At 66.5% G+C, this 54765-nt stretch carries 57 protein-coding genes and 1 tRNA gene (1 of these 58 only partly in view); 27 read left to right on the forward strand and 31 right to left on the reverse strand.

Annotated elements, in window-relative coordinates:
- Positions 1-58 precede the first annotated feature (58 nt).
- From HF680_RS14015 to HF680_RS14025, 3 genes are read right to left on the reverse strand one after another with little or no spacing between them, the layout of a single operon-like run.
- Positions 59-868, reverse strand: coding sequence for a hypothetical protein (locus tag HF680_RS14015; RefSeq protein ID WP_185225483.1), 810 nt, complete (start codon positions 866-868; stop codon positions 59-61).
- Entirely contained in the window at positions 865-1617 is a 753-nt protein-coding gene (locus HF680_RS14020; RefSeq protein WP_185225484.1) for a PP2C family serine/threonine-protein phosphatase, read from the reverse strand. The genes HF680_RS14015 and HF680_RS14020 overlap by 4 nt, the downstream gene beginning before the upstream one ends.
- Before the next feature lie 2 nt (positions 1618-1619).
- On the reverse strand, positions 1620-2297 hold the full coding sequence (locus tag HF680_RS14025; protein WP_185225485.1) for a vWA domain-containing protein: 678 nt from the start codon (positions 2295-2297) through the stop codon (positions 1620-1622).
- 179 nt (positions 2298-2476) lie between these two features.
- Here HF680_RS14025 and HF680_RS14030 point away from each other — a divergent pair, with 179 nt between their 5' ends.
- Together HF680_RS14030 and HF680_RS14035 are read left to right on the forward strand one after the other, a co-directional pair.
- Positions 2477-3241, forward strand: coding sequence for a thermonuclease family protein (locus tag HF680_RS14030; protein ID WP_205196298.1), 765 nt, complete (start codon positions 2477-2479; stop codon positions 3239-3241).
- Positions 3242-3345: 104 nt separating this feature from the next.
- Positions 3346-4617, forward strand: a complete 1272-nt coding sequence (locus HF680_RS14035; protein ID WP_185225487.1) for a DUF2130 domain-containing protein — start codon at positions 3346-3348, stop codon at positions 4615-4617.
- Between the two features lie 297 nt (positions 4618-4914).
- On the opposite strand, the gene HF680_RS14040 is transcribed toward HF680_RS14035, so the two are convergent.
- The 3 genes from HF680_RS14040 to HF680_RS14050 form a co-directional block, all read right to left on the reverse strand.
- Positions 4915-4991 (reverse strand) — tRNA-Arg (locus HF680_RS14040).
- 168 nt (positions 4992-5159) lie between these two features.
- Positions 5160-5957, reverse strand: coding sequence for an SDR family oxidoreductase (locus HF680_RS14045; protein WP_185225488.1), 798 nt, complete (start codon positions 5955-5957; stop codon positions 5160-5162).
- On the reverse strand, positions 5954-6259 hold the full coding sequence (locus HF680_RS14050) for a 4a-hydroxytetrahydrobiopterin dehydratase (protein ID WP_185225489.1): 306 nt from the start codon (positions 6257-6259) through the stop codon (positions 5954-5956). The genes HF680_RS14045 and HF680_RS14050 overlap by 4 nt, the downstream gene beginning before the upstream one ends.
- Before the next feature lie 158 nt (positions 6260-6417).
- Here HF680_RS14050 and HF680_RS14055 point away from each other — a divergent pair, with 158 nt between their 5' ends.
- The 4 genes from HF680_RS14055 to HF680_RS14070 are packed head-to-tail and all read left to right on the forward strand — an operon-like array spanning position 6418 to position 10012.
- Positions 6418-7119: a Crp/Fnr family transcriptional regulator gene (locus HF680_RS14055; protein ID WP_045811808.1), complete on the forward strand. Its 702-nt coding sequence runs from the start codon at positions 6418-6420 to the stop codon at positions 7117-7119.
- A gap of 51 nt (positions 7120-7170) precedes the next feature.
- The gene (locus HF680_RS14060) at positions 7171-7956 is read left to right on the forward strand and encodes a class I SAM-dependent methyltransferase (RefSeq protein WP_185225490.1); all 786 of its coding nucleotides are present in this window, start codon (positions 7171-7173) and stop codon (positions 7954-7956) included.
- Entirely contained in the window at positions 7944-9524 is a 1581-nt protein-coding gene (ubiB, locus tag HF680_RS14065) for a 2-polyprenylphenol 6-hydroxylase (protein WP_185225491.1), read from the forward strand. The genes HF680_RS14060 and ubiB overlap by 13 nt, the downstream gene beginning before the upstream one ends.
- Positions 9525-9538: 14 nt before the next feature.
- Positions 9539-10012 carry a hypothetical protein gene (locus HF680_RS14070; RefSeq protein WP_185225492.1) on the forward strand — a complete coding sequence of 158 codons (474 nt, stop codon included), beginning with the start codon at positions 9539-9541 and terminating at the stop codon, positions 10010-10012.
- Positions 10013-10015: 3 nt separating this feature from the next.
- On the opposite strand, the gene arfB is transcribed toward HF680_RS14070, so the two are convergent.
- From arfB to HF680_RS14090, 4 genes are all read right to left on the reverse strand, one after another.
- The gene (arfB, locus tag HF680_RS14075) at positions 10016-10420 is read right to left on the reverse strand and encodes an alternative ribosome rescue aminoacyl-tRNA hydrolase ArfB (RefSeq protein ID WP_017505001.1); all 405 of its coding nucleotides are present in this window, start codon (positions 10418-10420) and stop codon (positions 10016-10018) included.
- Complete coding sequence (locus HF680_RS14080) at positions 10417-10875, reverse strand: YaiI/YqxD family protein (RefSeq protein ID WP_185225493.1); 459 nt, start codon at positions 10873-10875, stop codon at positions 10417-10419. The genes arfB and HF680_RS14080 overlap by 4 nt, the downstream gene beginning before the upstream one ends.
- A gap of 123 nt (positions 10876-10998) precedes the next feature.
- A complete protein-coding gene (locus HF680_RS14085; protein WP_185225494.1) occupies positions 10999-12339 on the reverse strand; it encodes an amidohydrolase family protein in 1341 nt (446 codons plus the stop codon).
- Positions 12339-13817 (reverse strand): amidohydrolase, encoded by a 1479-nt coding sequence (locus HF680_RS14090; RefSeq protein ID WP_185225495.1) that lies wholly within the window; start codon positions 13815-13817, stop codon positions 12339-12341. The genes HF680_RS14085 and HF680_RS14090 overlap by 1 nt, the downstream gene beginning before the upstream one ends.
- A 136-nt stretch (positions 13818-13953) precedes the next feature.
- Here HF680_RS14090 and trmB point away from each other — a divergent pair, with 136 nt between their 5' ends.
- The 11 genes from trmB to HF680_RS14145 all read left to right on the forward strand — a co-directional run bounded on the left by trmB (position 13954) and on the right by HF680_RS14145 (position 26336).
- A complete protein-coding gene (trmB, locus tag HF680_RS14095) occupies positions 13954-14670 on the forward strand; it encodes a tRNA (guanosine(46)-N7)-methyltransferase TrmB (RefSeq protein ID WP_185225496.1) in 717 nt (238 codons plus the stop codon).
- 148 nt (positions 14671-14818) lie between these two features.
- Positions 14819-15418, forward strand: coding sequence for a ribosome maturation factor RimP (gene rimP / locus HF680_RS14100; RefSeq protein WP_185225497.1), 600 nt, complete (start codon positions 14819-14821; stop codon positions 15416-15418).
- On the forward strand, positions 15418-17151 hold the full coding sequence (gene nusA / locus HF680_RS14105) for a transcription termination factor NusA (protein WP_185225498.1): 1734 nt from the start codon (positions 15418-15420) through the stop codon (positions 17149-17151). The genes rimP and nusA overlap by 1 nt, the downstream gene beginning before the upstream one ends.
- Before the next feature lie 18 nt (positions 17152-17169).
- Positions 17170-17844 carry an RNA-binding protein gene (locus HF680_RS14110; protein WP_185225499.1) on the forward strand — a complete coding sequence of 225 codons (675 nt, stop codon included), beginning with the start codon at positions 17170-17172 and terminating at the stop codon, positions 17842-17844.
- A gap of 108 nt (positions 17845-17952) precedes the next feature.
- Entirely contained in the window at positions 17953-20973 is a 3021-nt protein-coding gene (gene infB, locus HF680_RS14115; protein ID WP_185225500.1) for a translation initiation factor IF-2, read from the forward strand.
- A gap of 242 nt (positions 20974-21215) precedes the next feature.
- Entirely contained in the window at positions 21216-21653 is a 438-nt protein-coding gene (locus HF680_RS14120; RefSeq protein ID WP_185225501.1) for a DUF2141 domain-containing protein, read from the forward strand.
- Positions 21654-21676: 23 nt separating this feature from the next.
- Positions 21677-23155 carry a carotenoid oxygenase family protein gene (locus tag HF680_RS14125; protein ID WP_185225502.1) on the forward strand — a complete coding sequence of 493 codons (1479 nt, stop codon included), beginning with the start codon at positions 21677-21679 and terminating at the stop codon, positions 23153-23155.
- 66 nt (positions 23156-23221) lie between these two features.
- The gene (locus tag HF680_RS14130) at positions 23222-24376 is read left to right on the forward strand and encodes an acyltransferase family protein (RefSeq protein WP_185225503.1); all 1155 of its coding nucleotides are present in this window, start codon (positions 23222-23224) and stop codon (positions 24374-24376) included.
- Between the two features lie 36 nt (positions 24377-24412).
- Positions 24413-24943 carry a CHAP domain-containing protein gene (locus HF680_RS14135; protein WP_017505014.1) on the forward strand — a complete coding sequence of 177 codons (531 nt, stop codon included), beginning with the start codon at positions 24413-24415 and terminating at the stop codon, positions 24941-24943.
- Positions 24944-24979: 36 nt separating this feature from the next.
- A complete protein-coding gene (locus HF680_RS14140; protein WP_185225504.1) occupies positions 24980-25777 on the forward strand; it encodes a tryptophan 2,3-dioxygenase in 798 nt (265 codons plus the stop codon).
- Between the two features lie 73 nt (positions 25778-25850).
- The gene (locus HF680_RS14145; RefSeq protein WP_039247171.1) at positions 25851-26336 is read left to right on the forward strand and encodes a PA2169 family four-helix-bundle protein; all 486 of its coding nucleotides are present in this window, start codon (positions 25851-25853) and stop codon (positions 26334-26336) included.
- Positions 26337-26450: 114 nt separating this feature from the next.
- Here HF680_RS14145 and rplS read toward each other — a convergent pair whose 3' ends face one another.
- The 4 genes from rplS to HF680_RS14165 are packed head-to-tail and all read right to left on the reverse strand — an operon-like array spanning position 26451 to position 29881.
- Complete coding sequence (rplS, locus tag HF680_RS14150) at positions 26451-26873, reverse strand: 50S ribosomal protein L19 (protein ID WP_017505017.1); 423 nt, start codon at positions 26871-26873, stop codon at positions 26451-26453.
- Between the two features lies 1 nt (position 26874).
- Positions 26875-27600, reverse strand: coding sequence for a tRNA (guanosine(37)-N1)-methyltransferase TrmD (trmD, locus tag HF680_RS14155; protein ID WP_045811825.1), 726 nt, complete (start codon positions 27598-27600; stop codon positions 26875-26877).
- A 38-nt stretch (positions 27601-27638) separates the two neighbouring features.
- Positions 27639-28049, reverse strand: coding sequence for a GNAT family N-acetyltransferase (locus tag HF680_RS14160; protein ID WP_045811826.1), 411 nt, complete (start codon positions 28047-28049; stop codon positions 27639-27641).
- Positions 28046-29881 carry a DUF885 domain-containing protein gene (locus HF680_RS14165; RefSeq protein WP_185225505.1) on the reverse strand — a complete coding sequence of 612 codons (1836 nt, stop codon included), beginning with the start codon at positions 29879-29881 and terminating at the stop codon, positions 28046-28048. The genes HF680_RS14160 and HF680_RS14165 overlap by 4 nt, the downstream gene beginning before the upstream one ends.
- A gap of 189 nt (positions 29882-30070) precedes the next feature.
- Here HF680_RS14165 and HF680_RS14170 point away from each other — a divergent pair, with 189 nt between their 5' ends.
- Positions 30071-30208 (forward strand): entericidin A/B family lipoprotein, encoded by a 138-nt coding sequence (locus tag HF680_RS14170; protein ID WP_039247129.1) that lies wholly within the window; start codon positions 30071-30073, stop codon positions 30206-30208.
- Positions 30209-30314: 106 nt separating this feature from the next.
- A complete protein-coding gene (locus tag HF680_RS14175; RefSeq protein ID WP_185225506.1) occupies positions 30315-30707 on the forward strand; it encodes a YidB family protein in 393 nt (130 codons plus the stop codon).
- A 4-nt stretch (positions 30708-30711) separates the two neighbouring features.
- Here the strand turns inward: HF680_RS14175 and HF680_RS14180 are convergent, their stop codons facing one another.
- The 8 genes from HF680_RS14180 to HF680_RS14215 all read right to left on the reverse strand — a co-directional run bounded on the left by HF680_RS14180 (position 30712) and on the right by HF680_RS14215 (position 39920).
- Positions 30712-32478 carry an AmpG family muropeptide MFS transporter gene (locus tag HF680_RS14180; RefSeq protein WP_185225507.1) on the reverse strand — a complete coding sequence of 589 codons (1767 nt, stop codon included), beginning with the start codon at positions 32476-32478 and terminating at the stop codon, positions 30712-30714.
- A 43-nt stretch (positions 32479-32521) separates the two neighbouring features.
- Complete coding sequence (locus tag HF680_RS14185) at positions 32522-34060, reverse strand: response regulator (protein WP_185225508.1); 1539 nt, start codon at positions 34058-34060, stop codon at positions 32522-32524.
- 71 nt (positions 34061-34131) lie between these two features.
- Positions 34132-35748 carry a YifB family Mg chelatase-like AAA ATPase gene (locus HF680_RS14190; protein WP_185225509.1) on the reverse strand — a complete coding sequence of 539 codons (1617 nt, stop codon included), beginning with the start codon at positions 35746-35748 and terminating at the stop codon, positions 34132-34134.
- A 60-nt stretch (positions 35749-35808) separates the two neighbouring features.
- Positions 35809-36765, reverse strand: a complete 957-nt coding sequence (gene gshB, locus HF680_RS14195) for a glutathione synthase (RefSeq protein WP_185225510.1) — start codon at positions 36763-36765, stop codon at positions 35809-35811.
- Positions 36766-36854: 89 nt separating this feature from the next.
- Positions 36855-37049, reverse strand: coding sequence for a Trm112 family protein (locus HF680_RS14200; protein WP_039246583.1), 195 nt, complete (start codon positions 37047-37049; stop codon positions 36855-36857).
- Between the two features lie 75 nt (positions 37050-37124).
- Positions 37125-37781 (reverse strand): LON peptidase substrate-binding domain-containing protein, encoded by a 657-nt coding sequence (locus HF680_RS14205; RefSeq protein ID WP_026108391.1) that lies wholly within the window; start codon positions 37779-37781, stop codon positions 37125-37127.
- A gap of 55 nt (positions 37782-37836) precedes the next feature.
- Positions 37837-38742, reverse strand: a complete 906-nt coding sequence (gene trxA / locus HF680_RS14210; protein WP_161640742.1) for a thioredoxin — start codon at positions 38740-38742, stop codon at positions 37837-37839.
- A 665-nt stretch (positions 38743-39407) separates the two neighbouring features.
- Positions 39408-39920 (reverse strand): prolyl-tRNA synthetase associated domain-containing protein, encoded by a 513-nt coding sequence (locus HF680_RS14215; RefSeq protein ID WP_185225511.1) that lies wholly within the window; start codon positions 39918-39920, stop codon positions 39408-39410.
- 37 nt (positions 39921-39957) lie between these two features.
- Between HF680_RS14215 and HF680_RS14220 the strand changes: the two genes are divergently transcribed.
- A complete protein-coding gene (locus HF680_RS14220; protein WP_156146787.1) occupies positions 39958-40725 on the forward strand; it encodes a DUF6065 family protein in 768 nt (255 codons plus the stop codon).
- A gap of 43 nt (positions 40726-40768) precedes the next feature.
- On the opposite strand, the gene HF680_RS14225 is transcribed toward HF680_RS14220, so the two are convergent.
- The 6 genes from HF680_RS14225 to HF680_RS14250 all read right to left on the reverse strand — a co-directional run bounded on the left by HF680_RS14225 (position 40769) and on the right by HF680_RS14250 (position 45078).
- Complete coding sequence (locus tag HF680_RS14225; RefSeq protein WP_185225512.1) at positions 40769-41341, reverse strand: CC0125/CC1285 family lipoprotein; 573 nt, start codon at positions 41339-41341, stop codon at positions 40769-40771.
- Between the two features lie 99 nt (positions 41342-41440).
- On the reverse strand, positions 41441-42073 hold the full coding sequence (locus HF680_RS14230) for a LysE family translocator (protein WP_045810913.1): 633 nt from the start codon (positions 42071-42073) through the stop codon (positions 41441-41443).
- A 193-nt stretch (positions 42074-42266) separates the two neighbouring features.
- Positions 42267-42893 (reverse strand): hypothetical protein, encoded by a 627-nt coding sequence (locus HF680_RS14235; RefSeq protein ID WP_185225513.1) that lies wholly within the window; start codon positions 42891-42893, stop codon positions 42267-42269.
- Between the two features lie 80 nt (positions 42894-42973).
- The gene (locus HF680_RS14240; RefSeq protein WP_185225514.1) at positions 42974-43423 is read right to left on the reverse strand and encodes a hypothetical protein; all 450 of its coding nucleotides are present in this window, start codon (positions 43421-43423) and stop codon (positions 42974-42976) included.
- A gap of 79 nt (positions 43424-43502) precedes the next feature.
- Positions 43503-44276 carry a metallophosphoesterase family protein gene (locus HF680_RS14245; protein ID WP_185225515.1) on the reverse strand — a complete coding sequence of 258 codons (774 nt, stop codon included), beginning with the start codon at positions 44274-44276 and terminating at the stop codon, positions 43503-43505.
- Between the two features lie 13 nt (positions 44277-44289).
- Positions 44290-45078, reverse strand: a complete 789-nt coding sequence (locus HF680_RS14250) for a nucleotidyltransferase family protein (protein ID WP_039246573.1) — start codon at positions 45076-45078, stop codon at positions 44290-44292.
- Positions 45079-45195: 117 nt separating this feature from the next.
- Here HF680_RS14250 and HF680_RS14255 point away from each other — a divergent pair, with 117 nt between their 5' ends.
- Together HF680_RS14255 and HF680_RS14260 are read left to right on the forward strand one after the other, a co-directional pair.
- The gene (locus tag HF680_RS14255; RefSeq protein ID WP_185225516.1) at positions 45196-47334 is read left to right on the forward strand and encodes a response regulator; all 2139 of its coding nucleotides are present in this window, start codon (positions 45196-45198) and stop codon (positions 47332-47334) included.
- A 173-nt stretch (positions 47335-47507) separates the two neighbouring features.
- The gene (locus HF680_RS14260) at positions 47508-48557 is read left to right on the forward strand and encodes a ribonucleotide-diphosphate reductase subunit beta (protein ID WP_045810910.1); all 1050 of its coding nucleotides are present in this window, start codon (positions 47508-47510) and stop codon (positions 48555-48557) included.
- A gap of 48 nt (positions 48558-48605) precedes the next feature.
- On the opposite strand, the gene HF680_RS14265 is transcribed toward HF680_RS14260, so the two are convergent.
- Positions 48606-49112 (reverse strand): hypothetical protein, encoded by a 507-nt coding sequence (locus HF680_RS14265; protein WP_185225517.1) that lies wholly within the window; start codon positions 49110-49112, stop codon positions 48606-48608.
- A 134-nt stretch (positions 49113-49246) separates the two neighbouring features.
- Here HF680_RS14265 and HF680_RS14270 point away from each other — a divergent pair, with 134 nt between their 5' ends.
- Positions 49247-49510, forward strand: a complete 264-nt coding sequence (locus HF680_RS14270) for a hypothetical protein (protein WP_039246564.1) — start codon at positions 49247-49249, stop codon at positions 49508-49510.
- 6 nt (positions 49511-49516) lie between these two features.
- On the opposite strand, the gene HF680_RS14275 is transcribed toward HF680_RS14270, so the two are convergent.
- A complete protein-coding gene (locus HF680_RS14275; protein ID WP_185225518.1) occupies positions 49517-50989 on the reverse strand; it encodes a sensor histidine kinase in 1473 nt (490 codons plus the stop codon).
- On the reverse strand, positions 50986-51735 hold the full coding sequence (locus tag HF680_RS14280; protein WP_185225519.1) for a TVP38/TMEM64 family protein: 750 nt from the start codon (positions 51733-51735) through the stop codon (positions 50986-50988). Before HF680_RS14280 ends, HF680_RS14275 begins: the two co-directional genes overlap by 4 nt.
- A gap of 126 nt (positions 51736-51861) precedes the next feature.
- Between HF680_RS14280 and rpmH the strand changes: the two genes are divergently transcribed.
- The 4 genes in view from rpmH to yihA are tightly spaced (at most 30 nt apart) and all read left to right on the forward strand, a layout consistent with a single transcriptional unit that may run on beyond the window.
- The gene (rpmH, locus tag HF680_RS14285; protein WP_003164000.1) at positions 51862-51996 is read left to right on the forward strand and encodes a 50S ribosomal protein L34; all 135 of its coding nucleotides are present in this window, start codon (positions 51862-51864) and stop codon (positions 51994-51996) included.
- Between the two features lie 30 nt (positions 51997-52026).
- Positions 52027-52431 carry a ribonuclease P protein component gene (gene rnpA / locus HF680_RS14290; protein ID WP_185225520.1) on the forward strand — a complete coding sequence of 135 codons (405 nt, stop codon included), beginning with the start codon at positions 52027-52029 and terminating at the stop codon, positions 52429-52431.
- Complete coding sequence (gene yidC, locus HF680_RS14295; protein WP_039246554.1) at positions 52428-54224, forward strand: membrane protein insertase YidC; 1797 nt, start codon at positions 52428-52430, stop codon at positions 54222-54224. The genes rnpA and yidC overlap by 4 nt, the downstream gene beginning before the upstream one ends.
- On the forward strand, positions 54221-54765 hold the 5' portion of the coding sequence (gene yihA / locus HF680_RS14300) for a ribosome biogenesis GTP-binding protein YihA/YsxC (protein WP_185225521.1). The gene runs 109 nt beyond the window's last position; the window shows 545 of its 654 coding nt (coding positions 1-545); it begins with the start codon at positions 54221-54223; its stop codon lies off the right edge, out of view. Before yidC ends, yihA begins: the two co-directional genes overlap by 4 nt.

Genomic DNA, 54765 nt, shown 5'->3' on the forward strand with positions numbered 1-54765 from the left:
TCTGCTCTTCCGTGAATCTCGCTCGTTTCATTCCGTCCGTCCTTTCAAGGGCCGGACTCTAGCTCCGCGTGGAGGAAATTCTCAGGGGCACGTCAGTTATAGTGCCAGGTGGCGGAACCATCTGCGTCTGCGCTGAGCGGACTCTTGAGAAGGCGAACTTGTTCTGCGCGATCGCTTCGCCGATGCCCAAGTCAGAACCGGTCGACCTACCAGCATACGGATGGCGACCCATCGCGAGCAAATGGAAGATGGCGACGGCTAGTCCAAAACGATCGTGCGCGTGGATCCGAGCGACTGTTGCTAAGCTTCGACCGTGCAGCTCTGGTGGGGTGAAATCGGGAACGCCGACGACACAGGGATAGGATGTTCCTGCCGCCGTGAACTGAAAGCTATCAGCGTCGATCAGCGCCACCGTCGCGTCCGTCGACACGAGCACACCGGAGTGATTGAAGTCTCCGATGACGCAGTCGGTCGTGTGAATCTTCCCGACAGCGCTCGCCAGGTTCACCGCTGCCCGAACGACGAAACGATAGTCGGCACTGGGAAAATGTGAGCGGCGAGACTTCGGACTGTAGAGTTCGTGAAGCGGGCGGTACCCGCTCACGAGGCGCATCATGAACCCTAGGAAGCGACCTTTTGGATCTGTCACTACGTCAGAGGGAAACGCGACCAGCTCCGTCGATCTTGCGAGCGCGTGCGTGACCATCGCACGCACCTTCTCCTCCCGCGTTCCGGCAAGCGCCGCATTGTAGAGCTTGGCGGCCTGATCAGGTTTTCCAGCGACCGCGTAGACTTCGCCCTCGCCGCCCTTGCCGATCCTCTTACCTAACTGGTACGTCGTATTCCCGACGCGAATGGTCTTGGTCATGGCCGACGAGACAGCAGAATAAGCGTCTTGTCGTCGTCCGTGCGATCATTCACGCGATCGCTGTCTAGATAGCTGGCCAAATGCCCTGACAAGGGAGCGAGGCGTCCGCTGCCTGGTGCGTTGTCGATCGCCTTGATCATGGGGTCGAGAAAAGGCCGGTGCGCCTGTTGCTCACTATGATCGAGCGCAATCGTCTCAATGCCATCTGAGAATAACGCGAACCCATCGAAGCTGACGGCTTCTCGAGCGAGATTGAGGCGAGGAGACGGGCTGTCGGTCACGAAATAGGTTGTGGAGGCGTACTCGCCAGACTCCGGCCAAAGAGGGACTGTCCAACTTCCATCAGCTCTGCCAGCGACAACGCTATCCCCCACTTGAATGACCAGCGCTTCGCTATCGGTCGCAAAGACCGCCGCTAGTGTCGCCGCGAATTGGCGTGGCGCGGACGCGCGACGTTCTGCGGCCCGTGAGATCCGATCGCGGATGGCGTCGATCCAGTCGGAGATAATCTGATCTTCTGGAAGGCCTGGTGAATTAGTTGACCAGCTTTGAGCTTGCGCAAGGAACTCTCGGCAAACAATCCAAGCACCGGGGCCGCCATACGTGGCGCTGCCTGCGCCATCGGAGACGACGGCGCAAATGCGACCGTTACCCGTGCGGCGGACGCCGTACGCGTCCTGTCGGGGCGCTCCCGTTCTTAGATGCGACGTGCCGATGGTAGAGGCTGCCGCCCAACGCCATGCCGACACGGTTAGCCGGCCACTGCCCAGCCGTCAGGCCCTGTCGGATTCTCAAGGGGAACCTGATCGCCAGGGTTCGAGCGAGACATTGCGCTCAATGAGCTTGAGAGCCATGCGAACAACTCGCGGAACGCTAGACCTTTGAGCTTGAGGGGTTGGCGCGTAGCGATCTCGGAGAGGATGGACATATCAGCGCCTTCGACAGCCGCCGCGTAGAACATGAATTCCTTTTTCTCCTCGCCGTCGTGCACCAACCGTTTGGCCTCATGCCAATTATCTGTCGGTGCGCCGTCAGTGATAAGGAACACCCAAGGACGGTAGTATTTGACCCCGTTTTGTTTGTACCTGTCCTTGCGGTCGCGAAGCATCTGGAGACCGTGTGCAATCGCTTGCCCCATGGGAGTCGCTCCGGAAGCCACAAGGTTCTCTGGATAGAACGCGTCGACTGTCGAGAAGTCGGACACGGTGTTCACCGGGCCAAACGTCACAATTGCCAACTCGACGCGCTTGGCGGCTAGGCTATCTTCGAGCAGCTCTTGTTTGAACGAAAGGAGGCCCTCGTTGAGCTGCCGAATCGGCTCACCCGTCATCGAGTAAGAGGTATCCAGCAGGAGTAGGCAGGGGCACCGTTGTTCGGGGTTCTCAGCAAACTCTGCGTCGGCGAACGGTTGCTGTTCGAAATCGGTCATTATGAAACCCCCACAATCGGACGAGATTTGTAGCGGTCAACGTTTGGGGTAGCTAGGGCGGAATCGTCGCCTGGTTGCGTTTCATTGCTCGCTAGGATGAACGGCTGGAATTCTTTCGCAGTTGCGAGCCTTCAGTGCAGATCACGACAAACCCCCTGAGACCCTTTTCACGAATGCCGATGCTCCTGCTCGCGCTGGCGTCATTGGCGTTTTCCGCGTGCGACCAGATCGGGGTAGTGGCGCAGAAAACCAATGACCTCATTGGCATCAGTCCGCGTTCAGAGCCCGCCGTGACCTTTCGCGCGCGTGTTGTCGGCGTGACCGACGGCGACACGCTGACTGTGCTCGATGAGAGCAATCAGCAGCACACGATCAGGCTTGCCGAAATCGACGCGCCCGAACGTGGGCAGCCGTGGGGAGCGCGCGCGAAGCAGACGCTATCATCGCTAGTGTTCGGCAAAACAGTTTCGCTGCAGCAGACCGACACTGATCGCTACGACCGTGTCGTGGCGCGCATGTTTGCCGACGGGGAAGATGTCAATCGCGCGATGGTCGGGCAGGGCGCCGCGTGGGCTTACAGACGATACCTGAGTGACCAGACACTGATCGATGTCGAAGCGAGAGCTCGCCGGGACCGGCTGGGGCTGTGGTCGCTCAGCGATTCCGAGACAGTTGAGCCATGGGAATGGCGAAAGGGAAAGCGCGAGGGTGACGGAAACATCCCAACCGACGGCCCCCGCGAAGTTCGTTCACTCGTCGCCCCACGTCAGAGCGTGGTGACCGAACCGAAAGACGGTAGGTTTAGCTGCTCTGGCAAGCGCTATTGTCGCCAGATGAGTTCGTGCGCGGAAGCTCACTTCTATCTGCGGCAATGCGGGGTGGCTTCGCTGGACGGCAACAGCGACGGCGAACCGTGTGAAATGCTCTGTGGGACCGCCCACTAGAGCGAGCGAACAAGACAACCTCTCCGACCGCTTCTGACGTATCTTCGCGCTAGCCCTCGATTCGAAAACGTTAACGGTCGAAGGCCGATGGGAGGAATACGACGATGAACGAACCCACGATCACGTGCCCGAACTGCAAGTCAGACATCAAGCTTACCGAGTCTCTGGCAGGTCCGCTGGTCGAGCAAACCCGTCGCGCTTTCGCTGAGCAGCTTTCTGCGAAAGACAAGTTGGTTGCGCAGGCTCAAGCCGAGGTCGCCGCTGAAAAGAAGCGCATCGAACTTGAACGCCAAGCGATCGACGCGACGCTCAGCGACAAGTTGGATGAAGCTCGAAAGCAGATCGCCGCCGATGAGGCCGAGCGCGCAAAGCGCGTCGTGGCCGCCGACATGGAAGAGCGAGATCGCAAGTTCGTCGAGCTCCAGGAAACCCTGGCCAGCCGAGAAGAGAAGCTGAGGCTGTCACAGGCCGCAGAGGCTGAGATGCTGAAGAAGCAGCGTGAGCTCGATGACAAGCTCCGAGAGGTGGATCTCGCTGTGCAGCGGCAGGTCAATGAGGGGCTGGAGGTTGTTCGAGCGACAGCCAAACAGGAAGCCGAAGACGCGCTTTCGTTGAAGGTCAAAGAACGCGACACGCAGATCGCGTCGATGCAGCAGAAGATTGAAGAGCTGAAAAAGAAGGCCGAGCAAGGGTCTCAGCAGCTTCAGGGGGAAGCGCAAGAACTGATGCTCGAAGACATGCTGCGCGCACGTTTTCCGTTCGATCAGATCGAACCGATCGGGAAGGGCGAGTTCGGGGGCGATGTCCTTCAGCGGGTGGTTAATCCAGCCGGTCAGGTTTGCGGATCCATCCTGTGGGAAACCAAGCGCACGCGAACGTGGAGCGACGGCTGGCTCAGCAAGTTGAAGGGGGATCTGCGAGCGGCGAAGGCTGACCTCGCGCTGATCGTTTCACACGCGCTGCCAAAGGACATCGAGACGTTTGGGCAGATGGAGGGGGTTTGGATCACCGGGCCGAAGTGCGCCATGCCCGTCGCGATGAGCTTGCGCGAAAGTCTGGTGCTCATGAACGGGGTGCGGGCGGCAGGGGAGGGGCAACAGACCAAGTCTGCGTTGATGTATGACTATCTGACCGGCCCTCGTTTTCGTCACCGTATCGAAGCGGTCGTCGAGAAGTTTTCAGAGATGCAGGATGACCTCGCTAGCGAGCGCAAAGCAACGATGAAACGATGGGCTAAGCGCGAGCAACAGCTGCACACGGTGCTGGACTCGACGGCGGGGCTATATGGCGATTTGCAAGGGATCGCTGGCCGATCAATGCTGGAGATCGGCGCCCTAGAAGCGCCTCTGCTGGAAGGCCTGGACGACGAGGCCTGATCGGTTGATCGTCCCCATCGCGGGCGAAATCCTCGCGCCAGATCCCTCTCAGAGCAAATTCAGAAAATTGCCCAAGGCTATTTCAGGACGGATTCAAAAACGGGATGCCGTGAACGAGTCGTGCGTAGGAACATCACGTCCTCTCCGGACAGTCGAACTGCGCCTCTTATCGAATCACCGAGCCGCCCTACTGCCTGAAACGCGAGCTTCGGCAGGATACTTACTTATGAAGCGATCTATGAAGGCATAACGGCCGACGGACAATTCGCTTGTTACTCAACGGCTTGGCAAGAAAAATGGCGCACCCGACAGGATTCGAACCTGTGACCTCTGCCTTCGGAGGGCAGCACTCTATCCAGCTGAGCTACGGGTGCGTCGACCGGCGCGACGCCGGAACAGGCCGCTTACAGCATGGCGCAAGCGGCCTCAATCCCGAATGCGCGATGCTGCCGCATGATCGGTCAACATCTCTGCGAACGAGACGGCCTCAAGCAGCGCGAAGCGCGATAGGCCCAAAAAGAAAGCAATAGGGCGCTCGCGCCCTATTGCGCCGTCATGCCGCCGTCGATCTTAAACTCGGACCCCGTGACGAACTTGGATTCGTCGGACGCCAGGTAGAGAACGCAATAGGCGACGTCGTCGGGTTCGCCGATCCGCTTCAGGGGGATGCCCCGCGCGAGGCGCTCGTGCGCCTTGTTCTCGTCCCCGCCGGCCATGGCGATGAAGGGATCCAGGATCGGTGTCTTGATGAAGACAGGGTGGACCGAGTTGCAGCGCACGTTCCAATCGGCCTTGGCGGCCTCGAGCGCCAGCGTCTTGGTGTACATCCAGACCGCCGCCTTGGTGGCGTTATAGGCGCCCATGCCGGGGGCGGCCGCGAGCCCTGCGATCGAGGAGATGTTGATGATCGAGGCCGGCGCCGAGGCCCGCAGATGCGGCATGGCGTGTTTGGCGCCCAGCATGATGGAGCGCAGATTGATCTCGTACTGACGCTGCCAGTTCTCGATCGTGTCCTGTTCGACGAAGGCCAGCGGCCCGCCGACGCCGGCGTTGTTGACCAGCACCGACAGGCCGCCGAGATCGGCGACGGCGGCGGCGATCACGCCTTCCCACTCGGCCTCGCTGGCCACGTCGTGAGCATAGGCGAAGGCGGCGTCCGGAACTTCCGCATTGATCCGGCTCGCCAGGGCCTGAGCGCGAGCGGCGTCGATGTCGGTGACGGCGACGCGGGCGCCTTCGCGGGCCAGCATAAAGGCCATGGCTTCACCCAGACCGCCGGCTGCGCCGGTGATCAGGGCCGTCTTGCCGGCGACACGGCCGGGACGCGCGGCGCCGCTCACGACTTCACCCCCATGCCGGCCGCGGCGTCGTCAATGAAGCGGGCCAGGGTTACGTCCTTGTCCGTCACGCCACCGGCGTCGTGTGTGGTGAGCAGGATTTCGACACGGTCATAGACATTCGACCATTCGGGATGGTGGTCCATCTTGTCGGCCATCAGGGCGACGCGGGTCATAAAGCCGAAGGCGGCGTTGAAATCCGCGAATTTCAGCGTCCGCGTGATGGCCGGGCGATCGCCGTCATGCGCGCGCCAGGTGGGCAAATCCTTCAGCGTTTCCGCTACGTCAAGCCATGTGTCGGTCATCGCGTTTCCTCTTTTTCCATTTTGCGTAGGGCGCCTGATGGATGGCGGCAAGCGGCGAAGCCGTACGGATTTCGTCCAGGGAACCTATGGTCAAGCTTGTGCATTGATCGAGCAATGATCGTCGCTCTTCGGCGTCATTGGTCGCCAGCGGGGTTAGGATGGAAAATCTCTGGATCGCCGCCCTGGATGCGGCCGACCGCAAGCGGATCGAACCCCATTTGAAAGAGCGCGAGATCACACGCGGCCAGATGCTCTATGACGCCGGCGAGGCGGTCGATCAGGTCTGGTTTCCGATCAAGGGCGTGGTGTCGCTGATGACCATCCTGCCGGATGACAAGATGGTGGAGACGGCCGCCATCGGGCGCGAAGGCCTGATCGGCGTGACCTGCGGACCCTTCAATGCGCGCGCGGCCAGCCGCGCCATTTCCCAACGCGACGGGATCGCGGCCCATTGCTCGGCCGAGGTGTTCGGCGAGGCGCTGGAAGACAGCGAGACGCTACGCACGGCCCTGTCGCGCTTCACCGAAGGCTTGATGGCGCAGGTGCAGCAGGCGGCCGCCTGCAACGCCCAGCACCGGCTGGACGAACGCTTGGCCCGTTGGCTGTTGATGCTTCACGACCGGGCCGAGGATGACCGGATCGATCTGACCCAGGCCGATATCGCCGGCATGCTGGGCGTGCGTCGCGCCACGGTGTCGGAGGTCGGAACGGTGCTGGAGCGCAAGTCGCTGATCCAGCGGGGGCGGGGTTGGGTCAAGGTGCTGGATCGCGACGGCCTGGAGGCGGCGTCGTGCGGCTGTTACGGCCTGATGCGCGACGTGATGAAGGATTTGAAACTGCCGCAGCCCGAAGCGGCCTGATCGGGTGTCTCATCGGATGACGGGGACGCTGCGACGCGCTAGACGACGACTATGACCGACGCCTCCTCCCATGGCCCGCATTCGTCGGGCGATCGTTCCTCCTTCGGCTTTCGCGACGTGGATGCGCGCGAGAAGGTGAAGATGGTGCGCGGGGTCTTCGATTCCGTCGCCTCCAACTACGATGTGATGAACGACCTGATGAGCGTCGGCGTCCACCGCATCTGGAAGGACATCGCCGCCGCCAAGCTGAACCCGCGTCCGGGCGAGACCATTCTGGACGTCGCGGGCGGCACCGGCGACATGGCGCGGCGCTATTCCAAGATGGCGCGCGCAGCCCAGGAGCGGCGCGGGGGCGAGGACGCCAAGGTTATCGTGCTGGACTACAACGCCGAGATGATCCTGGCGGGCGTCCAAAAGGGCGGCGAGCCGGAGATGCAGTGGAGCGTCGGCGACGCCATGAATCTGCCGCTGCCTGACGCCTCGGTCGACGCCTATTCGATCAGTTTCGGCATCCGCAACGTGGCCCATATCGACAAGGCCCTGGCCGAGGCGCGCCGGGTGCTGAAGCCGGGCGGCCGATTCTTGTGCCTGGAGTTTTCGCGCCCCACCACGCCGATCCGCAAGGTCTATGACGCCTGGTCCTTCCACGCCATTCCGCGCATCGGCGGCTGGGTCGCCAAGGATCGCGACAGCTATCAGTATCTGGTCGAGAGCATCCGTCGCTTCCCCGATCAGAATATGTTCAAGGGGATGATCGAGGACGCCGGCTTCCGCCGCGTGTCCGTCACCAATCTGTTGGGCGGGATCGCCGCCATCCATCATGGGTGGGCGATCTGACCAGCCGGATCTATCGCACGGCTCCGCCGCCGCCCGCGACGGTCGCGGTCCAGAACCCGGTTGCGTCCTTCCTGCGCCTGCTGGGCTGGCTGTGGGTTCTGGCGCGTCATGACGCCCTGATCCCGCGGGAGGTCACGCCTCTTCTGCCGGCCTGGACGCGGCCGTTCGCTCGGTTCGTGCAACTGTTCGCCGGCCGCGCCGGGCGTCAGGGTCGGCCGGGCCAGAGGCTGGGCAAGGCGTTCGAACATCTGGGCCCCGTGGCGATCAAACTGGGTCAGGTTCTGGCCACGCGCGCCGACATCTTCGGGCTGGAGTTCGCGCGCGACCTTGGCCGGTTGAAGGACGCCTTGCCGCCGTTCTCTCTGGAAGAGGCGCGCCGCGAGATCGAGAAATCGCTGGGTCGGCCGGCCGAAAGCCTGTTCATCGACCTCAGCCCGCCGGTCGCCGCCGCCTCCCTGGCCCAGGCGCACCGCGCGACCCTGGCCGATGGGCGGGCCGTCGCGGTCAAGGTGCTGCGGCCTGGGGTTGAGCGCCGGGTCGCCAATGGCCTGGATTCGATGCGTCTGGCCGCGCGGCTGGTCTGGCGGCTCGTGCCGATGGCGCGGCGGCTGGAGCCGTCCGCCTTTGTCGAGACCATCGCCAACTCGCTGGATCTGGAGCTGGACATGCGGCTGGAGGCCGCAGCCGCCAGCGAGATGGCAGAGGTGCTGGCCAAGGACGGATATATGTCCGCCCCGGCCGTGATCTGGGACGGGGTGGGCAAGCGCGTGCTGACGCTGGAGTGGGCGCAAGGCGTGCCCATGACGGATCCGGCGCTTACGGACCTGCCGGGCATCGACACGGATCAGCTGGCCGACAATGTCGTGCGCGCCTTCCTGGTCCAGGCGTTGGACCACGGGGTGTTTCACGCCGATCTGCACGAGGGCAATCTGTTCGCCAGCGCGCCGGCCCATCTGACCGCAATCGACTTCGGCATCGTCGGGCGGCTGGGACCGGCCGAGCGGCGCTATCTGGCCGAGATCCTGTGGGGCTTCATCAGCCGCGACTACGACCGGATTTCGCGCGTGCATTTCGAAGCCGGCTACGTCCCGCCGCACCATTCGGTCGAAACCTTCGCCCAGGCGCTGCGCGCGGTCGGCGAACCGGTGATCGGCCGCGCCGCCAGCCAGGTGTCGATGGGCCGTCTGCTGGGCCAGCTGTTCGAGATCACCGCCCTGTTCGACATGCGGCTTCGGCCAGAACTTATCCTGCTGCAAAAGACCATGGTCTCGGTCGAGGGCGTGGCGCGCCGGCTGCAACCCGATCACGATCTGTGGAAGGCCGCTCAGCCGGTGGTCGAACGCTGGATCCGCCGCGAGCTGGGACCGCAGGCCCAGGCGCGTGATGCGATCAACGAAATGATCGCCGCCGCCCGCGCCATCTCGCGCCTGGTTCAGGAGCCGCCGCGCCCGGCGGCCGTGGTCATCGAAAAGTCGGGAACTCCGGCTTGGGTGGCGGCTTCAGTCACGGTCGCGGTAATCGCGGCCCTGGCGGCCCTGGGCCTTTCGCTCTGGCCCTATCTGACCTGACCGGAGCCTTCGCTATGAAGCCGACCCTGATGAAGACCGCTATCGCCGCCGCCGTGCTGCTGGCGCCCTTGCCCGCCCTGGCTCAGGCCGCCGCCGGCGCCGTGCCGAACGCCTTCGACCGCCCGGCTCAAACCGCAGCGCCTCAAGCCCGCCCCGCCGCTGCGCCCGCAACGGCGTCCCCCGCCCAAGCTCCCGATATCGCCCGTTCGGAAGAGGCCTTGCGCGCCGTGATCGCCGACGCCCAGGGGACCGGCTTCGACTATTCGGATTTCACGACAGGTCTCGGAACCCAAATCCGGCAGCAGGAGGCCCAGGTGGTCCCGCTGATCAAAGGCTTCGGCGCCGTCAAGACGGTCGAATACGTCAAGCAGGAAGGCGAGGCCCAGATGTTCAAGGTCACCTTCGACAATCAGGTCACCGAATGGCTGATCGGCTTCGACGCTGAGGACAAGATCGCCGCCCTGCTGTTCCGCCCGGCCCAGAGCTGATCGTCAGTCCAGCGAAGGCTTGCCGCGCCCGGACTTGATCGAGGCGCGGGTCGTCTTGGCCTTAAGGCGGCGTTCCTTCGACGCCTTGGTCGGCCGGGTGGGCACGCGGTAGACGGGGCGGATTGAGGCCTCGTCCACCATGGCCTGAAGCCGTTCGATGGCGTCGGCGCGATTGCGCTCCTGGGTGCGGTGACGCACGGCGGTGATCAGGATCACCCCTTCCAGCGTCAGCCGGCTGCCGGCCAGCTTCATCAGCCGCGCCTTGACCGGATCGGTCAGCGACGGCGAGTTCTTCACATCGAACCGCATCTGAACGGCGGTCGAGACCTTGTTGACGTTCTGCCCGCCCGGCCCGCCCGCGCGGTAGAAGTGAAACTCCAGCTCGTCCTCGGGGATAACGGTGGTCATGTCGCCGCCTTGCGCGCCTTGACCACGGCCCGATCCAACGCCTGCAGGAAGCGCGAACGGTCGGCGGCCGAGAACGGCGGCGGACCGGATGTGGCCACACCCATCGACCGCAGATGTTCGCCCACCATCCGTCCCGCCAGGGCCGATCCGATGGAGTCCGGGGTGAAGGGCTGGCCGTTCGACTTCAGCGCCTGGGCGCCCGACTTCAGGCAGCGGTCGGCCAACGGGATATCGGCGGTGATGACCACGTCGCCTACGCCCGCCCGCTCTGCGATCCAGTCGTCGGCGATGTCGGGGCCGGCGTCCACCACCACCTGTTCGATCAGCGCCTCGCGCGGAACCTGCATCCAGGTGTTGGAGACGACATAGGTCTTCAGCCCATAGCGGCGGGCGACGCGATACACCTCTTCCTTCACGGGGCAGGCGTCGGCGTCGATGTAGAGCACGGTGGGCATTCTTGGTTGGGCCTATCGCGCTTCGCGCTACTTGAGGCCCAGCATACTGAGTTCGCACAGCGCCCCAACCAAAAAGGGCGGGACCGTGCGGCCCCGCCCTTTCCGTTCAGACCAAAGCGGTCCTCAGTTGCGATAGGCCGGCGGCATCGGCGTCTGCTGGCGATAGCGGTCGCGCAGCATCAGCGGGCGGCTGGTCAGGGGCTGTTCGACGCCATTGACGAAGACGGCCGACGGCTGGCTAAGCGGCTCCAGCGGATCGCCGGACCAGACCACGACGTCACCCGCTGCGCCCGGCGCGATCTGGCCGAACTGCCCGGCCATGCCGAAGATCTTCGCCGGATTGACCGTCAGGGCGGCGATGGCGGCGCCATAGGGCAGGCCGTGCGAGACGGCGTTGCCGGCGTTGTAGCGGGCCTCGCGGGCGCGGTGGGTCGAGCCCTCATTGCCCTTGATGGCGATCAAGACGCCCGCCGCATTCAGGGCCGCCGCATTTTCCGCCCGCGCCGCCCGCATTTCGAAATCGCTGGGCAGGTTGGAGATGGGGTTCAGCAGCACCGGCACGCCGGCGGCGGCGATGTCGCCGGCGACCAACCAGCCCTCCTCGGCGCCGTCCAGGATCAGCTTGATCCCTTCCTCGCGCGCCAGGCGCAACACCTGCTGGATGTCCGAGGCGCGGTGGACGGTGACGATCAGCGGCAAGGTCCCGTTGGCGACGGGGATCAGAGCCTCGAGATCGGCGCGCGACAGGCTGAGGTCGCGCAGGCCCGCCCGCTCATAGGCCGACTTGTTGCGGGCATAGAGGCGGACCTCCGACAGCGTCTCCTTGAACAGGACGAACTGCGCCCCGCGCGCGCCGCCGGCGATGTCGGCGCCCGCTTCGCCGAAGGGGGCGACCATGGCCACGCGCGGCTTGACCAGGATGTTCGAGCCTTGACCCAGGTTTATGATCGCCGCCTGACCCGCGAACAGGCCCGGCGTCTGATAGCCGCCGTCGCCGGCGCCGGCCGTCTCGTCCTCATGGACATGGCCGCCGGACGAGCCGGGATGCTGGGGCACGACGATGGCGCGGGTGATGCCGCCCAGCCGCGCGACCGGCAGGGTGAAGGACCACGGGTCCAGACCATACGAGATGTCGAAGGCGGCGCTGAGGGTATTGGCGCTGTTACGCAGTTCGTTGGTGCCGCTGACCGAGCCGACCTCGGTCCCGGCCAGGCCGGAGTCCACGGCGACGAAACCGGGCGCAACCGTCCTGCCCGCCGCGTCGATGACGCGGGCGCCGGACGGCGCTGCACCTGAGCCCACCGAGATGATCTTGCCGTCGCGCATGACGACCGTGCCGTTTTCGATCACGGAGTTTCCGGTCAGGATGCGCCCGCCGACGATGGCGACGGTTTCCTGCGCCATCGCAGGAACGGCAAGAGACAGGGCCGCGACGGCGCCCGCGAGGATGTGAGACAGGCGCATCAGCGGGCTCCTTCCGTGACGTTGGCGGCGGTCAGGCCATAGCCCGGCTGACCCAGTTCGAAGTCGCTGGTCGGCTGATAGGCGGGATTGCTGCGATCAAAGGTCAGGGCGCCGTCGATGAAGACCTGATCGGCGCGGGCGTAGATCGAGAAGGGATCGGCGCTCCAGATCACCACGTCGGCGCGCTTGCCGGGCTCCAGCGACCCGGTCTGGTCGGCGATGCCGATGGCCTTTGCAGCGTTGGAGGTGATCCAGCCGATGGCGTGTTCCTCGGAAATGTTCAGCCCGGCGCGGCGACCGGCCGACAGGGCGGCGGCCGCTTCCTGGTTCAACCGCTGGGTCAGTTCGGCGTCGTCGGAGTGGATGACGGCGCACGATCCCTGTTGGGCGTCGACCAGGGCGGCGTTCTCCTCGATGGCGTCCAGGGCCTCCATCTTGAAGCCCCACCAGCCGGTCCACATGGCCGCGCAGATGCCGTTGGCGGCCAATTGCGGCGCCAGCTTGTAGGCCTCGGTCGCGTGGTGGAAGGTCGTGATGCGGTAGCCGAACTCCTTGGCCATATCCATCATCAAGGCCATCTCGTCGGCACGGTAGCAGTGGTTCTGGATCAAGATCGACCCGTCCAGAACGCCCATCAGGGTCTCGTTCTGCAGGTTGCGGGTCGGGGCGGCGCCTTCGCCGTCCTCACGCCACTTGTCCCATTTGGCCTTGTAGTCGCGCGCGGCGATGAAGGCGGCGCGATAGCCGGCCATATTGCCCATGCCCGTCGCCGGGCTCTGGTTGCGGCCGCCATAGACGCGCGACGGGTTCTCGCCGCAGGCCATCTTGACCGTATAGGGCGCAGCCGGGAACTTCAGCCCCTGCATGGTGATCGAGGGCACGTTGCGGATCGTGACGCCGCGTCCGCCGAACAGATTGGCCGAGCCGGGCAGGATGTGAAGCGTGGTCACGCCGCCGGCGCGGGCGGTGTTGAAACCAGGGTCCTGGGGCCACAGCGAATGTTCGGCCCAGACCTGGGCGGTGTTCGGGCTGGTCGCCTCGTTGCCGTCGCTCATGCCGCTGACGCCGGGCGACGGATAGACGCCCAGGTGGCTGTGCACGTCGATGACGCCGGGGGTGACATAGCGGCCGCGCGCCTCGACGACGCGATAGCCGGCCGGAACGGGGGTCGAGGCGTCGCCGACGGCGGCGATCTTGCCGTCCGTGACCACGACCACGCCGTTCTCGATCTTGCGATCCGTGCCGGTCAGGACGGTGGCGCCGACCACGGCGAAGTTCTCACGCGGCAGAGGCTGATAGGTGGAGGGATAGGGATCCAGCGTCGTCGCCGGATCCAGGCCGGCGGCCAAGGTCCGGTCCTTCGACGGCTTCGCGGCCGTATCGTCAGGGGTCGAGCCGGTGGTGGCGCAGGCCGACAGGCCCAGCACGGCGCATGTGATGGCCGCGAGGCTGGCGCCCCGCAGATGATGTCCGATCATCGAAATCCCTCTCCCGCGATGCGTCAGCCCCGACGCCGCTTGTGACGGGCATAGAAGGGCGTTCGGCCGCGACCGTCAAAAGGTTTCGGCGTTCGTCTTCTGGACGCCTGCATCCGCGACGGCTAACGGCAGGCGCATGAACGCCGATGACCGTCCCGAGGACGAAAACCCGCATCTCGACCGCCCGCTGCGATCGTTCGGCCGCATCAAGGCCCGCCCCATCAAGCCCCGCCAGGCGGCATTGATGGAGACCCTGCTGCCCGAAATCGCCGTGCCCGATCCCAAGGCCGGGCCGCTAGACCCCAAGACGATGATGCCCGAGGCGACCGAGGTCTGGCTGGAGATCGGCTTCGGCGGCGGCGAGCATATGGCCGCCCAGGCGGCGACGCGGCCCGACGCCCTGGTGATCGGCTGCGAGCCCTTCCTGAACGGCGTCGCCTCGGCCCTGCGCCATGTCGAAGAGGGCCGACTGAAGAACGTCCGCATCCATGCCGACGACGCGCGCGACCTGGTCGACGCCCTGCCGGACGCCTCGGTCGACCGGGTGCTGATCCTGTTCCCCGACCCCTGGCACAAGGCGCGCCACAACAAGCGCCGCCTGCTGCAGGACGAGACGGCCCAGGCCTTCGCGCGCATTTTGAAGCCCGGCGGGACCCTGCGCTTCGTCACCGACTGGCTGGACTACGCCGAATGGGCGCTGGAACGCCTGAACCGCACAGAGGGCCTCGAGCGAATGGGTCCAGCCGACCAGGACTGGTTCGTCCCGCCCGCCGATCACGTCGTGACGCGCTACGAAGAAAAGAAGCTGGGCGACACGACGCCCGTATTTCTGGAGTTCTGCCGCCTTCCATAAGGCGTCACGCTCGGCGTGGACCGAAAAAGGCTGACAAGCGGATGTGAAAGGCCTATATGGCCCTCCACATCGTTAGACCGGCGTCCAACGGCGTCGTTCCAAGCGGCGGCCCGGACGGACCGCCGCTTTTGTTTTGGATATTCGTCGCTTGCGCGCAAGAACCGCCCAGGATCGCCAGCTGCTGGACCTGATTGACCCCATCGCGGAGTCGTTGGGTCTGGATGTCGTGCGCGTGCGCCTGATGACCGGCTCCAAGCGCCAGCGCCTTCAGATCATGGCCGAGCGCCCGTCCGACCACGACATCTCGGTCGAACAATGCGCCAAGCTGAGCCGCGCGGTGTCGGAAGTGTTTGACGCCGCCGACCCCATCCCCGGCGAATATATGCTGGAGGTGTCGTCGCCCGGCATCGACCGGCCCCTGACCCGTCCCATCGACTTCGACCTGTTCGAGGGCGAAGAGGCGCGTCTGGAAACGGACCGGATGATCGAGGGCCGCAAGCGGTTCAAGGGCGTGCTGGCCGGCTATGAAGACGGCAACGTCCTGATCGACCTGGACGGCGAGGACGACACCGCCCTGATTCCCTTCGACTGGCTGAGCGACGCGAAGCTGGTCCTGACCGACGCCCTGGTGAAACGGGGCGCCGCCATTCGCGCCGCACGCGGCGAACCCGAAGACGACGGCCTTCCCGAAGGGGAAGCGTCCGACCTAACAACCGACACCACGACCCCTTCTGAGGACAACGCCTGATGGCCGTCACCGGTATTTCCGCCAACCGCCTCGAACTGCTGCAGATCGCCGACGCCGTCGCTCGCGAGAAGAACATCGAGCGCGAGATCGTTATCGAGGCGATCGAAGAAGCGATCCAGAAGGGCGCCAAGTCGCGCTACGGCGCACACCACGACATCCGCGCCAAAATCGACCACAAGACCGGCGAACTGTCGCTGACCCGTCACGTCACCATCGTCGAGGACGACTGGATGCCGGAAGACGAGCTGGAAGAGTTCAACGACAGCGCCATGGTGCGCCTGAAGGACGCCTCCAAGCGCGATCCGGAGGCGGTGGTCGGCAAGGAATACGTCGAGAACCTGCCGCCGTTCGAGTTCGGTCGCGTTCAGACCCAGATGGCCCGCCAGGTCGTGACCGGTAAGGTCCGCGAGGCCGAGCGCGCCAACCAGTACGAAGAGTTCAAGGATCGCGTCGGCGAGATCGTCAACGGCACGGTCAAGCGCGTCGAATACGGCAACACCATCGTCGACCTGGGTCGGGGCGAAGGCGTCATGCGCCGCGATCAGTCCATCCCGCGCGAAGTGTTCAACATCGGCGACCGCATCCGCACCTACATCTACGACGTCCGCCCCGAGGCCAAGGGCCCGCAGGTCATGCTGTCGCGCGCCCACCCCGGCTTCATGGCCAAGCTGTTCGCCCAGGAAGTGCCGGAAGTCTATGACGGCGTGATCGAGATCCGCGCCGCCGCCCGTGACTCGGGCTCGCGCGCCAAGATGGCCGTCCTGTCGAACGACAGCTCCATCGACCCCGTCGGCGCCTGCGTCGGCATGCGCGGCTCGCGCGTTCAGGCGGTCGTCGCCGAACTTCAGGGCGAGAAGATCGACATCATCCAGTGGAATCCGGACGAGCCGACCTTCATCGTCAACGCTCTGGCGCCCGCCGAAGTCTCCAAGGTTGTGCTGGACGAAGAAGCCGGCCGGGTCGAAGTGGTTGTGCCGGACGAGCAGCTGTCGCTGGCTATCGGCCGTCGCGGCCAGAACGTGCGTCTGGCCAGCCAACTGACCGGCTGGCAGATCGACATCATCACCGAAAGCCAGGACTCCGAGCGTCGTCAACGCGAGTTCGCCGAGCGCACCGGCCTGTTCCAGGAAGCCCTGGACGTCGACGAAGTCATCGCCCAGCTGCTGGTCACCGAAGGCTTCGCCACGGTCGAGGACTTGGCCTATGTCGACGCTTACGAAGTCTCGGAAATCGAAGGCTTCGACGAAGAGACCGCTGAAGAGCTTCAGGCCCGCGCCCGCGAATATCTGGATAAGAAGGCCGCCGAGCTGGACGCCAAGCGCGTCGAACTGGGCGTCGAGGACGGCGTGCTTCAGGTGCCGGGCGTGACCCTGCCCATGGCCGTCGCCCTGGGCGAAGGCGGCGTGAAGACGGTCGAGGATCTGGCCGACCTGGCCACCGACGAAATCCGCGGCGGCTATGAGGTGAAGAACGGCGAGCGGGTGAAGGTCCCCGGCGTGCTGGAAAGCTTCAACCTGGCGCAGGAAGACGCCGAGCTGCTGATCCTGCAGGCCCGCGTCGCCGCCGGCTGGATCGATGCGTCGGAACTGCCGCAGCCCGAGCCGGAAGAGTACGAAGACGAGGGCGATTACGCCGAGGGCGAATACGATCCGGACCAGGTGTTCGGCGACGCGCCCGCCGAAGACGACGCGGCCGAGGGCGAAGAGTCCGACGCCGAACCGTCGAACGCGTGATGGGAGACCTGGCCACATATGAGTTTGCGCGACGCAACGATCGATAGGGAACGCCGGGACCTCGTCTCTCACGAGGTCATGGACGAATCTCGCCTGATCCGTTTCGTCGCCGGGCCTGATGGCCAGGTGGTCCCCGACCTGGGCAGGAAACTGCCCGGACGCGGCCTGTGGGTCGAAGCCAGCCGCGCCTCGGTCGAGGCGGCGGTCAAGAAGAACGGCTTCACCCGCGCGGCCAAGACTAAATTGACCGCCCCGGCCGACCTGGCCGATGTCGTCGAACGGCTGCTGGCAAGGCGCTGTCTCGACCAGCTGGGTCTTGCCCGACGCGAAGGCGTTCTTATATCCGGCTTCGAAAAAACCGCGGCGAGCCTGCGCGCAGGCAAGGCCGCTTGGGTGCTGGAAGCCGCCGATGGCTCGGCCGACGGGCGCGGAAAGATCCTCGCCCTGGCCCGTCATCAGACCGCCAAGATCTGCGGCGCGTTCACGGCGGACGATTTGAGTTTGGCCCTTGGGCTGGAAAATGCGATACACGCCGTCCTGCTTGCGGGCGGACGCGCCGATCGGTGGACCATCGAGGTCGAACGACTGGCTGGATTTCGGCCGCTTCGCCCCCCTCACTGGGACGTTTCCAGTGTCGAGGACGGATCGGCGGGAGCACCCCCGACTGACCTTGATGAAGGTGGGGCGAGCTGAGGATTTTAGCGGCCGAGGGCCTGTCTCCAAGGGCGGAGACGGGCTCACGGTCGTTCATGGGTATTAGATGAGGACGGCGGGCCTTTCCGCCCCGAGTAAAGCGACCGGATGAGCGACGAAAACGACAAGACCAACCAAGGCCAGGGCAACACGGGCGGCACGCCGTCCCAGACGGGGCCGCGTGCTCCGCTGAGCCTGAAGCCGCGCGTTGTGGGATCGGTGCCGACCGGCACCGTGAAGCAGAGCTTCAGCCATGGCCGATCCAAGACGGTGGTGGTCGAGACCAAGCGCCGCGCCGGCGCCGGCGGACCGCAACGTCCGCAGGGCTTCGATGTCGCGCGTCCTCAACAGGCTGCGCAGTCCCCGCGTCCGCAAGGTCCGCGTCCGTCGCAACCCGCCGGCGGCGCCCTGTCGGCGGAGGAGCAGGAAGCGCGCCGCCGCGCCATCGCCCTGGCCACCCAAGCGAACGCCGCCAAGGCCGCAGCCGAAGCCGCCGCCAAGGCCGCCGCAGACGCCGCCGCCCGCGAGCAGGCCGCCGCCACCGAGCGCGCCGCACAGGCCGCCCGTGACGAAGCCGCCGCCGCCAAGGCCGCCGCAGAAGCCGCACGCGCCGAAGCCGCCAAGCTGACGGCTGCTGCGCCCGCCGCCCCGGCCAAGCCCGCGCCCAAGCCTGCCGCGCCGGTCGCGGCTGCGCCGACCCCCGCGCCCGCCGCGCCGGCTCCGACACCCGCTCCCGCCCGTCCGGCCGCTCCGGCCCGTCCGGTGGTCAACTTCGGCCAGCGCGTGCCCAAGCCCGGCAATCCCCAGCGCGCTGCGCCCGAGCGTCCGGCCTTCGGCGGTCGTTCGGCCCGCGAGCAGGCGATGGGCGGCGGCGATCGCGCCTATTCGGACCGTCCGCAGAGCGATCGCCCGCAAGGCGACCGTCCGCAGGGCGCCCGTTCGGGCCCTGGCGGCCAGCGTCCGCAAGGCGCCAAGCCGGCCGAGCCCGTTCGCTATTCGGCTCTGAACCCGCGTCCGGCGCCCGGCGCCGCGCGTCCTGGCGGTCCTCGCACCGGCCCCGGCGGTCGCGCCGCCCCGAACGCCCCGCCGGCCGAGGCCAATGTTCTGCGTCCGGCCCGTGCGCCCGGCGCCGGCTTCGGTCGTCCGGCCGGTCGTGACGACGATCGCGAGAAGCGTTTCTCCGACGCCGGCAAGGCGGTCAGCCGCACGCGCGGCGAGCCCAAGCGCCGTGAAGGCCGCATGACCATCCAGTCGGTGGTCGGCGACGGCGACGCCGCCGAGCGGATGCGCTCGCTGGCCTCGGTCCGCCGTGCCCGCGAACGCGAGAAGGAAAAGCGCAAGGGCGGCTCGACCGATGCGCCCAACCGTCCGCGCGAAGTCGTCATTCCCGACGTCATCACCGTGCAGGAGCTGTCCAACCGGATGGCCGTGCGCGGCGTCGACATCATCAAGTTCCTGATGAAGCAGGGCCTGATGATGAAGATCAACGATGTGATCGATTCCGACACCGCCGAACTGGTGGCCGAAGAGTTCGGCATGGCCGTCAAGCGCGTCTCGGAATCCGACATCGAAACCGGCTTCCTGGGCGAGGCCGACGATGCGGACGCCTCCGACACCCGCGCGCCGGTCGTGGCCATCATGGGCCACGTCGACCACGGCAAGACCTCGCTGCTCGACGCCCTGCGCACGACCGACGTCGCAGGCGGCGAAGCCGGCGGCATCACCCAGCACATCGGCGCCTATCAGGTTCGCCTGCCGGACGACCAGAAGGTCACCTTCCTGGACACCCCGGGCCACGCCGCCTTCTCGGCCATGCGGGCGCGCGGCGCCAATGTGACCGACATCGTGGTCCTGGTCGTCGCCGCCGACGACGGCGTCATGCCGCAGACCATCGAAGCCATCCAACACGCCAAGGCGGCCAACGCGCCCCTCATCGTGGCAGTCAACAAGATGGATAAGCCCGGCGCCACGTCGCAGAAGGTCGTCAACGAGCTGCTGCAGTACGAAGTCATCGCTGAAAGCCTGGGCGGCGACACCCAGATCATCGAGGTCTCGGCCAAGGAGCGGATGAACCTCGACGGCCTGCTGGAAGCCATCCTGATCCAGGCCGAGGTCATGGACCTGCGCGCCAACGCCGATCGTTCGGCCGAGGGCGTGGTCATCGAGGCCAAGCTAGACAAGGGTCGCGGTCCGGTCGGCACCGTGCTGGTCAAGCGCGGCACGCTGAAGCGCGGCGACATCGTCGTCGCCGGCGGTTCGTGGGGCAAGGTTCGCGCCCTGCTGAACGAACGCAACGAGCAGCTGACCGAAGCCGGTCCGTCGGTTCCGGTCGAGATCCTGGGTCTGGACGAGGCGCCGTCGCCCGGCGATGTCTTCGCCGTGGTGGATTCCGAGGCCCGCGCTCGCGAGCTGACCGAATACCGTCAGCGGGTGAAGCGCGAGAAGGCCCAGGTCTCGGGCGGCTCGGTGTCGCTGGTCGACATGATGGCCAAGCTCGGCTCCAAGAAGATCAGCGAACTGCCGGTGGTCATCAAGGCCGACGTGCAGGGCTCGGGCGAAGCCATCTCCGCCTCGCTGGAGAAGATGGGCAACGACGAGGTCCGCGCCCGGATCGTCTATTCCGGCGCCGGCGGCATCACCGAGAGCGACGTCAATCTGGCCAAGTCGGCCGGCGCGCCGATCCTCGGCTTCAACGTCCGCGCCTCGAAACAGGCGCGCGATCTGGCCGAGCGCGAAGGGGTCGAAATCCGCTACTACTCGATCATCTACGACCTGCTGGACGACATGAAGGGCGTGCTTTCGGGCATGCTGGCGCCGCTGCAACGCGAAACCTTCCTGGGCAACGCCCAGGTGCTTCAGGTCTTCGACATCTCCAAGATCGGCAAGATCGCGGGCTGCCGCGTCACCGAAGGCGTGGTTCGCAAGGGCGCGCGCGTCCGCATCATCCGCGACGACGTGGTGGTGCTGGAACTGGGCGTGCTCAACACGCTCAAGCGCTTCAAGGACGAGGTCAACGAGGTGCCTTCGGGCCAGGAGTGCGGCATGCAGTTCCAGGGCTTCCAGGACATCAAGGAAGGTGACTACATCGAGTGCTTCACGGTCGAAGAGATCAAGCGCACGCTGGACTAGTTCCTGTCGCGAGCACGAAGAGACCAAGGCCCGGAACTCAGGTTCCGGGCCTTTTCTTTTGCAGTCCGGACACGACGCGCTCGGCGGTGTGCGTTCGCGCTTCGCCAACGCCCATGCCTGTTCATTCGCGAACGGCGACCGTGCATCGCCGCAAGCGCGGTGGCGGAGGCCAGGGGATGGCGGCACGGTCTGGTCATCGAGGGCCGGTCGTCGGTCCTCTCGCTGACACAGGACACGCCGTCATGAAGACCGTCGCCGCCATCGCTCCAATTCTCGCTCTCGCCGCCGCCCTCACCGTTGCGGCGCCGGCCGCGCCCGCCTTCGCCGCCGACCTGACCGTCGCCTTCCCGAGTGCGGCGCCCCAGGGCCAGATCATGGTCGCCGTCTTCAACAGCGAGGCCAACTATGGCGGCGAGGGCCAGCCGGCCCAGGTCGCCATGCTGGATGTCGCCGGCGGCCAGACCAGCATCACCTTCGACGGCCTGCCTGACGGCGACTATGCGGTGCGCGCCTTCCACGACCTGAACGGCGACGGCAAGATGAACACCAATCCCTTCGGCATGCCGGTCGAGCCGTTCGCCTTCTCCAACAACGCTGTCGGCAACATGGGTCCGGCGTCTTGGGAGCGCGCCAAGTTCGCCGCCGCCGGCGCGACGACCCAGTCGATCGACCTGAAGTAAGCGACGAAAGCCGGAGTTCGATCATGATCCCTTCCCGCCGTTCCTTCCTGATGGGCGCCGCTGCGCTGTCCGCCGCCGTGGCTACGCCTGAAATGGTCCGCGCCGCCGCCGCCCTGGACGCCGTCGCCGCGACGAAGGCCGACTGGGCCCTGGCGACCCAGGACGTCGAAGGCGACATCGCGCGCCGGACGATGCGCCTGGTCCACGACCGGGCGCCGACCGGGCTGCAGGGCGCGCTGTATCGCAACGGACCGGCCAAGTTCCGGCGGCCGGGTGGATCGGCGACCCACTGGTTCGACGGCGACGGCATGATGCGCGCCTTCCGCATCCAGGACGGCCAGGCGACGCTGGAAGCGCGGTTCGCCGACACGCCCAAGCGCCGCACGGAGACGGAGTTGGGGGCCGTGGTCACGCCGGGTTTCGGCACCAAGGGCGACGCGCGCGCCCGCATCGGCTCGAACGACGACGCCAACGCCGCCAACACCGCCGTCATGGTCGCCGGCGATCAGGTCTGGGCGCTGTGGGAGGCGGGATCGCCCCTGGCCCTGTCGGCGTCTGACCTATCGACGCGCAATTTCATCACTCTGCGGGATGACCTGAAAGGCATGCCGTTCCAAGCCCATCCGCGCTACGCCCCCGATGGCTCGATCTGGAACGTGGGATCGGCGGGCGGTCAGGCCGTCATCTGGCATCTGCGCCCGGATCGCAGCCTGAGCGACGCCCAGGTCGTGCCCCTGCCGCGCGCCAGCTATATGCACGACTTCACCGCCACGGACAGGCACGTGATTCTGGTGCTCCAGCCCTGGGTGTTCGCGACCCACGCCATGCCGGTGACCGCAGGTCTGGCCTGGAGACCCGAGATGGGGACGCAGGTCCTGGTGCTGGACAAGGACGACCTGTCCAGGCGCCGCCTCTATGAACTGCCGGGCTTCTTCCACTTCCACCTCGGCGACGCCTGGGCCGAGCGCGACGGCACGATCCGCTTCGATGTCGCCGCCAGCGGCGATCCGCGCTTCGCGGTCGATGGTGCGCGGGTTCTGGTGGACGGGCATGGGGTCGTTCCGGGCGATCCGGCGAGACTGGCGCTGATCACCCTGCGGCCAGATGGGCGCGCCGACATGACTTACAGCGATGTCGTGGGTGAATTCCCGAAAGCCGATCCGCGCCGTGCGGGGCTGAAGCGCAGTTTGACCGCCCATACCTCCGGCGAGACGCGCGGCCGGCCCTTGCCGACAGGATTGGCGGTCCACGACTGGGACAGCGGTCGCTCGCACGCCTTCGAGTTCGGCGTGCATCAGGTGGTCGAGGAGGCGGTCTTCGTACCCAAGCCCGGCGCGACGGCGGAACGCGACGCCTGGCTGGTCGGACCGTCGGTCAATCTGAAGGATGGGCGCACCGAACTGCACGTCTTCGACGTGGCGCGGATCGAGGACGGCCCGGTCGCGACCTGGCAGGCGGACGTGGCCCTGCCGGCCGGCTTCCACGGGGTGTGGGCAGGGTAGAACCGCCCGGGCACAACCTTTGCGGGCCTTCACGGTTCGAAAAGGCTGACGTGCCAAGGTGAGACCATGACCCCCGTCCAGACGCCCGCCGATCTTCGCCCCATCACCGCCCTGCGCTTCGGCGCGGCCATGTGGGTCGCCGTCTACAGCTTCTGGGAAAACCTGGCGGGCGCGGGTCAGTCGGGCCTCGTCGCCAAGGGCTATCTGGGTGTCGAGCTGTTCTTTGTCCTGTCCGGCTTCATCCTCAGCCACGTCTATCTGGCGGCGGCGGGCGAGAAGCGGTTTTCGTACCGCGGCTTCCTGTGGGCGCGGATCGCGCGCGTTTATCCGCTGCACATCGCCACGCTGATCGGCGTGGGGCTGCTGGCGGCCGCCGCCCTTTTCGCCGGCATGAGCGTCGATGCAAATGTGCTGAGTTGGGCGTCGCTGCCCGCCAACCTCTTCATGGTCCACGCTTGGGGGCTGGCGCCGGTCGCGGGCTGGAACCATCCGTCCTGGTCCATTTCTGCGGAGTGGTTCGCCTATCTGTGCTTCCCGCTGTTCGCCTTCGTCTTCTGGCGCCTGCGTCATCGGCCGATCGCGGCGGTGGTCGGGGCGGCGGCCTTCCTCGTCATCCTGTATTTCGCGTTTGAGCAACTGGCCGGCTTCGCCTTGACCGAGGCGACGATCCGCTGGGGCGCGCTCAGGATCGTGCCGTGCTTCGCCTTGGGGTGCGCCCTCTATCTCATTTATCGCCGCGCGCCGTTGAAGGCGCCGTGGCTGTGCGCTGCTGTTTCATTCGGCCTGATGGTGCTCAGCGCCGCGCTCGGCCTATGGGATGGCGTTACGGTTCTGCTGGCCGGCGCCCTGATCCTGTCGCTGGCCTCGCTGCCGAACGAACGCGCCGGATGGCTGGCATCAAAGCCTGCCGTCTACCTCGGCGAGATCAGCTATTCGGTCTATATGGTCTGCGTGCCGTGGAAGCTTCTGGCGGTCGGTTTGGCCGCGAAACTGTTCGACGCGCCGGATAAGCAGCTTCAAATTTTCGTGTGGTTGGCGATCCTGGCCCTGCTGCCGGTTGTCGCCGCCGTCTCCTATCATCTGGTCGAACGCCCGGCGCGCAAGGCTCTCAGGGACATGGCCGACAAGCGCGCCAAGCGTCACGACAAGGTTTCAGAAGGAAATATGAAGCACGGCGATATGCCGAAACAACTTGCGACAGGGCGTGATCCCGTGGCCTAAAGGGCGCTTCCAAAGGCGGGTCGGGATACCCCAAGCATGCTGAAACGGCTCAAAGCCGCCGCAGTTGCGGCGACCCTCGGTTTTTTTGCGCTGGGCGCCGTTCCCTCCACCGCAAAGGCTGATGAGCCTTATTGGCAGTGCGTGACCTTCGCGCGCATGTTTTCCGGCATCAACATCTTCGGCGACGCCTGGACCTGGTGGCGTCAGGCCGCCGCCAACTTCCGAACCGGCAAGGCCCCGGAAACCGGCTCGGTTCTGGTCTTCCGTCCCGAGGGCCGCATGAGCCGGGGCCACGTCGCCGTCGTCTCCGACATCCTGACCGACCGCGTCGTGCGCGTGACCCACGCCAACTGGGGCGGCAGCCGCGGCAAGGTAGAAGAGAACGTCACCGTCGTCGACGTCTCGCCCTCCAACGACTGGTCGCAGGTCAAGGTCTGGTACAACCCGATCAACGATCTGGGCACGACGGTCTATCCGACCTACGGCTTCATCTACAAAGGCGCCCGCGACGCCTTCGACGCCGGCCGTCAGATCGCCGCCAACGTCTCGGCCCAAGGCCAGCACTAAGCTTGCACCGCCCGCCATCGCGGGCGATAGGCGGGCATGACCCAATCCAGCGACATTACCTACGCCGGCTATCTGGCGTTGGACGACCTGCTTTCGACCCAGCACCCACTGTCGGACCAGCACGACGAAATGCTGTTCGTCGTCATCCATCAGACCAAGGAACTGTGGCTCAAGCAGATCCTGCATGAGACGGCCCTGGCCCAGTCGATGGTGCGCGCCGGCGAACTGGTCCCGGCCTACAAGAGCTTGGCGCGCGTTTCCCGCATCCAGGCGGTGATGACTCACAGCTGGGACATTCTGTCGACGATGACGCCGTCGGACTATCTGCGGTTCCGAGGGTCGTTGGGATCGTCGTCCGGCTTCCAGAGCGACCAGTTCCGACGTTTCGAAACCATGCTGGGCCTGAAGGACGCCAGCTTCCTGAAGTTCCACGAAGACCGCCCCGAGGCCCTGGCCGCGCTTCAGGCCGCCATCGCCGCGCCCAGCCTTTACGATGACGCTCTGGCCCAACTGGCCAAGGCCGGTCTGCCGGTACCCGCCGAGGTGCTGAACCGCGACGTGACCCAACCCTATGCACCGTCCGAAGACGTCGAGGCGGCCTGGCTGGAGGTCTATCGCGACACGGAGCGGTGGTGGGTGCTGTATCAGCTGGCCGAGAAGCTGGTCGATCTGGACGACGCCCTGCTGACCTGGCGGCACAAGCATGTCGTCACGGTCGAACGCATCATCGGGCGGCGTCGCGGCACAGGCGGAACCGAAGGCGCCGCCTATCTGGCCTCGACCCTGACCAAGCGCTGCTTCCCCGAGCTGTGGTCGCTTCGCACCAAACTTTGATGTCGCAGGCGGCAACCATCGCCGCGCCGGGCCATTTCGCCGTTTGACCGCAACAGCGGAAGGAATGGACGAGATGAGCAACCCCAACGCCCACGACATCAAGGTTCTGAACGGCCTGATCGAAACGACGCTGGACAGCGCGGACGGCTATCGCGAAGCCGCCGAACAGACGCAAGACCCGCACTACCGCACCCTGTTCGAGCGCCGCAGCAGCGAACGCCAGCAGGTCGTCGACGATCTGTCGGCCGCCGTGCGCGGCCTGGGCGGCGATCCGGAATCCGATGGGTCGATCCTGGCCAAGGCGCATCGCGCATTTCTGGATGTGAAACACGCCCTGCTGCGCAACGACGATTCCGTCGTCGGTTCGATCAACTCGGGCGAGGGGTTCATCGCCAACAAATATGAAAAGGCGCTGGAGGACACCGGCATTTCCGCCACCACGCGCGAGACGATCCGGCGCGCCTATGCGGCGGTGAAGACCGAGCATGAGCAGATGGAGGCCCTGAAACACAGCCTCGAAGGCCAGCGCGACGCGGCCAATCCCTTGTTCCCGCAGTAATCCCGGACTGACGGAATAGAAAAAGGCCCCGGCGTCACCGCCGGGGCCTTCGTCATTTGATCATTTGGCCCACGCTCAAGAAGCGCGAAGCGCGTTAGCGCACCATAAAATGGCCTAGGCTTCTTCGGTCTTGGCGGCCGAACCGGTTTCCGGAACGACGACGCCCTTGGCGGGGCGAACCGTCTGGCGCTCGGCGATACGGGCCGACTTGCCGCGACGATCGCGCAGGTAATAGAGCTTGGCGCGACGCACGACGCCGCGGCGCTTCACTTCGATCGACTCGATGTTCGGCGACAGGATGGGGAAGCGGCGCTCGACGCCTTCGCCGAAGGAGATCTTGCGGACCGTGAAGGTTTCGCTGATGCCGCCGCCGTCACGGGCGATGCAAACGCCTTCGAAGGCCTGAACGCGCTCGCGCTCGCCTTCCTTGATCTTCACGTTGACGCGCAGGGTGTCGCCGGGCTGGAATTCCGGAATCTTGCGTTCGCCCAAGACGCGGGCTTTTTCTTCGGCGTCCAGCTGTTGAACGATATTCATGTCATTTCTCCTCGGGCTTTGCGCCCTTTAGCTGTGAGTTGGCGAGATGCGCCTGCCAGAGGTCCGGCCGTCGCTCCCGCGTAGTCGTCTCCCGCTGCGCCTCGCGCCATCCCGCGATCTTCTTGTGATCGCCCGACAGCAGCACCTCGGGTATCTCAAGCCCCTCGAACGTCCGCGGTCGCGTGTACTGCGGGTGTTCCAGAAGCCCATCCTCGAAGCTTTCGGACGACAGGCTGTCGCCTGAGCCGAGCACGCCGGGGATCAGTCTTACGCACGCCTCGATCGCGACCATCGCCGCCGCCTCGCCGCCGGCGAGAACCGCGTCTCCGACCGAGACCTCCTCGAACCCGCGTGCGTCCAGCACCCGCTGATCCACCCCCTCGAAACGGCCGCACAGCACGACGATCCCGTCGGCTTTCGCCCATTCCTTGACGCGCGCCTGGGTCAGGGGTCGACCCCTGGCGCTCATGTACAAAAGCGGCCGCTTGGGTCCCGGCAGGCTATCCACCGCCCGGGCCACAACGTCCGCCTTCAGCACAGCTCCCGGGCCGCCACCCGCAGGGGTGTCGTCCAGGAAGCCGCGCGTATCTGTGGAAAAGGCGCGAATGTCAACCGTTTCCAGGCTCCACAAGCCCTTCTCGCGCCAAGCCGTGCCGATCAGAGACACCCCGAGCGGGCCCGGAAAGGCCTCGGGAAACATGGTCAGGACGGTGGCGGTGAACGGCATGGCGGCGGCTCTTACACCAAACGCGCAGGAAATGCGCGTCAGCGGATCACCTGCGCCATGCCGATGGATTTCGGCATGGTCGGCGCAAAGCCGTATTGTTCATACAGTCGGTTCGCCTCTCCGTCCGCGATCAGGCTGACGTAGGCGCCCTGCGCGTGACTGCGCAGCCGATCCACCAAGGCCGTCATGATCGCCTTACCCAGGCCGCGCCCCTGATGTGCGGGTTCGATGGCCATATCGACGATCTGGAAGAAAAGACCGCCGTCGCCAATTATCCGCCCCATGCCGACCGCCTGACCGTCATGGCGCACTACTACGGCGAACCAGGTATGCGGCAGGCCGGCGATGGCATTCGCCTCAGCTTTCGGGCTCAGGCCGGCGTTGATCCGGAGGCGGAGATAATCGGCGACCGAAGGCGTTTCGGCCGTCAACTCATAGCCGTCGATCATGCTTTCGGCGCCCCGCCGCCTGCCGCGATCCAGCTGTCCACCTGATCCTCCAGCACGTCCAGCGGCACCGAGCCGGAACCCAGCACGACCGCATGGAAGTCCTTGATGTCGAACCGGTCGCCCAAGGCCGTCCTGGCCCGGTCGCGCAATTCCTCGATCTTCAGCTCGCCGATCTTGTAGCTGGTCGCCTGGCCGGGATTGGTGATGTAGCGCTCGACTTCCTTTTCGATGTCGCGCTCGGACAGCAGGGAGTTCTGACGGAAATAGTCCATCGCCTGTTCGCGGCTCCAGCGTTTGGCGTGCAGGCCGGTGTCGGTCACCAGACGCACCGCGCGCCACAGCTCGGTCGAGAGCCGGCCGAAGTCGGAATAGGGGTCCTGATAGAAGCCCATCTCCTTGCCCAACTGTTCGGCGTACAGCCCCCACCCTTCCGCATAGGCGCCGTAGCCGCCGAACCGACGGAAACGCGGCAGGCCCTCGATCTCCTGCGCATAGGCGATCTGGAAATGGTGGCCCGGCGCGCCCTCGTGATAGCTGATGCCCTCGATCTGCGGCTTCAGAACCTGGGTCATGTCCGACAGGTTGACGTAGTAGATGCCCGGCCGCGATCCGTCCGGCGCGGGCGAGTTGTAGAAGGCGATCGAGGCCGTCGCCTCGCGGAACGGCTCCACCGCCCGCACCTCCAGCGCCGCCTTGGGCAGGGTCGAGAACCACTGCGGCGCCGCCGCCATTACTTGCGCGATGAAGCCGCGCGCGTCGGTCAGATACTGCTCCTTGCCCTCGGGCGTATTCGGATACTGGAACCGTGGATCGGTCTTCAGGAAGGTGAAGAAGTCCTGCAGCGAGCCGGTGAAGCCGACCTGGGTCTTGATGGTCTCCATATCGGCCTGGATGCGGGCGACCTCGGCCAGACCGATCTGATGGATCTGGTCGGCGGTCAGGTCGGTGGTCGTCGAGAGCTGGAGCCGGGCGTTGTAATAGGCCTCGCCCTGCGGCAGGCGCCACACGCCCGCGTCGCTGTCGGCCTTGGGCTGCACCTCGGCCAGGGCCGTCAGCACGGTCTCGAACCCGGCCTTGTAGGGGCCGGTCAGGGCGGCGCGGGCTTCCGACAGCAGCCGGTCCTTGGTCGCCTGATCGGTTTCCAGGGCCGCGACCTTCTTGTTGAAGTCGGCCCATACCGGATTGTCCGCCCCGTCGTCGAACGGCGCGCCGGTGATGACGTTGCGGGTGTTGGCGATGGACGGGGCGAAGACGAAGCGCGGCGAGACGACGCCCGCCGCCGCGCGCTGACGCAGTTCCTCGGCCACCTGATCCATCTGCGTCTCGGCGGCCCTGATCCGCGCGACATAGGCCTCGGCGTCGGCCACGCTGGAGACCCGGTGGTTGTTGATCAGAAAGACCGGCAGGCTGGTCGTCGGATTGCCGTTGGCGGCGAACTGAAAGCCCCAGTCGCGCCACTGGTTCGACAGCCGCGCCTGCTGGACGCCATATTCGAACATCCGCCACGACAGCGCCGCCTGCGGCCCCAGCTTCTGCGGATCGAACTGGGCCTTCATCTGCGCCAGCTGCGCCTCCTGAAGCGCCAGGGCCCGGTCGGCGGCGGCGTCCGACACGTCGTCCAGCTTGTCGTAGTCGGTCTTGATGCCCAGCGACGTCATCTGCTGCGGGCTCAGCGCGATCCGCGCCTGGAAGGCCTGTTCAAAGAAGGCGTTCAGCCGCGCGTCCTCGCTTTCGATTGCGGCTGTCGGTGCGGGGGTGGAGGTCTGCGCCAGCGCGGGAGCGGCGGACAGCACCGCCATCATGGCGGCGGACGAGATCAGAAGACGACGCATGAACAACCCCTCGTGAAACAGGGGCGCACCTTCGGGGTCGCGTGTGCGCGGCGCAAGCGCTCAATGCCCCGCCGTTGCGGCGATCGGACACGCCGACAGCAAAATCTTCGACACGGCGTCGCTTGATGCAACCCAAGTTCAGGGTCGGCGTTTCGACGAAACTTGACCATACCAACAAGGGTTCAAACCATGCGCAAGATCATCACCCTGTCCATCGTCGCCGCCGCTCTGGCCGTGTCGGCTTGCAACACCATCGCCGGCGCCGGCCGCGACGTCTCGGCCGCCGGTTCGGCCGTCACGCAAGGCGCCAACGACGCCAAGAACTAAGGCTTTCTCAAAAGCCGATGTTGGAAAGGCCCGCCGGATCCCGGCGGGCCTTTCTCGTATCCGTCGCATGACGGTGTTACGGTGCGTCATCATTCGGGAGACGGCGATGGGCTTTCTGGACAATGTGGTGAAGGGTCTCGGCGACGACGCCGCAGGCGGTCTGAGCGATCTGCTCAAGGGTCAGGGCGGCGTCGGCGGACTGGCCGAGAAGTTCGGTCAGGCGGGCCTGGGCGATGTGATCGGCTCCTGGGTCGGCACGGGTCCGAACGCCAACATCTCGCCCGAGCAGATCACGGCCGTCCTCGGCCACGGCCCGATCGCCGACATCGCCGCCAAGATGGGCGTGACCCCCGAACAGGCCGGCGAGACCCTGGCCGGTCTTCTGCCCGAAGCCATAGACCGCCTGACACCTAGCGGTCAGATCGACGGCGCCGACGACCTGCTTGGCAAACTGCCGGGCGGCCTGGGCGACATGATCGGCGGTTTTCTGAAGCGCTGAAGCCTCAGGACGGCTGGCCCTCGGTCGCCGCGATCGCAGCTTCCTCTTCCATCGCGGCCTTCTGGCGCGCCTGAAGCGCGGTCTGCTTGGAAGCCACGATGAAGGCCAGGACGATCCCGAAGACACCGATAATCGCTGAGTACAGGAAGAAGGCCACGTAGCCCGCGCCCAGCGCCGCTGGCGTCACGCCGCTTGTCGCGGCTCCGGTGGTCAATACGCCGGGTTGCAGATTGGCGAACAGCGCCCGCAGGCCAGCGAAAGGCCCGGTGCCCTCGGCGGCTCGGGCCGAAGCCTCGACGATCCGCCCCGACTGCGTCGCAATCAGCTTGCCGGGAAGGGCGTACAACGATGTGAACAGGGCGTACTGGGTCGCGGTGAAGCCGATCGACGTAAGGCTGGACATATAGGCGATCAAGGCGGTCCCGGCGTATCCGCTCGAGACGTTGTCCACGCCGATGGCGACGGTCAGGGCCGACAAGCTATGCCCCTGGGTCGCCAGCCAGGCGAAGATCAGGTTGGACACAGGGCTCATGAAAGCGCCGATCACCATGGTGCGGATCAGGCCGAGCTTGGCGACCGACCAGCCGCCGATGATCACGCCCAGACTGGTCATGACCACGCCAAACACCTTGCGCACCTCGGCCAGCTCCGTCTTGGAAAAGCCGAGGTCGATGTAGAAGGGCGGCATGATGTTCAGCACGAAATCCGCCAGGCGATAGACGCAGATCAGCGCCAGGATCAGCGTCGCTACACCCGAGGAACGCCTGTAGAAATCGGCGAGGGGCTGGCCGAACGATCCGGCGAGATAGGCGCCCGGCCGCGTCTTGGTTCCCGGCAGCGGCCAGCAGGCCATGACCATGACGGCCAGCCCCATGAGCACCAGAGCGAACTGCAGATAGACGCCCTCCGGCTTCGCCGCCAGCGCTGCTGCGACCGCAGCCTTGCCGTCCGGGCCGAGGCCGAAGAGCCCAAACAGGGCGTTCAAGGGCGCCGACTGTCCCGTCAGGCCCGAACCCAGGAACATGGCGGCGACGCCGATGACCGCCAGACGCGCGATCCACTCGAAGATTTCCAGCTTTGGTCGCGAGGGGACGTCCCCAACCGGGATGGCTCGGATCGAGTGCGCCTTCTCTCGCGGCGCAAACAGCACCCCGGCGATACCGATGCCCATGAGTGCGGCCATCACCGCGTAAGAGAGGTTCCAGTTATAGAGATCGGCCAGCACCAGCGGCACGGCCCCGGCCACGATCATGGCGACGCGGTAGCCCAGCTGATAGGCGGCGGCCATGGCGCCATGGCGGCTGTCGTCGGCCGCCTCGATTCGCCAGGCGTCGATGACGATGTCTTGGGTCGCGCCGAAGAAGCCGACCAGGGCGGCGAATCCGGCCACGGCGATCAAGGCGTTGGAGGGGTTCAGGGTCGAGATCGACCATAGACCGAAGATGATCACGCCCTGCGTGACCAGCATCCAGGCGCGTCGATGGCCAAGCAGAGGCGTCAGAAGCGGGACGGCGGTTCGGTCGATCAGCGGCGCCCAGACGAATTTCAAAGAGTAGCTGAGCGTGGCCAGGGCGAAGAAGCCGATCACTTCGAGCGTCAGGCCGCTCTCTCGCAACCAGGTGGTCAGGGTGTCGAAGATCAGCAGGTTCGGCAGGCCCGCCGAGAAGCCCAGCAACAGCATGATGAAGACGCGCCGCTCGCCATAGACGGCGAGGCCGCCGAAACGGCCGGCGGGCTTGCCGTTCGCGGGGGGATGGGCTTGATCGGTCATGCACGGCTCCGGCGCGGCGGCCGGAAACGCGGGCGCCTGTAACTCAGCCGACCTTGGCGCGGATGTCGCGCTTCGTCCAGCGGGCGAGGGCGGCGCGAAGGGCCTCGGCGTCCAGCGGCTTGACGATATGGTCGTCCATGCCGGCCTCCAGACAGGTGCGGCGGTCCTCGGCGAAGGCATTGGCGGTCAGGGCCAGGATCGGCGTCGTGTCACCCGCCGCGCGGATGGCGCGGGCGGCTGCGGGACCGTCCATGCCGGGCATTCGCATGTCCATGAAGACCACGTCGTAGCGCGCGCGTTTCAGCGCCGCGACGGCTTCGTCGCCCGTAGCGGCCGTCTCGACGGTGCAGCCCTCACGGCGCAACAGGGTGCGGGCCAGAAGCGCGCCGACGGGATTGTCCTCGGCCAGCAGGACGCGGATGCCGGCGAACTGCACGGGGGCGACGCGGTCGTCTTCGATCGGGGCGGCGCAGTGGGCGCTGGCCTTGTCCGGCGCCTCCGCGCCGATGGCGGCCAGGACGCGCTCGGCCAGGGACGCGCGACGCAAGGGCTTGATCAGATAGCCGTGGAAGCCGACGGCGCGATAGCGGGCGATCAGGTCGCGTTCGGCCGGTTTCAGCAGGACGATGCCGCGACCGCTCGAAGGCAGGGCGGCCAGCGCGCCCGCCGGGGCGTCGGCGTGATCGACCAGGGTCACCGGGGCCGCATCCGCCACGACGCCGCCCGAGGCCTCGATCTGCGCGCGAGCCGCCGACAGGACGAAAGGATCGACGGCGCGCACCGCGACCATCTGGCCGCGCAACGGCTTGTCACGCGCCACCGCGACGGCGGCGAAGGCGGCCTCGAAGCGGAAGCGGGCGCCCCCGCCGGTTGCGGCGCCGTCGGGCCGGCTCTCGACCTTCACCGAGCCGTCCATGGCGGCGGCCAGCTTTCGCACGACCGCCAGACCCAGGCCGGCGCCGTCCTGGCGGACCGCGTCGGAACTGTCGGCATGGCCGAATTCCTCGAAGATCCGTGTACGCGCCTCGGGCGCGACGCCGGGGCCGGTGTCGTCGACCAGGAAGGCCAGACGCGGCCGCGCCGCGCTGCCGCCGACGCGCTCGACCGAAATGCGCACGCCGCCGGTTTCGGTGAACTTCACGGCGTTGCCCGCCAGGTTGAAAAGCACCTGACGCAGCCGGCCTTCGTCCGCCAGCACGTCGGGCGCGTCGGCGGCGACCGACCAGACGATCTCCAGCCCCTTGTCGTGGGCGCGCGGGCTCAGCAACTCGGCGACGCCGCGCACCAGACCTTCCAGGTCAACGGGCGCCAGGTCGAACTCCAGCGCGCCGGCCTCCAGCCGCGCATAGTCCAGCAGATCATTGACCAGACCCAGCAGATGTTCGGCCGACTGACGCGCGTTCTCGGCATAGGCGCGCTGGGCGCCGTCCAGCCGGGTCCGCTGCAACAGGTTGATCATGCCGATCACGCCGTTCAGCGGCGTGCGCATCTCGTGGCTCATCAGCCGCAGGAACTGCTGGGCGGGGTCGGCGGGCGCGCTCGTCCGCTCCTCGATCCGCTTCGTCGCCGTCCGTCGCGTCATGACCGCCTCCCCATCAGGCACGGAGACTAGAGGCGGACGGTTAAGGATGTCTCCACCATGACGCGGGCGCTTCACGCGTGCAGGAAGGGCGTCTGCTCGTCATCGCCCTCGCGCAGGCCGAAGCCTTCATGGCGCTGCGCCACGCGGCGGTCGAAGTCGGCTTCGGCGCCGATGGTAGTGCGGCGATAGATCAGGGCCTCGGCGATGTGGCGACGCAGAACGCCGGTGCTGCCATCGAGATCGGCGATGGTGCGCGCCAGGCGCAGGGTGCGGGTCCAGCCGCGCGCGGTCAGGCCGCCGGCCTCGCCCGCCCGCATCAGCAGCATCCGGCCCGCCTCGTCCGGCGTGGCGAACCGATCCAGCGTGGCGCCGGACGCGCGGGCGTTCAGGCCTTGGGCGGCGTCCAGCCCCGCCTCGCGCACCCGGTCCTCCTGCATGGCGCGGGCGGTCGCGACGCGCGCCCGCGCCTCGGCCGTGCCTTCGGCGGGTGGGGGCAGGGCCATGTCGGCGGCGGTGACCGGCGGCGTCTCCACCGTCAGGTCGATCCGGTCGAACATCGGACCCGAGACGCGGTTCTGATAGTCGCGCTGGCAACGCGGCGCCTTACCACACGCCCCGCGTCCGGCGCCGCCCATGCCGCAGCGGCACGGGTTCATCGCCGCGACGAGTTGGAACCGCGCGGGATAGCGGATGTGGGCGTTGGCGCGGGCGACAACGATCTCGCCCGTCTCCAGCGGCGCCCGCAGCGAGTCCAGGGCCTGGGCGCTGTACTCCGGCAGTTCGTCCAGAAACAGCACGCCATTGTGCGCCAGCGACGCCTCGCCCGGCTTGGCGCGAAGACCCCCGCCGGTCAGGGCCGCCATTGAGGCGGAATGGTGCGGGCTGCGGAACGGGCGATCGCGGGTCAGGGCGCCGCGTTCGATCAGGCCGGCGACCGACCAGACCATCGAGGTCTCCAGCAACTCCTGCGGGGTCAGGGGCGGCAAGAGGCCGGGCAGGCGCTGCGCCATCATCGACTTTCCCGAACCCGGCGGGCCGATGAACAGCAGGTTGTGGCCGCCGGCCGCCGCGATCTCCAGCGCGCGCTTAGCGCTTTCCTGACCCTTGACCTCGCGCAGGTCGGGCACGGCCTTGCCGTCCGCCAGCGGTCCGGGCTCGGGCGCGCGCAGCACCTGGGTTCCCTTGAAATGGTTGACCAGGCTGATCAGCGAGCGCGGCGCGAGGATGCGGGCGCCGCCGGCCCAGGCGGCCTCGGGTCCCGTCGCCTCGGGGCAGATCAGACCCAGGCCCATGGCGTCCGCGGCGACGGCGGCGGGCAAGGCGCCGCCGACCCGCGCGATCTGGCCGTCCAGCCCCAGCTCGCCGATGGCGGCCCAGCCGTCGAGCGCATCGGGCGCGATCACCCCCATGGCCGCCATCAGGGCCAGGGCGATGGGCAGGTCGAAATGACTGCCCTCCTTGGGCAGGTCGGCCGGCGCCAGATTGGCGATGATCCGTTTGGCGGGCAGGGCCAGGCCGATGCCGGCGAAGGCTCCGCGCACCCGCTCCTTGCTTTCGGCCACCGCCTTGTCCGGCAGGCCCACGATGTTGAAGATCGTGGGCCCGTCATTGCCGATCAACTGGACCTCGACGTCCACGCGCCGGGCCTCGACCCCGTCAAAGGCGACCGTGACAACCCGCGCGACCATGTCGTTCTCCCACCTGAGCGAGAGAACGAACCATGAACTCAAATCTAATTCAAGTGACGATCACGCAACCTGCGCGGCGCGTTTGGCCTCGATGGCGTCCCACATCAGGGCCGTGGCGTCGATGCCGGTGAAGGCCTTCAACTGCTGGGCGCCGGTGGGGGAGGTGACGTTGATCTCGGTCAGATAGTCGCCGATCACGTCGATGCCGACGAAGATCAGGCCGCGTTCCCTCAGCGTCGGGCCGATGGCGGCGCAGATTTCCAGGTCGCGCGGCGTCAGCTCGACCGGCATGGCCGTGCCGCCGACGTGCAGGTTCGAGCGCACCGCGCCCGCCGCCGGGACGCGGTTGATGGCGCCGACCGGCTCGCCGTCGATCAGCAGGATGCGCTTGTCGCCCTTGGACACGGCGGGAATGAACTTCTGGATCACCAGCGGATCGCGGCTGCCTGCGGCATGGATCTCGATCAGGGCGTCCAGATTGGGATCGTCGGCGCGCAGCTTGATCACGCCCGAACCGCCGTTGCCGTGCAGGGGTTTCAGAACCACCTCGCCGTGCTTCTTGTGGAAAGCGTCAAGCGCGACAGGGTCGGCCGAGATCAGGGTCGGCGGTTGCAGGCCGGGGAAGGCGGTGACCATCAGCTTTTCGGGGGCCGAACGCACCTGGGCCGGGTCGTTGACCACCAGGGTCCGGGGATGCACCGTCTCCAGCAGATAGGTGGCCGTCACATAGGCCATGTCGAACGGCGGGTCCTGGCGCATCAGGATCACGTCCACGTCCTCGGCCAGATCCAGCTTTTCCCAGTCGCCGAAGTCGACGTGGTTGCCGATTTCGCGCCGCACGGTGATCGGGCGGGCGCGGCAGTAGAGGCGACCCTCTTCCAGCGCCAGGGTGCGGAAGTCATAGACCCACTGTTTGTGACCGCGCGCCTGGGCCGTCTCGGCCATCAGGAAGGTGGTGTCCCCGGCGATGTCGACGGCCTCGATCGGGTCCATCTGGATGGCGACTCTGAGGGTCATGTTCTTGGGCCTATCGCGCGTCGCGCTACTTGAGGCCCGTTGGGCGCGCCGCGCTCCGGGCCAATGGATGTTCGGTGTTCTTGCGGCGGTCAGTCGAGCTGCCGCGCCTCTTCGGCCAACATGATCGGCACGCCCTCGCGGATCGGATAGGCCAGTTTGGCGCCCGAAGAGATCAGTTCGTTGGCGTCGCGGTCGTAGGTCAGCTTGCCGCGCGTGACCGGGCAGACCAGCACCTCCAGCAGGCGGGGATCGACGGAGACGGGCGTATTGAAGGCGTCACTCATTTTTCTTGGCCTATCGCGCTGGCGCTATTTGCGAGTTCTTTAGGGGGCTACCGCGCTTCGCGCTACTTGAGCCCGTCATTGCATGGACGGCGCAGCGTCGTCACCGCCGTCGGCGGCGTCGATGCGCATCAGGGCGGTCAGGGCCTCGGCGCGGGGCATCAGGCCCATGGCCTCCAGCAGAGCTTGCTTCTCGGCGGGTTCGAACGGCAGCGCCATCGACAGGCTGTTGACCAGGGCCTCCATCGGCGCGGTCTCGGCCGTCTCCCAATCGATGTCCAGGAGCCGGTGGGCCATATAGGCGCGCAGGGCGTCGAGGAAGGCGTCGCGGTCGAAGTCCGGCTCCTCGGGCGGGGAGACCAGATCATCCTCATAGGCCTCGAACGCCGCGCGAACCTGGCGATAGGGGGTCTTGGACGGCATTTCGGCGGCGATGCGGAACCGCGACACGCCGGTCAGGGTGATCAGATAGCGCCCGTCGGAGGTCTCGGCGAAACTGGTGATCCGACCCGCGCAGCCGACCGGCGACAGGCCGGGCAGGGCCGGGGTGCCGCCCTTGGGCTGGACCAGGCCGATGATCCGGTCGCCGGCCATGGCGTCGTCCACCATGTTCAGATAGCGCGGCTCGAAGATGTTGAGCGGCAGCTGTCCGCGCGGCAGCAGGATGGTCCCGCCCAGCGGAAACACCGGGATCACCTGAGGCAGGTCGAGGGCGCGAACGTAACCCTGGGGCATTACTTCTCCTGGGGCCTACCGCGCTTGGCGCTGCTTGAGGCCCGCTTGTTCTGGATCACGAAAACAGAATGGACGACAGCCGGCGCCGGCCGTCCTTAGACACGTCCGAGGTCAGGCCGGCCGCCTCGAAGATGACCAGCAACTGCTTGCGGGCCGCCTGATCGTTCCACTCGCGGTCGGCCTGGATGATGGCCAGCAGATTGTCGACCGCGCCCTTGAAGTCGCCGGCCGCGCTTTGGGCCTCGGCCAGGTCGAAACGCGCCTGATGATCGTTCGGATCGGCGGCGACCTTGGCCTCGAGTTCGGCCGAGGCGCCGGAAGGAGCCTTGGACGCCAGGGCCAGCTGGGCGCGCACGCTCTGGACCGTCGGCTCCTTGGAGTCCTGCGGCGCCATGGCGATGGTCTGGGCCGCCTGTTCGGGGTCGCCGCCCGCCAGATAGACCCGCGCCATGCCGGCGATGGCCTTTTCGTTCTCGGGCTCGATCGACAGGACGTGGGCGAAGGCCTGGGCCGCGCCGCCGAAGTCGTTCAGGCCCAGCGATTCCTCGCCCAGCTCGAGCAGTTGCGCCGTCTCGGTGGAGCCGCCCTGACCGCCGGTCAGCTTGTCGATGAAGGCCTTGATCTGACTGTCGGGAATGGCGCCCTGAAAGCCGTCGACCGGCTGGCCGTTGACGAAGGCGTAGACGGTGGGGATCGACTGCACCCGCAGCTGGCCCGCATAGGCCGGGTTGGCGTCCACATCGATCTTGACCATCTTCACCGCCCCCTTGGCGGCGCGCACGGCCTTCTCCAGCGCAGGCCCCAGGGTCCGGCACGGCCCGCACCAGGTGGCCCAGAAGTCGACGATGACCGGCTGATGTTTCGACGCCTCGATGACGTCGGTCATGAAGGAGGCGTCCGTGCCTTCCTTGATCAGGTCGCCGGCGGCGTCGGGGGTCAGGGTCGGGTCGAGCAGGGTCATGGGCGAAGTCCGCGCTGAGATCGGTCAGGTTCAACGGTTCAGATGGCGTCGGGATGCGTCGGCATCAAGCCGGGAAAAGGTCGCGCCGGGATTTCAGACGGTGGTCGTGAAAAACACCGTCTAATTCGTCTGACTTCCCCCGCCGCGCGTCTGCCCGTTGACAGTGATCCACGAGATGGGGCGGCGGCGCGGATCGTCAAGCGAGGGGCACTTCTGCTCAGTACCGTTAGGGAGTTTACGCAGTTCGTCCCGCTCTTTCGCATGGTCGGCTAGCCAATCTCGGATGCTTAGCCTCTCACTTTCGCTCGATGTGTGGGGAAGAATGCTGCAACCGACGACCTCAACCCGCAACCGGCCGGACTCGTCAGGCTTGAGAACCTCGGTCGGGGTCCCACCTCTTGCTTCACACCACGAATCCTGGGGCACATTTCGAAGCCCTGGGTAGATGTCCAACAGAGGATGGTGAGGCGCGCAGGCGGTAAGAAGCAACGCCAAAAACGCTGTCGCTGTCCATGCTTTCACGAATCCATACTAGGCAGCCTAGGCCGACTATCCGCAACGGAAGGAGAACGGAAACTTACCTGTTGGCTCAGATTAGGAAGCGAAGGATCTGACCTTGGGATGGCATCAGCGGTTCCAGCTACGGATCGCCCATAGTCTCTAGATCAAGCCAGCGCCCCGAAATCCACCACGATCGGCTCCCTCTTCAGCAGCGCCAGCACTTGCCGGAAGGCCGCCTGATCCAGGGCGGTGGTCGCCGTATTGGTCAGGGGGTGGAAGTTGACGATGTCGGCGTCCCACAGCCGCTGGTCCAGCACGAAGGTCACGCGGCGGTCTGTGTCGTTGATCAGGCCCAGCGCCGTGACCGAGCCGGGGCGGACGCCCAGCGTTTCCCACATCAGCGTCTCATTGCCGAACGACAGCCGCCCCGACCCCATGGCGGCGGCGGCGCGCTTCAGGTCGATGACCGTGTCCTGACGCGCCGAGATCAGCCACAGCCGGCCTTTGTGGTCCTTCAGGAACAGGTTCTTGGTGTGGGCGCCGGGCAGGTCGGCCTTCAGGTCCAGCCCTTCCTCGACGCGAAAGACGGCCGGGTGGTCGTGGGCCGTATGGGTCACGCCGTTCGCCTTCAGCCAGACGCTCAGGGTTTCGCGGTCGAAAGCGGGTGCGTCAGTCATGGTTGAGCCGTCGGGTTTCGGGCGGTAGGACAGGGTCATGGTCGATACCGTCAACACGCGCCCTCTGGAACTGGAATGCTATCCGATGACGGCCCGGCCGCCGGACCTGGTGCCCGGTCGCCAGTCGCGCAACTGGATGGACGCCTTCATCAGCCGCCACCCCTATCGCTGCCTGCCGCTGAACATGGCCAACACGACGGGGTGGGAAATCCTGTGCCCGTTCGGCTTCTCGGCCGAGTGGAACGGCGGTCCGCGCCAGGAAGACATCGTTATCACGCCGGATCGGCCCCAGCACGATCTGGCCCATTTCGTCACCTCGCACTTCTCGCGCGGGGTGCTGACGATGCATCCGCAATATCTGTTCCGCACGCCGCCGGGTTGGGGGATGATGTGTTCGGGGTCACCCAACCATGTGAAGGACGGCATCCAGCCCCTGGTCGGCCTGATCGAGACGGACTGGCTGCCCTTCCCCTTCACGATGAACTGGATCTTCACCCGGCCGGGGCGGATCACCTTCGAGAAGGGCGAACCCTTCTGCTTCATCAATCTGATCGAGCACAAGAAGGTCGAGCAGTTCCAGCCGATCATCCGCACGCTGGAATCCAACCCGGTGATGAAGGGCCAGTTCGAGGCCTGGAACCGAGCCCGCACCGACTTCAACCAGCGTCTGGCCGGCGGCGATCCGGATGCGGCCAAGGAGGCCTGGCAGCGCTATTACTTCAAGGGCGAAGTGCCGGAAGATCTGGGCACGGCGCCGGCGACCCACTCCAACAAGCGCCGGCTGAAGTCGCCGCGGGTGGGATGAAAGAAAAAGCCCCTCTCCACGCTGTGGAGAGGGGCTTTCAGCATCAGGCCGCCGGGCGGGTGACCTGCGGACCCAGGTTCTGGATCACCTCGCGGGCGTCGAAGGCGTTGGGGTCGTTGGCGGGTTTGGGGCCGCGACCCAGGACGATTTCGGCACTGGCCTCGAAGCGGTCGACCTGGCGGACGTCGAAATCATTGACGCCCCACGGGCCGTAACGGTCCCACGGGCTCCAGAAGCCGCTGCGGTAATAGCGCCACGACGGACCCCAGTAGGGGCTGTAGAAACGGTTATAACCCGAATAGAAAGGGTCGGGCGTGCCGACGAAACGGGTGTCGCGGTCGGTGGCGCGGTTGACGGTGGCGAACCAGTCATAGCCGCTTTCGACCGTCAGTTCGGCCGAACGCAGCAGCAGCGACTGTTCGACCTGTTCGCGCGAGGTCAGCGAGTTGCCCGAGAAGCTGACCCGGAAACGATTGTTCTCCAAGCGCTGCTCGGCATAGCCGCCACGCTGGCCGTTGAAGCCTGCGGGTTGATACGGGGTGGCGGTGGCGCAGGCCGCCAGGGCCAGACCGGCGGCGACGGTCGCCGCCAGGGTCTTCAGGGGGAGGGTTTTCATGACATCAAACTCCTTGATCGCCCATTCGGGCGCTCTGACGGCTGAACGGAGCATGAACGAAGGCGTTCCCGACCACTGTATGACGAAGCGTCGCGGCGTCTAGAGCCTGAGAACGATCAGCACGGCGGCGACCATCAGCAGCAGACCGACGAAGACGCCGAAGCCCTTGCGAAAGCGCGGCTGCTGCATGCGGCGCGACAGGGCGGCGCCGGACAGGGCGTAGGTGCTCATCGACACCATATCCATGCCGATGGCCGCCATGGCGAACATCGCCATCTGCGGCGCGACCGGCCGGTTCACGTCGATGAAGGGCGGCAGGACGGCGGTGAAGAATAGGATGGCCTTGGGGTTGGCGATCTGGACGGCGAACCCGTCGATCAGGGCGCTGCGGCCCTTCTTGACAACGACCTCGTCGGGATCGGCGGCGGTGGCGAAGGCGCCGCGCAGCGCCTTGATCCCCAGCCAGGCGACATAGAGCGCGCCCAGCACGGCGATGACCTTGAAGGCGGCGGGAAAGGCCTTGACCAGGGCGCCCAGACCCAGGGCCGCCGCACCGAACCACACCAGGGTCGCGGCGTTCATGCCCAAGACGCCGATCAGGGCCGAGGCGCGGCCCTTTTCAACGCCGGTCGCGACGGCGAACAGATTGGCGGGACCGGGCGTGATCGCCATCACCGCCATGACGCCGAGGAAGGTCGAATAGAGGTGCGGATCGACGGGCAGGGCGGGCATGCGGCGCGATGTCGCTGCTTAGTCGGGCGCGGTCAAGGCGCTCTGTCTCCTCTCCGCGTCACGGGGAGGCGGCGCGGCGCATCTTGCGCCGTGACGGAGGGGGCTTCACCGCCAATACGCATCTGGGCCATCCGAAGAGCCCCTCCACCGCTGCGCGGTCCCCCTCCCCATTTCATGGGGAGGAGACAGAAAATCAGGCGGCCGGGCGCGCGGGCGGCGCCGGCGGTTCGGGGGCTTCCGGCGCCTCGGGCGCTTCGGGAACCTCGGCGGCCGCTTCGTCCTCGACGACGGCGTCGGCGGCCTGGTCCAGGGCGTATTGGGCGACCAGGCTATAGGTCTCCATCTGCTCGGGCGTCGGATTGGTCCAGGCGCTGTTGCGGGCGATGCCTTCGGCGGTGACAATGCCCTTCTGCATCCCCTCCTCCATCGCCTGTTTGACCTCGGGATCGTTCAGGGCGTCGGCGACGATGGCGTCGACATCGATGTTCTTCAGCGCCTGGGCGGCCATTTCATTGGCGTGTTTGGTCGTCTCCGCGGTGAAGGCGGCGACGTCGGGCGCATAGTCCGACCACAGGGCGGCGATGCGACGACCGCGTTCGGCCTCGCTCAGGCTCTCGTCTTCGGAAATCGCCTCGGCCCGTTCGCCAAAGGCCTCCATGCGCGCCTCGAAAGCTTCGGCGGCGGCTTCCATCCGGGCCTCGGCGGTCTCGGCGGAGGCCGGAGCCGGAGCCGGCTCTGGCGCAGTCGCGGGGCTCTGCGCCAGAGCCGAAGACAGGGGCGCGAGCGCCAGGGCGGCGGTCAGGCTGAGCAGGCGGATCATGGGACGGCTCCCGTTGAATGACCCGCGCAAACTCCGCCCTCAGCCGCCTCGTCTCAAGTGAAATCGCGGTAAGGCTAGGCTTACTGCGGCGTCGTCGGCGCAGCGGCCGGCGCGGAGGCGGCCGCCTCGATCTCGGTGCGGGCCTTCAGCGGGATGCCTTTGATCTGCTGCATCGCCATGGCCATTTGTTCGGCCGGCGCGCCCTGACTGGTGGCGAAGGTGTTGACCTCCTCGGCGAAAGCGTCGACCTCGGGCTGATACTTGGCCTGCAAGGCGTCCAAATCGGACTTGGCCTTGGCCTTGTCGGTCTGAGCCGCCGCAGCCTGCATTTCATCGGCCATGGCTTCCATGCGCTCTTGGAAGGCTTCCGCCTTGGCCTCGAAGGCGGCTTCCTCGGGGCTGTCCGCTTCTTGGGCGGGCGCCGGAGCGGCCTGGGGCGCAGGGGCAGGGGCGGCGGCCTGACCGGCGGCGAAGGCGGGGGTAGTCAGGGCCAGGACGGCGACGGCCGCGGCGGAAGACAGAAGACGCATCGGAAACTCCACGACGAGCCGCCTTGCGGCCCCGAACGAGGCTGCATCCCAGCCCCGGCCGCACCCTCCTACAGTCCGGTCAGATTTCAAAGACCCGATAGGGTTTGTCGCCAAGGGTCTTCAGCACCGGCAGGGCGACATTATAGACGGGCGTCCCCTTGGTGGTGCGTCCCTCCGGCCCGCCGCGGTGGGCGTGGCCGTGAACGACCAGACGGACGTTGTCGTAGCGATCGATGGTCTCGGCCAGGCGCGACGAGCCCAGGAAGGCGTGGATTTCGGGCGGTTCGCCCATCACCGTCTCGACCACGGGCGCATAGTGCAGCAGCACGACCGAGCGTTCGGTGCGCAGCATGCGGATCGAGTTCTCGATCAGATTGGCGTCCTCGACCGCCTCCTGCACGAAGCGTTTGATCGAAGCCTCGCCGAAGGACGAGAGCATGTAGCGGCCGAAGCCGCCGACGAACCCCTTGCCGCCCGCAAAGCCGACGCCGTCGATCTCATAGGCCTCGCCGGTCAGCATCTTGACCCCGGCGTCGGTCAGCATCTTCGTGACGACCTCTGGCTGGCCGCACTCGTGCTCGTGATTGCCCAGCACGCCGACCATCGGGATCTTGCAGAGCTTGAGATCCTCAAGCAGCCGCTCGACCTCGGGCGTCTTGCCGTAGTTGGTCAGGTCGCCGCACAGGCACAGGACATCGGCGTCGTCCGACACCCGCTCGAACAGGTCGCGATAGCGATGCTCGGTGGTCTCGCCGACATGAAGGTCCCCGACGGCGGCCACACGCAGGGTCTTGGCGGGGCCGGGCTCCAGGCCGGGCTGGGTCGTCTGGGGATCGGGGACGGCGTCAGTCATGGCGGCTTACCTTTCAGTGGCCCAGGTGGACGGGGTCGTGGCGTTCCTCCAGCCCCTTGCCCACCACATCGCCGAAGCCCCATTCGGCGACGTCGGCGACATAGTCGCGCGGGCTGAACAGCCGGCCGCGACAGACCTTCACGCGCGGCGCCGGCAGATCGATCTGGGCCGTCAGTCGCTGAACCAGCTCTTCCATCAGCCAGCGCGGAATCCGGTCGCGCTCGGTCGGATAGGCGAAGCGGAAGTTCAGCAGGTGCGCCGCCAGCACCTCCCAATAGAGGTCCATCTGGTCCAGCAGGCTCTTCCAGTCGATGGCGTCGGACTGTTTCAGGATGACGTGGTTCACATCGGCGCCGTCGTAACGATAGCGGTCCTGAATGAAGACCTTGGACAGGATCAGGGCCGTGGGCGGGGTGATCTGGACCTGATGGCCATAGACGGTGATCCGGTCCTCGCTGAACCAGCTGTCGGACACGGCGATGGTGCCGTTGGACATGGCGAAGATGACGTCGAAAAAGTGTTTCTCGTCCTTCCAGACCTTGGCGATCCAGCGCTCGTCCTCGACGTCGGTGCGATAGCCGTGCTTCTGGAAGAAAGCCAGGATGCGGGGGTAGTCGCCGGGCTTGCAGAAGACGTCCAGATCCTTGGTCGGACGACGGATGCCGGTGTAGGCCGTGACCGCATAGGTGCCCGACAGCAGGAAGGGAATGCCGCTCTCCTTCAGCAGGCGCAGGCTCTCTTCATAGAAGGCCAGGGCGTCCGCCGGCGGCTCGAAGGTCGGTTCGGCGATCACGTCTGACATCGGCTGGGGCCCTTTGCTGGCAAGGGCGAGTAAACGGCGACGCTGAACGGCGGTTCCGCAATCCTACCTAGGTCGGCCGCTACGGGATCCTTAACCCCTGCGTGTCACCGTTACGTCATGGGACTGAAGTGGGTGAACGCAGAAGGCGGGCGCTGGCGGTTTTTCCGTCACGAGGCCGGCCGCGCGGCTGGGCCGTCGCCCTACGCCTATGTGGCCTTGTTCGCCCTGTGTCTGTCGGTCGCCCAATGGAGCATGCATGCGTTCGGCGCCACGGTTCTGTGGCCGGCCAATGCGGTGCTTCTGGCCGCCGTCCTTCAGCTTCATCGTCGCCAGGCCATCGGCGTCATGCTCGCCTGCGCCGCGATCAACCTGGCCAGCAACATCTTGCGCGGCGATCCCGGCGTGATGATGTTCACCAATGTCGCCCTGAACCTGACGCAGGTCTGCATCGCGGCCGTGCTGGCGCGCCGTTTCTGCGGGGCCGCGCTGGACATGCGTCGGCCCTGGCGTCTGTTCCGCTTCGCCGTCTTCGCCGCTGTGCCGGCCGTCTTGATCAGCACCCTGCTGGCGGGCGCGGTCGCGGTGCTGATGAGCTGGAAGGTGCCGGGCACGCTGGCGTTCCGGATGCATCACCTGTTCGACATGGAACTGCTGGCGATGATGATCGTCACGCCGTCTCTGCTGCTGCTGGCGCGCAATCACCGTTTCCGCGACGACGCCCAGGCCACGAAGACCGAGGCGGTCGCCCTGCTGGTGCTGGTCGGCGGCGTCACGCTGTGGGTTTTCACCCAGACATCGGCGCCGGTGATGTTCGCGGTGCTTCCGCCGCTGATCCTTCTGGCCTTCCGGCTGGGTCCGCCGACCACCGCCTGCGCGGTGGTGCTGGTCGCGGCCATCGGCGGCGTCGCCACGCTGGGCGGGCATGGGCCGGTCGTGCTGACCCGCCTGCCGCCCGACCCGGTTCTGGCCGCCTTGCCTGAGGTGATGCGCCAGATGAATGTGTTTCATCTGTTCCTGCTGTGCGTCGTCGGGTCGGTCCTGCCCATCACCACCCTGTCGAGCGAGCGTCGGCGTCTGACGGCGCGGCTGAGGGCGCGCACGGCGGCGGCGCTGGACGCCTTGGCCCGGGCCAGGCGCGCCGACGAGGCGAAGTCGCGCTTCCTGGCCTTGATGAGCCATGAGATGCGCACGCCCCTGACCGGGGTCACCGGCTATGCCGACCTGCTGTCGCGCTCGACCAGCCTGGACGCGGAGGGTCATCGCCAGGTCAATGCGGTGCGCCAATGTGGCGAATCCATGCTGCGTCTGGTGGAGGACTTGCTGGAGATTTCGCGCGGCGGCGACGAGGTCGTGCTGAAGCCCGCCGATCTGCGCGCCCTGATCCAGGACGCCGTGGCGCCGGCGCGCGAGTGGGCCGAAATCCGCGGCCTGACCTTCGACCTGCACATCGCGCCGGACGCCGAGGGCTGGGTGCTGACCGACATGCGGCGTCTGCGCCAGATCCTGCATCACCTGACGCTGAACGCCTCGAAATTCACCTCTCACGGGGGCGTGGGCGTCACGGTCGATCGGACCGATGATCGACTGCGGATCGCCGTGTCGGACACGGGCTGCGGCATGGACGCCGAGACTCTGGCGGGCGTGTTCCGCCTTTTCGAACAGGCGGACGCCTCCACGAGCCGCGCCCACGAAGGGGCAGGCGTCGGCCTGGCCCTGGCCAAATGCCACGCCGAGCGGCTGAACGGCGCCATCGCCGTCGAAAGCGTGCAATGGCAGGGCTCGACCTTCACCCTGGAGATCGAGGCGCCGGTCGTGGTTCCGGTGGACACGGAGAGTGGCGCGCCGCTGGACAGCCGTCGCATGAAGGTTCTGATCGTCGACGACCACCCCGCCAATCGCGATCTGCTGCGCATCATGCTGCAGGCCGCCGACTGCGACACCGCCGAGGCGTGCGATGGGCGCGAGGCGGTGAACGCCGCCTCGGCCGAGGCTTTCGACCTGATCCTGATGGATGTGCGCATGCCGGTGATGGATGGTCTGGCCGCCACCCGCGCGATCCGCGCCCTGGCCGATCCCGCCAGCCAGACGCCGATCCTGGCCGTCACCGCCGAGGCCATGCCCGAGGACGCCGCCCGGTGCCTGTCCGCCGGCATGGACGGCCATTTGGCCAAGCCGGTGACCCAGGCCAAGCTCTATGCCGCCATCGACGAGACGCTGAGCGCGGCCGCAACTCGCCTGGACGCCCAAGCCGCCTGAGCGACCGGGCGCGTCTTCATCCCCAGGCCCGTCCCCAAGAATGTGCGGCACGGACACAACATCTAGCGGTCGCGATAAATTGTGATCGCAAAATAGACCTAATTCGACTTGGCGCCGGGGTCGTCGCATCGCATGGTGAATGCGTCTTCAGAATCGCCCTCAGGTCTAGTTCGATGAACGCCATCACTCCGATCATCCTCCCCGAGCGCGCCGGTCTTCTGACCCCGTCGGCCGCCTACAAGCCGTTCCGCTATCCGTGGGCGTTCGACATGTGGAAGAAGCAGCAGCAGGTCCACTGGATGCCCGAGGAGGTGCCGCTGGGCGAGGACGTCAAGGACTGGGCCTCGACCCTGAACGACGGCGAACGCAACCTGCTGACCCAGATCTTCCGCTTCTTCACCCAGGCGGACATCGAGGTTCAGGACAACTACATGGAACGCTACGGTCGGGTCTTCAAACCGACCGAGGTGAAGATGATGCTGGCCGCCTTCGGCAATATGGAGACGATCCATATCGCGGCTTACGCCCTGCTGCTCGAGACCATCGGCATGCCCGAGAGTGAGTTCGGCGCCTTCATGGAATATGAGGCCATGCGGGACAAGCACGACTACATGGGCCAGTTCGGGGTCGATTCCGACGCCGACATCTGCCGGACCCTGGCCATGTTCGGCGGCTTCTCGGAAGGCGTTCAGCTGTTCGCGTCCTTCGCCATGCTGATGAACTTCCCACGCCAGAACAAGATGAAGGGCATGGGCCAGATCGTGTCCTGGTCGGTGCGCGACGAGAGCCTGCACTGCGAAGGCATCATCAAGCTGTATCACGCCTTCAACAAGGAGACGGGCGCCGTCACCAAGTCGGTCGCGGACGACATCGTCGACTGCTGCAAGACGGTGGTGAACATGGAGGACAAGTTCATCGACCTGGCCTTCGAGATGGGCTCGGTGAACGGCATGACGCCCGAGGACATCAAGCAATACATCCGCTTCATCGCCGACTGGCGCCTGCGTCAGCTGAAACTGCCGGAAGTCTATGGGGTGACGGAAAACCCGCTGCCCTGGCTGCAGTCGCTGCTCAGCGGCGTCGAACACGCCAACTTCTTCGAGGCCCGCGCCACCGAATATTCCAAGGCGGCGACGCAAGGGAACTGGCACGGCGCCGACGGTGTCTGGAGCGAGTTCGACCGCATGATGGCGCGCCGCGACATGAGCATGGTCGCGGGCTGACCCTAGTCGCGCGAGCGGCGTTCGATCGCCGTCGCGAAGCTGGCCAGATTATTGCGCCGGTTCGACCCACGCCGGCCGGGCGGTGCAGGCGGGGCGGAAGCCCGTGCGGCACAGTCGCACCTGTTCCTGCCAGGCGGCGTAGTCGCGATCATATTTTTCTTGGGCCAAACGGGCGGTTTCGGCGGCGGCGCGCGCCTGTTCCTCGGCCTGGCTGACCTCGATCTGATGACGGGCCAGGGCGGCGTCGTAGTCCAGCCGGTTGGCGGCGTCGGTCTTGTCGGCCAGGGCGTTCTGGGCGGCGATCTCGTCATTGAGGGCGCGGGTGGTGCGCAGTTCCTCTTCGGTCTGCTGCGCGTCGCTGGCGCGGTGATAGGCCTCGCCCCGTGCCTTCAGCAGAGCGTCGCGGCTGGCGGGATCGGCCGGGTCGGGTAGGGCGCGCTGATCGCGATACGGGTCGGCGGTCGCCGGCGCCGGCCCCGTCGTCGTCTGGGCGGCGACGGGCGCGGTCAGGGCGGCGGCCAGCAGGGCGGCGGCGACGGCGGTGCGAACGATCATGACTGTCTCTCCCGAGGCCGCAGCTTGGCCATTGTGATCCTGCTGCACAACGCCGCAGCGATGAAAAGGTGGCGAAAGGCTCGGCTTCGCGTCATGGTCGATCTCTCCCGACCGCAGCCCATCCGAGAAGATCAATGATCCTGAGCACCGCGTCCGGCGACTTCCCCATTCCTGCGGATGTCGCGCGCCAGTTGCCGAACGTGCCGGCCCTGCCCGACACGACCGCCGCGGACGCTCGGCTTCAGATCGAGGACTTCCGCCATTGGCTGGACGCCTCGCCCGAGCACGCCATCGACTACGAGCGGCTGCGGCGCTGGCATCTGGTTCAGGAAGAACTCGCGGCCCAGGCCAAGGCGGAGAACCGGCCCTTCGTCGTGTCCGACGACGGCCTGGAATAGGGCGGTTCAGCCCGGCAGGCGCAGCTCGAACACGGCGCCCTTGCCGTCGGTCTCGACCAGCCGCAGGTCGCCGCCGTGAAGGGCGGCCAGCTCGCGCGAGATGGTCAGGCCCAGGCCCGAACCGTCCGAGCTCTTTGAACTGACGAAGGGTTCGAACAGGCGGTCGGCCAGACGCGGCGGAATGCCGGGGCCGTCGTCGGCGATGCGCACGACGCAGAAGCCGTCCTGACCAAAGGCGCTGACGGTGATGGCCCCCTTGCCGCGGCGCTCGGGCGGACGCGTCGGATCGGCCTCGATGGCCTGGCGGGCGTTGCGCATCAGATTGACCAGGATGCGATACAGCTGATCCGGGTCGGCCTCGACGGCGAACCGGGGCGGCAGCTGTTTGACCAGGCGCACGCCGTCGGGATCCAGCCCGGCGTCCTCGGCCGCCAGGGTCAGGGCCTTGGTCAGGACGACGCGGGTCTTTTGCGGCGCGGGTTCCTCGCTCTTGCCGTATTCCAGCACATTGCGCGACAGGCCGGCGGCGCGGCTGAGCGCGCGCTCCAGCCGGGGCAGGGCCTTGGCCACCTGAGGATCGGCGGAGGTCGCCAGCCGCTCGGACGCCATCTGGGCCGAGGTTAGCATGTTTCGCAGGTCGTGGTTGATCTTGGCCACCGCCTCGCCCAGCGCGACCAGACGGGCGCGAGAGCGCAGGGAATGGCGCACCTCCTCCTGCATGCGGCTGAGTTCGCGCTCGACGCGGCCGATCTCGTCGTGACGGTCGGACGGCGCCTCGGCCTCGCTTTCGGGATCGGCGGCGAACCGCTCCATCGAACGGGTGACGCGACGCAGCGGCCGCAGCACCAGCAGGGCCAGACCGCCATACAGCAGGGCGCCCGCCGTCACCGACACCAGCAGCGACACCAAAAGGCTGTTCAGCAGGAAGGCGCGCAGTTCCAGCTTCAGCGGCTGGGCGGGGGTGACGATCTCGATGAAGTCGCCCGAGCGATAGCGCGGCTTGGCCTGAACCCGCAGCGAACGGTCCGGATGCCCGAACAGGGTGCGCCACGGGTCGGTCAGGCGCGACCAGCTGTCCTGACGCCTCAGGTCGATCAGTTCGGGCGCGCGTGGCAGGTTGGGGGCCTGAAGCAGCAGGCGGCGAACGCCTTGCTCCGTCAGGGCGACCGCCTGAACCCCGCCGATCCGCATCAGCTCGGCGGCCGTGTCGTCCTCGACCGCGCTATAGGGCAGGGCTTCGACCCCGACCGAGGCCAGTTCGGCGGCCTGGAGCCGGTCGCGCAGCCAGCGCTCATGGAAGGCCGCGAGATTCGGCCCCAGGATCAGGGCCTCGACCGCCAGGGTGAAGGCGACGGTCAGCAGCAGCAGCCGCGCCGACAGACCGTCGGGCGCGCGCGGGGTCAGGCGCTCGCGCCAGAGGTTCGCCTGGTCCGGCGTCAGGTTCAGCCGCGCTGCGATCCGGTCGAACAGGGCGCTCATGCCGCCGTCGCTCCGATCCGTCGGGCGCGGATCATCTGGAACAGCTTGATGCCGATCGGCAGCAGCAGGGACAGGAAGACAACGCCCATCAACGGCCAGAAGAACTGTTGCAGCAGCATCGGCAGGTCCGGCCGCACGCCGGCGCGCAGCAGGTCGCCCAGCTGCGACCCGATCCAGGTGTAGATGAAGGTGGACGGCAACAGGCCGATGAAGGTGGCGATGATGTAGGGCCTCAGCGGCACCGCCATCATCCCTGCCGTCGCGTTGACCAGGACGAAGGGCACGCTGGGGATCACGCGAAGGGTGAACAGGGTGGTGAAGGCGTTGCGGTCGATGCCCTTGGCCAGCCGATCCATGAAGCCGGCGTCGGCCTCGAACTTGGCGCGCAGCCACGAACCGATCGATGTGCGATAGACATAATAGATGACGACCGAACCGATGGTGGCCCCCGTCGACTGGGCCAGGGCGCCGACATAGGGGCCGAACATCATCCCGCCCAGCAGGGTCAGGAAGACGGGTCCTGGAATGGTCGAGGCGGTCGCCAGGGCATAGACGGCGATGAAGGCGACCAGCGCGATCCACCAGTTCTGTTGCGCATAGGCTTGCAGGTTCAGCCCATGCTCGCGGATCAGATCCATCGAAAGATAGCGGTTCCAGCCTAGGGCGAAGAAGGCGATCACCAGCCCGGCGATGGCCGCCAACGGCGCCAGCCGCAGGACCCATTCCTTCGCCGTTCGTTTCGCCATCCGTTTCATCGTCCCGAAATGCCGTCCGAGCGTTGACTCACGCGGACATGCGACTTATACGCCCGCCCTTCCTGCGGCGGACGCCTCTTGCCCCGTCGCCCAACCTTTTAACGTCAGGAGCCGACCGTGAAGCGGACCTATCAGCCGTCGCGACTCGTGCGCAAGCGCCGTCACGGCTTCCGCAGCCGGATGGCCACCAAGAACGGCCAGAAGATTGTTGCGCGCCGTCGCGCCAAGGGCCGCAAGCGCCTGACGGCGTAAGCGGCTTACGCGTCCGGATTTTTTGGACGCATGAGCGACCCTTTACAGATCAAGCGTCTGTTGCGGCGGCCCCAGTTCCTGGCGGCCGCCAAAGGCGTTTCCGAGGCGCGCGGCGCGGTGGTGATCCAGCGGCTGGAGCGTGGCGACGGTTCGCCGCATATCGGCCTGGGCTTCACCGCCACCAAGAAGATCGGCGGGGCGGTTCAGCGCAACCGCGCCAAACGCCGTCTGCGCGAGGCCGCACGGGCCATGCTGGCCCAGCATGGCGTGCCCGGAAGCGACTATGTCTTCATCGCCCGCATGGGCACGACCGAGCGTGCGTGGGACCGTCTGCTTGACGACGTGAAATCGACGCTTACAAGGCTGGCGACACCCAAGGCCGATCGGCCTTCGCACGCCCGCGCCCCCTCCGGCCAGGACCGCCAGAATCCATGAAAAACGAAAACACGCGCAACACGATCATCTTCATCGTGTGCTCGGTCCTGATCATGGGGATCTACTATTTCGCCGTGCTGCGCCCGCAGGCCGAGCGTCGCGCCGTGCAACAGCAGGCCCAGGCCGAGCAGTCGCAGACCGCTGACAACGCCGCGCGCACGGCGCTGAGCCCGCAGGGGCCGACCTTCGTCACCGACCGCAGCCAGGCGCTAAGCACCGCCGCGCGTGTGCCGATCCAGTCCGGCACGCTGAAGGGTTCGCTGTCGCTTCAGGGCGGCCGGATCGACGACCTGTTCCTGACCGACTATCGCGAGGTTCAGGACAAGCCCCAGCCGGTGGAGCTGTTCCGCCCGCAGGGCATGCAGAACGCCTATTTCGCCCAGTTCGGCTGGACCGGCCCCAATGTCGCCGGCGGCGTGCCCGGACCCAATACCGTCTGGCGCCTGACCAATGGGTCGACGCTGACGCCGACGACGCCGGTCACACTGACCTGGGACAACGGCCAGGGCCTGCGCTTCACCCGTGTGATCTCGGTCGACGACAAATACGTCTTCTCGGTCCAGGACACGGTCCAGAACCTGGGCACGCAGGCGATCACCATCGCCCCCTACGGCAGCGTCCAGCGCCAGGGCGTGCCGCCCGCAGCCGGCTCGTCGCACATCGTCCACGAGGGCGCGATCGGCACCTTCGGCAAGCCGGGCGACTACCGGACCGAGCAGAAGAAATACAAGGACTGGTTGAAGGAGCCGCGGATCGAGAACGCCTCGACCGGCGGCTGGCTGGGCATCACCGACAAATACTGGCTGGCGGCCCTGCTGCCCCAGCAGAACGAGGCGGTCGAAACCGAATTCCGCGTGCGCGACCTGAACGGCGCCCAGCAGCTGGAAGCCAATGTCCTGGGCACCACCCGCACCATCCAGCCCGGCGCCACCGCGACCGAGACCCAGCGCCTGTTCGCCGGGGTCAAGCGCGCCGAGGTGCTGAAATCCTATGAGCAGAGCCTGAACCTGCCGCGCTTCGTCTATGCGATCGACTGGGGCATGTTCTGGTTCCTGACGCGTCCGATCTTCTGGATCCTGGAGAACGTCTACGGCCTGGTCGGCAGCTTCGGCGTCGCCATTCTGGCCCTGACCGTCATCGTCAAGCTGGTGATGTTCCCGCTGGCCAACAACGCCTACGCCTCGATGTCCAAGATGCGGAACCTCCAGCCCAAGATGGAGGAGATCAAGAAGAAGTTCAAAGACGACCCGCAGAAGCAGCAGCAGGAGACGATGGCCCTGTACCAGCGCGAGAAGATCAATCCGGTCGCCGGATGCCTTCCGCTGTTGCTGCAGATCCCGGTCTTCTACGCCCTGTACAAGGTGCTGACCGTGACCATCGAAATGCGTCACCAGCCGTTCCTGGGCTTCATCCATGACCTGTCGGCGCGCGACCCGTCGTCGATCTGGAACCTGTTCGGCCTGATCCCGTGGGATCCGGCGATGGCGCCGCTGATCGGCGGCCTGTTGGCCGGCCCGCTGCACCTGGGTCTGCTGGCGATCGCCTATGGCCTGACGATGTGGTTGCAGACGGCGATGAACCCGCCGGCGGCCGATCCGGTCCAGCGCCAGATCTTCCAGTTCATGCCGCTGCTGTTCACCTTCATCATGGCGCCGTTCGCGGCGGGCCTGCTGATCTACTGGGCCTGGTCCAACATCCTGACCATCCTGCAGCAGTATGTGATCATGCACCGCTACAAGGCCGAGAACCCGATCGATGCGTTCTTCGCCCGGTTCAAGAAGTCGCCGGCGTGATCGACGAGACCGAGTTCACGCCCGAGGACATCGAGGCGGCGCGCATTCTGTTCGCGCGGCCTGCGAACTTCGTCATGGGCGCGGCCAAGATCGAGCAGCTGCCCGACCCCGACCTGCCCGAGATCGCCTTCGCCGGGCGTTCGAACGTGGGCAAGTCCAGCCTGATCAACGGGCTGGTGGGCATGCACAAGCTGGCCCGCGCCTCGAACGAGCCGGGCCGCACGCGCGAGGTCAACTTCTTCGACCTGGACGGCCGGATGCGTCTGGTCGACCTGCCCGGCTACGGCTGGGCCAAGGCGTCCAAGACCACGGTCAAGAAGTTCCAGGATCTGGGCCGCGACTATCTGCGCGGGCGGGTGACGCTGAAGCGGGTCTATCTGCTGATCGACAGCCGCCACGGGCTGAAATCGGTGGATACGGAGGCGCTGGATGCGCTGGACCTGGCCGCCGTCAGCTATCAGATCGTCCTGACCAAGGCCGACAAGCTGAAGAAGGGCGAGGGCGAGGCCGTGCAGGCCGCGACCCTGAAGGCCATCTCCAA

Origin of the sequence: Brevundimonas huaxiensis (assembly GCF_014218725.1) — a bacterium.
Lineage (GTDB): Bacteria > Pseudomonadota > Alphaproteobacteria > Caulobacterales > Caulobacteraceae > Brevundimonas > Brevundimonas huaxiensis.

What these genes read in the sequence shown, in the direction of transcription:
- HF680_RS14015 (WP_185225483.1), bottom strand. Translation starts at nt 868, where the DNA reads ATGACCAAGACCATTCGCGTCGGGAATACGACGTACCAGTTAGGTAAG.
- HF680_RS14025 (WP_185225485.1), bottom strand. Translation starts at nt 2,297, where the DNA reads ATGACCGATTTCGAACAGCAACCGTTCGCCGACGCAGAGTTTGCTGAG.
- HF680_RS14030 (WP_205196298.1), top strand. Translation starts at nt 2,477, where the DNA reads ATGCTCCTGCTCGCGCTGGCGTCATTGGCGTTTTCCGCGTGCGACCAG.
- HF680_RS14035 (WP_185225487.1), top strand. Translation starts at nt 3,346, where the DNA reads ATGAACGAACCCACGATCACGTGCCCGAACTGCAAGTCAGACATCAAG.
- HF680_RS14050 (WP_185225489.1), bottom strand. Translation starts at nt 6,259, where the DNA reads ATGACCGACACATGGCTTGACGTAGCGGAAACGCTGAAGGATTTGCCC.
- HF680_RS14055 (WP_045811808.1), top strand. Translation starts at nt 6,418, where the DNA reads ATGGAAAATCTCTGGATCGCCGCCCTGGATGCGGCCGACCGCAAGCGG.
- HF680_RS14060 (WP_185225490.1), top strand. Translation starts at nt 7,171, where the DNA reads ATGACCGACGCCTCCTCCCATGGCCCGCATTCGTCGGGCGATCGTTCC.
- HF680_RS14070 (WP_185225492.1), top strand. Translation starts at nt 9,539, where the DNA reads ATGAAGCCGACCCTGATGAAGACCGCTATCGCCGCCGCCGTGCTGCTG.
- arfB (WP_017505001.1), bottom strand. Translation starts at nt 10,420, where the DNA reads ATGACCACCGTTATCCCCGAGGACGAGCTGGAGTTTCACTTCTACCGC.
- HF680_RS14080 (WP_185225493.1), bottom strand. Translation starts at nt 10,875, where the DNA reads ATGCCCACCGTGCTCTACATCGACGCCGACGCCTGCCCCGTGAAGGAA.
- HF680_RS14085 (WP_185225494.1), bottom strand. Translation starts at nt 12,339, where the DNA reads ATGCGCCTGTCTCACATCCTCGCGGGCGCCGTCGCGGCCCTGTCTCTT.
- HF680_RS14090 (WP_185225495.1), bottom strand. Translation starts at nt 13,817, where the DNA reads ATGATCGGACATCATCTGCGGGGCGCCAGCCTCGCGGCCATCACATGC.
- trmB (WP_185225496.1), top strand. Translation starts at nt 13,954, where the DNA reads ATGAACGCCGATGACCGTCCCGAGGACGAAAACCCGCATCTCGACCGC.
- nusA (WP_185225498.1), top strand. Translation starts at nt 15,418, where the DNA reads ATGGCCGTCACCGGTATTTCCGCCAACCGCCTCGAACTGCTGCAGATC.
- HF680_RS14110 (WP_185225499.1), top strand. Translation starts at nt 17,170, where the DNA reads ATGAGTTTGCGCGACGCAACGATCGATAGGGAACGCCGGGACCTCGTC.
- infB (WP_185225500.1), top strand. Translation starts at nt 17,953, where the DNA reads ATGAGCGACGAAAACGACAAGACCAACCAAGGCCAGGGCAACACGGGC.
- HF680_RS14120 (WP_185225501.1), top strand. Translation starts at nt 21,216, where the DNA reads ATGAAGACCGTCGCCGCCATCGCTCCAATTCTCGCTCTCGCCGCCGCC.
- HF680_RS14125 (WP_185225502.1), top strand. Translation starts at nt 21,677, where the DNA reads ATGATCCCTTCCCGCCGTTCCTTCCTGATGGGCGCCGCTGCGCTGTCC.
- HF680_RS14130 (WP_185225503.1), top strand. Translation starts at nt 23,222, where the DNA reads ATGACCCCCGTCCAGACGCCCGCCGATCTTCGCCCCATCACCGCCCTG.
- HF680_RS14135 (WP_017505014.1), top strand. Translation starts at nt 24,413, where the DNA reads ATGCTGAAACGGCTCAAAGCCGCCGCAGTTGCGGCGACCCTCGGTTTT.
- HF680_RS14140 (WP_185225504.1), top strand. Translation starts at nt 24,980, where the DNA reads ATGACCCAATCCAGCGACATTACCTACGCCGGCTATCTGGCGTTGGAC.
- HF680_RS14145 (WP_039247171.1), top strand. Translation starts at nt 25,851, where the DNA reads ATGAGCAACCCCAACGCCCACGACATCAAGGTTCTGAACGGCCTGATC.
- rplS (WP_017505017.1), bottom strand. Translation starts at nt 26,873, where the DNA reads ATGAATATCGTTCAACAGCTGGACGCCGAAGAAAAAGCCCGCGTCTTG.
- trmD (WP_045811825.1), bottom strand. Translation starts at nt 27,600, where the DNA reads ATGCCGTTCACCGCCACCGTCCTGACCATGTTTCCCGAGGCCTTTCCG.
- HF680_RS14160 (WP_045811826.1), bottom strand. Translation starts at nt 28,049, where the DNA reads ATGATCGACGGCTATGAGTTGACGGCCGAAACGCCTTCGGTCGCCGAT.
- HF680_RS14165 (WP_185225505.1), bottom strand. Translation starts at nt 29,881, where the DNA reads ATGCGTCGTCTTCTGATCTCGTCCGCCGCCATGATGGCGGTGCTGTCC.
- HF680_RS14170 (WP_039247129.1), top strand. Translation starts at nt 30,071, where the DNA reads ATGCGCAAGATCATCACCCTGTCCATCGTCGCCGCCGCTCTGGCCGTG.
- HF680_RS14175 (WP_185225506.1), top strand. Translation starts at nt 30,315, where the DNA reads ATGGGCTTTCTGGACAATGTGGTGAAGGGTCTCGGCGACGACGCCGCA.
- HF680_RS14180 (WP_185225507.1), bottom strand. Translation starts at nt 32,478, where the DNA reads ATGACCGATCAAGCCCATCCCCCCGCGAACGGCAAGCCCGCCGGCCGT.
- HF680_RS14185 (WP_185225508.1), bottom strand. Translation starts at nt 34,060, where the DNA reads ATGACGCGACGGACGGCGACGAAGCGGATCGAGGAGCGGACGAGCGCG.
- HF680_RS14190 (WP_185225509.1), bottom strand. Translation starts at nt 35,748, where the DNA reads ATGGTCGCGCGGGTTGTCACGGTCGCCTTTGACGGGGTCGAGGCCCGG.
- gshB (WP_185225510.1), bottom strand. Translation starts at nt 36,765, where the DNA reads ATGACCCTCAGAGTCGCCATCCAGATGGACCCGATCGAGGCCGTCGAC.
- HF680_RS14200 (WP_039246583.1), bottom strand. Translation starts at nt 37,049, where the DNA reads ATGAGTGACGCCTTCAATACGCCCGTCTCCGTCGATCCCCGCCTGCTG.
- HF680_RS14205 (WP_026108391.1), bottom strand. Translation starts at nt 37,781, where the DNA reads ATGCCCCAGGGTTACGTTCGCGCCCTCGACCTGCCTCAGGTGATCCCG.
- trxA (WP_161640742.1), bottom strand. Translation starts at nt 38,742, where the DNA reads ATGACCCTGCTCGACCCGACCCTGACCCCCGACGCCGCCGGCGACCTG.
- HF680_RS14215 (WP_185225511.1), bottom strand. Translation starts at nt 39,920, where the DNA reads ATGACTGACGCACCCGCTTTCGACCGCGAAACCCTGAGCGTCTGGCTG.
- HF680_RS14220 (WP_156146787.1), top strand. Translation starts at nt 39,958, where the DNA reads ATGGTCGATACCGTCAACACGCGCCCTCTGGAACTGGAATGCTATCCG.
- HF680_RS14225 (WP_185225512.1), bottom strand. Translation starts at nt 41,341, where the DNA reads ATGAAAACCCTCCCCCTGAAGACCCTGGCGGCGACCGTCGCCGCCGGT.
- HF680_RS14230 (WP_045810913.1), bottom strand. Translation starts at nt 42,073, where the DNA reads ATGCCCGCCCTGCCCGTCGATCCGCACCTCTATTCGACCTTCCTCGGC.
- HF680_RS14235 (WP_185225513.1), bottom strand. Translation starts at nt 42,893, where the DNA reads ATGATCCGCCTGCTCAGCCTGACCGCCGCCCTGGCGCTCGCGCCCCTG.
- HF680_RS14240 (WP_185225514.1), bottom strand. Translation starts at nt 43,423, where the DNA reads ATGCGTCTTCTGTCTTCCGCCGCGGCCGTCGCCGTCCTGGCCCTGACT.
- HF680_RS14245 (WP_185225515.1), bottom strand. Translation starts at nt 44,276, where the DNA reads ATGACTGACGCCGTCCCCGATCCCCAGACGACCCAGCCCGGCCTGGAG.
- HF680_RS14250 (WP_039246573.1), bottom strand. Translation starts at nt 45,078, where the DNA reads ATGTCAGACGTGATCGCCGAACCGACCTTCGAGCCGCCGGCGGACGCC.
- HF680_RS14255 (WP_185225516.1), top strand. Translation starts at nt 45,196, where the DNA reads ATGGGACTGAAGTGGGTGAACGCAGAAGGCGGGCGCTGGCGGTTTTTC.
- HF680_RS14260 (WP_045810910.1), top strand. Translation starts at nt 47,508, where the DNA reads ATGAACGCCATCACTCCGATCATCCTCCCCGAGCGCGCCGGTCTTCTG.
- HF680_RS14265 (WP_185225517.1), bottom strand. Translation starts at nt 49,112, where the DNA reads ATGATCGTTCGCACCGCCGTCGCCGCCGCCCTGCTGGCCGCCGCCCTG.
- HF680_RS14270 (WP_039246564.1), top strand. Translation starts at nt 49,247, where the DNA reads ATGATCCTGAGCACCGCGTCCGGCGACTTCCCCATTCCTGCGGATGTC.
- HF680_RS14275 (WP_185225518.1), bottom strand. Translation starts at nt 50,989, where the DNA reads ATGAGCGCCCTGTTCGACCGGATCGCAGCGCGGCTGAACCTGACGCCG.
- HF680_RS14280 (WP_185225519.1), bottom strand. Translation starts at nt 51,735, where the DNA reads ATGGCGAAACGAACGGCGAAGGAATGGGTCCTGCGGCTGGCGCCGTTG.
- rnpA (WP_185225520.1), top strand. Translation starts at nt 52,027, where the DNA reads ATGAGCGACCCTTTACAGATCAAGCGTCTGTTGCGGCGGCCCCAGTTC.
- yidC (WP_039246554.1), top strand. Translation starts at nt 52,428, where the DNA reads ATGAAAAACGAAAACACGCGCAACACGATCATCTTCATCGTGTGCTCG.